The organism is Pantoea sp. GM01 (assembly GCF_000282675.1).
GTDB lineage: Bacteria > Pseudomonadota > Gammaproteobacteria > Enterobacterales > Enterobacteriaceae > Pantoea > Pantoea nemavictus.
Map to the genome: position 1 here is coordinate 1 of NZ_AKIU01000045.1, position 56,090 is coordinate 56,090.

The following is a 56,090-nucleotide window of genomic DNA, read 5'->3' on the forward strand; positions in this document are numbered from 1 at the left end:
ACACATACTGAAACTGCCATAGGCTTAGCGGGCGGAACCCCCGCGGAGCCAGTGCGCTGCTTAACTGACGAGCATTACGCCATTGATGGCGACCCATCACACACTATTCCGATTCTGAAACCGTACGACGCGGCGCGCGCTCGGCTTCGGCCTGGCAAACCGCCGCGGTAAACAGAATATCCGTCGAGGAGTTGAGTGCGGTCTCGGCTGAATCCTGCAGTACGCCAATAATGAAGCCCACTGCCACCACCTGCATCGCCAAATCGTTCGGAATGCCAAACATATTGCAGGCCACCGGAATCAGCAGCAGTGAGCCGCCGGCCACACCGGATGCGCCACAGGCACACAGCGACGCCACCAGACTCAACAGAATCGCGGTTGGTACATCCACCGAGATGCCCAGCGTGTGTACCGCGGCCAGCGTCAACACGGTTATGGTGATCGATGCGCCCGCCATGCTGATGGTGGCACCGAGCGGAATCGACACGGAATAGGTGTCTTCATCCAGATTAAGACGCTTAGCCAGCGCCATATTCACCGGAATATTGGCCGCCGAGCTGCGAGTGAAGAAGGCGGTCACGCCGCTTTCACGCAGGCAGGTAAACACCAGCGGATAGGGATTACGACGAATCTTCTGGAACACCAGCATCGGGTTGATCACCAGCGCCATAATCAGCATGCAGCCGAGCAGCAGCGCCAGCAGATTGGCGTATTCCCAGATGGCGTCAAAACCGGTCGAGGCGAGGATGGAGGCTACCAGGCCAAAAATCCCCAGCGGCGCACAGCGAATCACACAGCGCACCACCCAGGTGGCGGCATTGGACGCATCGTTGAGGAACGCTTTGCTGCTTGGGCTGGCATGACGAAACGCCAGACCTAAGCCCAGCGCCCAGACCAGAATGCCGATGTAGTTGGCGTTCATCAGTGCGTCAATCGGATTGGAAACCATGCTGATCAGCAGGCCGTGCAGCACTTCGCTAATGCCCGACGGTGGGGTGATTTGCGTGGCACCGACGTTCATCGACAGCGTCTGCGGGAACAGATGACTGAAGATCACCGCCACCACGGCAGCAAAGAAGGTGCTGAGCAGATACAGCATGATAATCGGGCGGATATTGGTTTTCTGTCCCTGCTGATGATTGGCGATAGAAGAGATCACCAGCACCAGTACCAGCAGCGGCGCGACGGCTTTCAGCGCGCGCACGAACAGCTCACCCAGCAAGCCAACGGCTAATGCGGCGTCGCGCGAGAACCACGCCAGCGCCACGCCAGCCACTAGGCCGATCATGATTTGTTTTACCAGGCTTCCTGCGAACAGCGCGCCCAGACGTCCAATAAAGTTGTTTTGCATATCACAGTCTTTTTATTCGCGGTCATGAGTGTTGTGCGCGGTTCTCCCGCGCGCAACGGTTTGCCCGGCGGAGTATAAGGAAAAGAGTTAGCGAGGAAAGAGATAATTCTGTGCATGCGCAGCAGATCGGTTTTTTGATCTGCTGATGATGGGAAGTGTGACAGATATATAAAAGGCGAAGGTTGCTACTGGCGAAACAAAGCAGGGGCGATTAGCGCCCCTGCAGAAGATTATGGTGAGATCTTCTTCTGGTCGTTTCTGTGGTTCACCCAGGCGTTGATCAGCAACGTACCGCCGAGAATCACGCCCACCACCGTCAGCGAGATGCCGACTGGAATGTGGTAGAACTCGACGATCAGCATCTTGATTCCGATAAACACCAACACAATCGCCAAACCGTATTTCAGCATGGAGAAACGTTCCGCCACGTTAGCCAGTAGGAAATACATGGCACGTAGACCGAGAATCGCGAACAGGTTTGAGGTCAGCACAATGAACGGATCGGTGGTCACCGCGAAGATAGCGGGGATACTGTCCACGGCGAAAATCACATCGCTCAGTTCGACCATGATCAGCACCAACAGCAGCGGCGTCGCGAACAGCACGCCGTTTTTGCGGGTGAAGAACTTCTCACCATCCAGGCTATCGGTCATACGCAGATGCTTACGCAGCCAGCGCACCACCGGCTTGTCGCCGACCGCGTTGTCATCTTCCTCTTTCGCCAGCGCCATTTTGAGGCCGGTAAACAGCAGGAAGGCGCCGAATACGTAAAGAATCCAGCTGAACTGGGTAACCAAATAGCTACCGGCGAAGATCATGATGGTACGCAGTACAATCGCGCCTAATACGCCATAAATCAGTACACGACGTTGCAGATTGGCTGGCACAGCGAAGTAGCTAAACAGCATTAGCCAGACAAAGACGTTATCGACCGCCAGCGCTTTTTCTAACACGTAGCCGGTAAGGAAAGCGAGGGTTTGCGCGGTAGCGACTTCGCGTCCGGCGGTACCGTCGAGATACCACCAGAACGCAGCGCTAAACAGCAGCGAAACGGAGACCCAAACCAGTGACCATATCGCTGCTTGTTTAAATGACATAGTTTGTGCGCCGCGTCGGCCCTGTAACAGCAGGTCGATCGCTAGCATGATGAGCACTACAACAGCAAAGCTGCCCCAAAGTAACGGTGTGCCTACAGAGTGCATAGTCATATCCTTTTCTGAACATAAAAAAAGCGGCTGAAGTCAGAAGACGTCAGCCGCTTTGATGGTGCTGCAAGCAAACCTCGCCTTCCGGCAAGGTCTCACTTACAACTCAGAATAGATTCCGGGTTGCCTGACGACCGGATGCGTGTTGCGCATCGTAATGACGATCAATCAGCGTTGAAGTTACTCCCCTTTGCAGCGCTCAACATACGGAGTTCAATTATCGCTTTCAAGAGGGCGCCAGAAATGTTTTGCAATATTTACACTTCAGCCCGATCGGCCGGGAAAACCACGCCCGTCTGGCGGCGAATTTCCGTGAGCAGTTGCGCCGTAATGCGCGAGGTTTCTAACGCGGCATGCTCAACTTCACCGGCTTCAACCAGTTTGGCAAAGGTTTCTGCTTCATACAGCATGGTATTAATGTGCTGCGGCTGCGTCAGGTTTTGGCTCTCGCCGCCGCGCGGGATAAAGCGCAGCTGCTGGCATTCGGAGATCTTTTCGATCACCAGCGATCCCGCTTCCCCTTGAATCTCACTGGGGATCAGTGAATCGCTAACTTTGGAGTGCAGCAAGGTGACATCAAAATCGCCGTAGCCCAGTACCACCACGCCATGCGCATCCACGCCGCTTTCCAGCAAAGAGGCTTGCGCTTTGACCCGCTGCGGCGCGCCCCACAGCGTGACGGCGGCGGCGAGGCAGTAGAAGCCAATATCCATTATGGAACCGTTCGACCAGCGTGGATTAAAGGTATTCGGGTTTTCACCATCCAGATAGCGCTGATAGCGCGACGAATACTGGCAATAGTTGATCAAGGCTTTGCGCAGTTTGCCCAGCTGCGGCAAGGTTTTTTGTAGCTGCAGGAACGTCGGCAGGCTGGCGGTCTTGAAGGCTTCGAACAACACCACCTGATGCTCACGGGCACAGGCAATCATCGCCTCCGCTTCGCGCAGGTTCGAGGCCATTGGCTTCTCGCAAATCACATGCTTACCGTGTGACATAAACAGCATCGCTTGCTCGCTGTGCAATGCATTTGGGCTGGCGATATACACCGCATCGATTTCGCTGCTGGTGGCGAGTTCATCCAGCGAGGTGAACGTCAACTTGCAGGGATAATCCACCACAAAAGCGTCGGCTTGCTGCTGATGACGAGAATAAACGCCGCTCAGCTTCATCTTGCCGGTTTCATGTGCGGCGTCGATAAACTGGCGGGTGATCCAGTTGGTTCCCACGATGGCGAAACGAATCACGTGCTGCTCTCCTGCTAAAGTAAAACGGCAGAGTAGCATGTTGATTGCAGCGGAAGTCAGGTGAAATTTGATCCTGGGATCCGCATTCCAATATGATGATGCCGCACAACTTTTTAACCGACTAAGCGGGGACGCGCGGGTGAGTGGAAGTAAACATGCTCTGAACTGGACCACCTTACTGATCGCTATTCCCGTAGGATTGGTGGCCTCGCTGGTCACGCTGGCGTTTCGCGGCGTCATTGAGTTGATCAACCACCTGCTGTTCAACAGTGATAATGAAATCACTGTGGCGATGCATGTCTGGCCGTGGATCTTCTGGCCGCTGCTGGTGGGTGCCGGTGGCGTTTTGGCTGGCTGGTTCCTGCGTTACGCGGTGGCAATTGAAAAACAGGAAACGGTGCAAACCGATTATCTGGAAGTGATCAACGCGCGGCTCGATGCGGTGCCAACCAAAACCTCCTTGTTCCGCGCGCTGTCATCGATTGCCAGTATCGGCAGCGGCGCGTCGATTGGTAAAGAGGGGCCGATGGTGCAGCTTTCGGCGCTGAGCGGCAGTTTGATCGGGCGCTGGTTGCCTGCGTCGTTGAATCTGCGTAACAGCGATATCGTGGCGATGGCTGCCGCAGCGGGGCTCTCTTCGGTGTATCACGCCCCGCTGGCGTCAGCGATTTTTGTCGCGGAAATCGCTTTTGGCATTTCAGCGCTGCAACGGCTGATCCCGCTGATCGTTGCGTCGGCGGTGGCGGTGATGACCATGTGGTCGCTGGGCTTTCGCAGCGCGCTTTATCCGCTATCTGAAGCACTGTTCCAGATGGATATCAGCAGTTTAGTGATGACGCTGCTGATTGGTTTTGTCGCCGGTATTGCCGGCTGGTTGCTGATCAAACTGATTGCGCGCAGTAAGGCGATGTTCGGTCGCGTGCGTTCGCTGCCGCTGCGCCTGGGCGCCGGTGGTTTAATGGTCGGCTTTTTGGCGCTGATCTCCACCGATATTCTGGGGAACGGTTATGAAGTGATCGTCAAAATCATTGATGGCCAGTATGTCTTGCTGGGGCTGCTGGGATTACTGGTTTTGAAGACGCTGGCCACCACGTTGTCGGTGGGCTCCAATGCAGTCGGCGGGCTGTTTACCCCTTCATTACTCATCGGCGCGCTGCTGGGCGTGGCGCTGGCTCAAATTGGCGTGATGCTGCATCTACCGGTGGGCGATACCTTACTGTATGCGGCCATCGGCATGGCGGCGGTGCTGGCGGCGGTTAGCCAGGCGCCGTTAATGGCGATGCTGATGGTGCTAGAGATGACGCTAAACAGTAGCCTGCTGTTCCCGATCATGATCGCGTCAGTGCTGGCATCAATGGTGGTATATCGCCTGCAGTCCTCCAGCACTTATCCGGTGGTGAGCGCGCATTTCAGCCGCTCAGAAGCTAAGTATGATTTCGATAATATGCGCGTCGACCAGCTGATCATTCCTGGCGCGGCGCTGCAGCCGGAAGAGTCGGTTGGACAGGCGCTGGCGGTCAGTTCACTCAAGCGCGAACGTTATGTTTATGTGATTAACAGCGAAGGGCAGTTTCTCGGCGTGGTGTCGATTCACGATATTTCACGCAAGGTGCTGTCGCAGGAGATCACCCTGCATTCGCCAGTGAGTAACGTGATGGACAATAACTTCCCCTGCATTTATCAAAATCAAAGTATGCGTGAAGGTTGGGAAGCTTTTGCGCGCGTAACGCTGGAGCGTTTACCGGTGCTAAATAATCCGCAAGAACGCCGCTTTATGGGCGCATTGACGAAAACCAGTCTGATTCAAAAAGCGCAGGAGTTTCTCTAAGCCGCGTTGCCGCGCATCGCCTGGTCGGTCATCCATAAGCGGGCGTCGAATTCGAGCTGGTGATAGTCCGGTTCCATGTGGCAGCAGAGTTGATAGAAGGCTTTGTCGTGCTCTTTTTCTTTAAGATGCGCCAGCTCGTGCACCACGATCATGCGTAAAAACGCTTCCGGTGCCAGGCGGAAGAAAGTGGAAATGCGGATCTCCGCTTTGGCTTTCAAATTGCCGCCCTGTACGCGCGAAATGGCGGTATGTAACCCCAGCGCGTGCTTCATCACCTTGATCTTATTGTCCCAAATCACCTTGCTCACCGGCGGCGCGCTGCGCATATAGCGGTTTTTCAGCGCCTGCGTGTAATCATAAAGCGCCCGGTCGCTGACGATATTGTGCGTATCGGGATAGCGTTGCTGGAGAAAGGAGCCTAAACGTTCATGTTCAATGAGCGTCTGCACCTGTTCAAGGATGTTTTCAGGGTAACCCTGCAGATAGATTAATGACATTGGGATTCCCGACGAAAGACAGTATACTGCGCCCCCTTTTTAGGGCGAAAATCGCGCAAAGTGTACCACGCCGGAGATTCCATGAGCCAACTTGAACTGACCAATCGCACGCTGACGCTGCACCGCTTCCCGCCTATGCGCGAGGAGAGCCCGCTACAGGCGTGGGATTCCGCCGATGAGTACCTGTTGCAGCAAGAGCTGCCCGAGGGACCGGTGTTGGTGTTCAACGACAGCTTTGGTGCCCTGACCTGCGGATTAGGCGCGCGCCCGGTGTGGCACGTGAGTGACTCTTTACTGAGTGAACAAGCGGCGAAACAGAACCTGCGCCTCAACGAGATGGATGAGGATCAGGTGCACTTTATCGATAGCCTGGCGCCGCTGCCCGCTGCGCCAGCCGTGGTGATGATCAAAATCCCTAAAGCGCTGGCGCTGCTTGAGCATCAGCTGCGCGCGCTGCGCGAGGTGGTGACGCCGGACACGCTAATTTTGGCGGCGGCGAAAGCCAAAGATATTCACAACTCCACGCTGCAACTGTTTGAGCGCATTCTGGGTGAGAGCAAAACCTCGCTGGCATGGAAAAAAGCCCGTCTGATTTATAGCCGCTATAGCGCACCAACGTTAGCCGATCAGCCTGCGACCACCGTGTGGCCGCTCGACGATTCTGCGTATCAGATCCATAACCACGCCAACGTCTTCTCCCGCGCCTCGCTGGATGTCGGCGCACGTTTCTTTATGCAGCATCTGCCTTTTGACATTGAAGGTGAGATTCTCGATTTGGGCTGTGGCAATGGCGTGATTGGCTTGCTGGCGCTGGAACAGAACCCGGCTGCGGATGTGCTGTTTTATGACGAATCTTACATGGCGGTGGCATCAAGCAAGCTGAATGTGGAAGTGAACCGCCCGCAGGATATGGCGCGCTGCCAGTTCCGCGTTAACAACGTGTTGAGCGGCTTCCCGTCGGATCGCCTGCATGCGGTACTGTGTAATCCACCGTTCCATCAGCAGCACGCGGTGACCGATCATCTGGCGTGGCAAATGCTGCGTGATGCGAAACGCTGCCTGCAGTATGGCGGCGAGTTGCGCATCGTTGGCAACCGCCACCTCGGTTATCACGTCAAAATGAAAAAGCTGTTTGGCAACTGCGAGCTGGTGGCGTCCAATGCCAAGTTTGTCGTGTTGCGCTCGGTCAAACTGCGTTAATCAGACACTTAGCGCCAGTTCGGTCGCCTGAGCAATGGCGCGGCGAGCATCCAGCTCCTGCGCCACGTCTGCACCACCAATCACCCGCACCGCTTTACCCCGCGCGCTGAGCTCGTCCGCCAGCTGACGCAGCGGCTCCTGACCGGCACAAATCACCACGTTATCTACCGCCAACGTCTTATCTTCGCCCTGATGACGCAAATGTAGCCCAGCATCATCAATCTTCAAATATTCGACATCACCCCACATCTTCACGCCGTGTGCCTGCAAACTGGCGCGATGAATCCAGCCGGTGGTTTTCGCCAGCCCGGCGCCCGGCTTACCTGATTTGCGCTGCAGCAGCCAGATTTGTCGATCGGCCGGCTGCGGCTGCGGCGCAATCAAACCGCCACGCGCCTGTAAGCTTCGATCAATGCCCCAGCTTTGGTAGAAATCTTCATGACTGGTTTGATGCAGCAGGAACTCGGCAGTATCAAAACCAATGCCGCCCGCACCGATGATGGCCACACGTTTTCCCACCGGTTTTTTATCGCGTATGACGTCGAGATAACTCAGTACGCTAGAGTGGTCGATGCCGGCAATCGCCAGCTGGCGCGGGATGATGCCGGTAGCGATGATCACTTCATCCGAAGCTTCCAGCTCGCCAGCCGTCACCCGGTGTTGTGCGTTGATCGTTACGCCCGCGGCGGCGAGTTGATGGCGGAAATAACGCAGCGTTTCACTGAACTCTTCTTTGCCAGGGATTTGCCGGGCGATGTTAAATTGCCCGCCAATCTGCGCATCAGCTTCATACAGCGTAACCTGATGGCCGCGCTGTGCTGCCTGCAGGGCGAAGGCCATGCCGGCAGGGCCGGCGCCTACCACCGCCAGTTTTTTCGGGTGTTCAGTGTTGATTACCGGCATTAGCGTTTCGTGGCAGGCGCGCGGATTGACCAGGCATGAGGTCACTTTGCCGACAAAAATCTGATCCAGGCAGGCCTGATTACAGGCAATGCAGGTGTTGATGGCGTCCGGCTGACCGTTTTTTGCCTTGCTGACGAAAGCGGCATCGGCGAGAAATGGACGCGCCATCGACACCATATCGGCAATCCCGTCGCGTAACAGTTGTTCGGCAATATCAGGATGGTTGATGCGATTGGTGGCGATGACCGGCACCGAAACGCGCTCGCGTAAATGTTGCGTAACCCAGGCAAAACCGGCGCGAGGCACGCAGGTTGCGATGGTCGGAATACGCGCTTCATGCCAGCCAATGCCGCTGTTAAACAGCGTCACGCCACACTGTTCCAGCGCGTGTGCCAGCGCCAGTGTCTCTTCCAGCGAGCTGCCGTTATTCACCAGATCCAGCATCGATAAGCGGAAAATAATGATGAAGTCGCGGCCAACGGCATCGCGTACCGCCTGCGTGACGGCTAGTGCAAACCGCTGCCGGCGCACCACGTCGCCACCCCAATCATCATCACGTTGATTGGTATGCGCCACCAGAAATTGGTTAATCAGATAACCTTCCGAGCCCATAATCTCAACGCCATCATAACCCGCCTGCTGTGCCAGCCTGGCGCAGCGAGCAAAGTCCTGAATGGTTTGCTGAATGTCAGCATCGCTGAGCGCTTGCGGTGTAAGGGGGTTGATCGGTGCCTGCAACGCCGAAGGCGCAACCAGATCGCGCTGATAGCTGTAGCGCCCAGCATGCAGAATTTGCAGCGCAATTTTTCCGCCTGCCGCATGCACGGCACCCGTGATCTCACGGTGCCAGTCGCACTGATGCTCCTGGTTGAGTATCGCACCACCTTGCGCCACCACACCTTGCGGATTGGGGGCAATGCCACCCGTGACAATCAGCGCCACGCCTTCGCGTGCGCGCTCAGCGTAGAATGCCGCCAGACGCTCAGCGCCTGCTGCATGTTCCTCTAATCCAGTATGCATCGAGCCCATCAGGAAACGGTTTTTGAGTTGGGTAAAGCCCAAATCCAGCGGGGCAAACAGGTGGGCATAATGCTCAGACATGATCACATACTCAGAAAGTGGTCGGATGAGTGAACTCTAGCGGGATTTTAGCGGGAAGGAAATGTGAGGCGTTCAGCCTGTGAGAAGCATCAAAAAAAGCAGGGCGGTAAGTCGCAGACGAAAGTTTCGGACGCTTTCGCCAGGCACGGGAAGAAACCTACTCGCCCTGTAATAGCATGAAGATGGGGCTAATAAATTAGCTCTGTGGTTATGGATTTCAGTAGTACTCAATCTATTACACACTGTCCGGGGTAAGGACGAGGGATATCATGCCATGCCATCGTTCTTTAATTCCGCAAGACTGGTCTTGATTTTCTTTCAACATGCACCGTTGCGGCGTGCAAGCTCAATAATATCGAATAAATTTTTTGATTCGAGTTTTTGGAATATTTTTGTTTTATAGGTGCTGATGGTTTTATTATTCAACCCAAGTTCATAAGCGATGGTTTTATTTGATTTTCCTTGAGCGAGTTGGCGCAGGATTAAATTCTCACGATCTGTTAAGCGAGAAAGCATATCTTGCTCATTTACATAGCGCTGGCGTTTATCCAGAATATCACCGGGCAGGTAATTTACATTATTCGAGACGCAGCCAATCGCAGCGATCAGGGTTTGAATGGGATCATAGGTTGAAACAAACCCATTTGCGCCCTGGCTAAGCGATTGTATTGAAATGTGGTTGTTCCCACCCTGGCTTATCAATATGACTTTCATCCAGCTCTTCGATTTAACAATATCGCGTAAAAATGCGATGCCATTTTTTTCTTTGAATTCAGGATCTAATATCAATATGTCGATGTGCTGATGAATGATGTCATCAATGCCATCGTTAATTGTGTGCGCAGTAGTGACACAATTAAAGCCATTCATTAATAATAAAGCCTGCACGCCGGCGGCAACCAAACGATGCTCATCAATGATGAGGATTTTTGCATTAAACATATCTCTCCCTTTGACGCCATCGTAGTGATGGCGCTGAAGGTATTATGTCCGCCGACGTAATGGGGCGAACCGAGAAATGTCTCGTTAAAATTATGAAGCTAAAAAAATTACTGATTTTTCAGATGAATTACTGCGAATTCAAATAATGTCTGATTCACCCGGCCAATTTCTAATGTTATTTGCTGAATTAACGCTTGCGCGTCATACGCTTCTTCACGGTGCACCTCCAACTGCCGGCCTAATTTCATCAAGGCATGAGCATTCAGAATCGCGGCCCCCCCTTTAAGTTTATGGCCTAGCTGGGCTAGCGTGCTTGCTTCCTGTGTCTGCTGCAACTCACGGAGCAATTCATCGTGGCTGGTATGGATGCTGGTGAGCAATGCCCGGCAGCTTTCCGCATCCCGCTCAGCAAGTTGGATTAAAAACGGCGGGAAAAGTGCGCTATCAGATTCAGTAGCTTCAGTTACGGCGACTTCTTTGATCCGCTCTCTTTCATCCGCTGCTGCATAATTTTGCCGTGCATCATCCGGGCCACGATGAATACACTGCGCGATCTTCACCAGCAATCTATCGAGGTTCAAAGGCTTAAACAGACAGTCATTCATGCCCGCCTGTAAGCAGCGCTGCATAATATGCTGCTCGGCAGATGCGGTCAGACCAAACAGCATAATCGGTGGTAGTTGATATTGCTGCTCATATTGGCGTAGCGCCTCAGCGAATTGAAAGCCGTTCATCGACGGCATATTGCAATCGGTAATAATCAAATCAAAACGCAGCGGTTCCTGCTGCCAAAGCGCCAATGCTTCAGCAGCACTTTCACTCACTACCACCTGATGGCCTGACATTTCGAGTTGCTTACCGAGCAGTAAACGGTTCGGTGCATGATCATCAATCACCAGGACCGAAAGCTTGTCAGACAACGGCGGTTGTGACAGGTGAGGTTGCGTTTGATCGCGTGGTTCGCCTTGCGCTGCGCGGAAGTAGAAGGAGAAAACGGCGCCTTCACCCGGTGCACTTTCGACTATTAATTCGCCATCCAGCAAATGTGCCAAATTACGGCAGATACTTAATCCTAATCCGGTGCCCAGTTGCTGCTGATGACGATCTCCGACCTGCACGAAGGGTTCGAATATGGCATGTTGCTGATCTTCCGTCATGCCGCAGCCGTTATCGCTCACTTCAATGACGAATTCGCTGCCTTCCTCTTCCTGCGCGATGCCCTGCATAAGCACCACGGTAACCGTACCTTCTTCGGTAAACTTAATCGCGTTGCTTAACAGATTAGACAGGATCTGATTAATCATCAGCGGATCGGTTTTCACCCAGTAAGCGGCAATATCCATCTCGACACGCAGATCGAGCCCCTTGCTCTCGGCCTTATTACGGAACAGGGCGACGGCTTGCTCGATCACATCCGGCAAATAGACGGTTTCCAGCGTGGGCTGATACAGGCCCGATTCAATTTTCGATAGATCGAGCACATCGCCAATTAAAGAGAGCAATGCGTGAGCTGAACTGTAGGCGACACGAATATTTTCAGAGAGCGAGTCCGCTGTATGCGATCGGGTTTCCAGCTCGAGCAGGCCAATAATGGCATGCAGCGGCGTACGGATCTCATGGCTCATGCTGGCGAGAAATTCACTTTTGGATCGATTCGCTTTGTCGGCGGCATCTTTTGCCAGCTGAAGCTCCTGCAGCAGCGCATTACGTTCGGTCACGTCCAGCCAGCCGCCGATGACGCCCGCCACATCGCCTAGTCGATCGCGAAACGGTAGCGTCCAGTGATAGAGCTGATAAGCCTGATGATCAAGCGCCATATGGATATCGCGTATCACAGCTTCGCCATCCAGCAGGGTTTGCTGGTAGCCATCTTCAATACTGTGAATGCTTTCATTGTTGCCGGTTAGCACGTCAGAAAGGCGTTTGCCAATGACCTCATCACGACGAAAATTCATAAAGCGTAAATAGGCTTGATTACAGTCAACCAGACGGGTTTTTTTGTCGCGAATGTACATCGCGACCGGTGATTCATTAAATAACGTATGCGTAAAATTAAGCTGATTTTTCAAGGCATTTTCGGCTTGAATACGCTGCTGAATGACTTTGCGTAAATGATGATTCCAGAACAGGATCAACAGGATTAATCCGGCTGACACTGAAACAATAATCAAAACCGCCTGTTTGTAGTTTTGCCATGAGGCGCTAAGGAACGGGGTTTCTGCCTGACGCCACTGTGCCAGCAGTTTAAACAGCGTTTCCGGTGGAATTGCCAGTAACGCTTTATTCAGAATACTGATTAACAGTTCATTACCGGGCGTAGCACGCATGACAAAACGTGCAGGCTCTGCACCCAGCGTACTTTCGACATTTAACCTGTCGCCGAAATGATTGCGTAGCAGGTAATCCGCAAAGATTTTGGGGAGCACCACAGCGTCAACCTTGTGATCTTGCAGCTGGCGTAAGGCGTCAACCGGATCGTCTACAGGCGTAAGGTTCAGATTTGGATAATGCTGCAGCATCCACTCTTTCATCACCTGATTGCTCAACATCAATGCCGAACCAAATGGGAAGGTATCCTGGCCGATGATACTGCGGGGTTTCTGATTGCGGATGATAACCCAATGCGAAACTAACCACGGACGCGTGGTCAGTTGGGGATGCTTCTCGTCTTCCCGCTCAAGGATCTCCAGCGGAAACAGACTGGGCAACATATCACTGCTGCTGGTTGGTGGATCATCTTCCTGACCATGCGCGATAAAACTCATTCCCGTGAGGTTGGTCATAAGCTCCAGCACGTCGACGGTCATGCCGCGGAATGGCATGCTTCCGGTTCGGCTGCTTAAGGGAGCCAGCACCGTTGAGAGCGAGGTATCAATGCGTGGGTGTTCCTTCAACCACTGCTCCTCTTCCTGAGTTAACGCGAGGGGATTGCTCTGCAAGACATGATGGGCATCAAGCTGCCAGCGTTTGGCTATCTGCATACGAATCGACAGCGGGATCTGCTGCAGTGCCTGATTGATCGCATCAGCCAGTTTGGGCAACTGTGGGCTGATGCCAAAGCTGACATCCATGGGAATGCTCTGCTCATCGGGCGCCACTTTTAAGGCATGCGCGAACAGGTAACGATTTAGATGGTTCAGCGTGGCGGCATTGCCCCAAACCTGACCGGTTTGATCAAACACCACTGCTGCTACCGCATCGTAATAACCGGGAAAGCGCACCAAATGGTCATCTTGATAGATATTCTCAAGGTATTCGCGTTGTGGGGGAGGGCCGGACCAGGCGACGCGCTGCGCAAGCGTGTGATTCAGGTTAATAGCATGATCGGGTTTATGACCTACCACACTGTAATCCAGCATCCAGGGGACGCTGGCGAGTAAAGGCTGAGGTTGTGACGATGGCAGCACGACATTGATCGCCAGCATCTGCATTTCGCCGTTAATCACCGCATTTTGCGCGGCGCTATGACTGGGATAGTGATAGAGCTCAATCGTGGTATCGAGCATGCTTTGAATCAGAGAGAGGTAATCAGCACTGAGTCCTTCAAAGCGTCGTTTATCGGTGTCCATATATAAAGGCGGTTGTGGCTGGCCCGCTACGGCAACCTTGAGCACTTTATTACGAAATCCAGAAGGAATGGGTTCCGCTAATTGCAGGGCTGGCTGCGTCGTATCATAGCGTGCGAGTAGTTGCAGTGTTTTTTCCGCCGCAACCGATAAGCAGGAAAATAAAATTAGCAGCAATAACGTTGCCAGACGGAAAATTGCAGGCTGAATGAACACGATACCATCTCAAGACAAAGTAATTACATTAATTGCAGTAAGGACAAGGGAGTATAGAGACATTTAAATAATTCTCTTCTCCTATCATCTTTGTACCTGTGTTTTGCGACCATTCTTGAAATAGTGACATATTGATAAAGAAAGCACCTGCTCGAGAAAAAATAGGTTTTTATTAATTGGTGTTTTTATTCAATGTGTTAACTGACTCAGGACCTTTCAAGACAATTCTTATGTGGTCTGGTTGAGGAGTTAAGTCAGAATTTTCGCAGTTTTGTGTGGGCGGAAAAGTTAAAAGCCAGCGCAATAAATAAGACAGCCTGAAGAAACGAGTGACAGATTCGTTTTACGGGTTAACTTATTTTTATAATGATAACGCTGCGACCGATTGATTATTTTAAGTGTCGCTTTTTAATATCATTGATTCACTTCATCTGGTGTGGTTATCACAATTGGACAAAGTTAAAACTGTAATAAAGGAATAAATAAATGGTATATGCACACAATAAGCAAGTGCGTGTTGCTGTCCTTGATGATCACCCCATGGTCCGTACCGTTTTCGAGTTGTGTTTAAAACATGAGCCCGATATTCATTTGGTGGGCACCTGGGCTTCAAGCAATGAGTTATTTAATCAGCTAAGAAGTACCACCGTTGATGTACTGGTACTGGATTTTCTTCTTGGTGAACGTGAGCTGGACGGTCTTGCGTTGGTTAAGCAATTACGTAATCACTATCCACAGCAGAAAATTCTGATCTCCTCCTCAATGGAAAGCCCGGCAATCGTCAAAATGGTGCTGAGCGCGGGCGTAAAAGGGTTTATCGGCAAGAGTCACAATATGCAGGATATTACGCATGCCATCCGTCAGGTGGCGCAAGGGCGTTTATTCTTGTCTAAAGAAGTGGCCTATGAAGTGGAAAATCTCTATGTGATGAGCGAAGAATCGCTGGACGAGAACCACGATTTCAACAGCAAAGGCAATATGTATGAGAAGGTGAAAACCCTCAGCCCACGCGAAGTAGAAGTGGTGCGGTGTTTCCTTGATGGTTTGAGCGTGTCGCAGATTGCAGTGAAATTTAAACGCAGCCGCAAAACTGTGAGCGGGCAAAAACAATCTGCGTTGAAAAAACTGGGTTTGCGCTCAGATTCAGAGCTGTTCAAATACAGTCACGACCTGATGTCGGGCTACTGATTCTCTTCACAGGCGGCAATTCATGACCGCCTTTTTCCTGTTCTGCACTGCGTACATCACGTTCCCAGTAACACCTGTTCCGTAACATGTTTTTGAGTGATCTTTGTCACAGTTTAACGCTGCGTAACCCGGTCTGATGGCCCCATTGTTTAGCACTTAGGGGGATAGGATGAATATCGACACGCAATCCGGTGTGATCACTGGAAAAAAACAAGTCAGCGTTGCACAGCAGCAGGTGAAATGGGAGGGCAAAGGCACGTTAGTTCGCATCACGCGCGGCGGCATCTGTGGCTCCGATCTGCATTACTATCAGGAAGGGAAGGTCGGCAGTTTTGAGATCAAAATGCCGATGATCCTCGGACATGAAGTGATTGGCTACGTGGTGGAAAGCGATAATCCGCAACTAAAGCCGGATCAAAAAGTCGCGGTCAATCCATCTAAACCCTGCGGCGAATGCAAATATTGCCAGCGCGATCAGGAAAACCAGTGCACCTCAATGCGCTTCTTCGGTAGCGCCATGTATGTCCCGCACGTTGACGGCGGCTTTACCCAATACAAAGTGGTAGATAGCGCGCAATGTGTGCCTTTTCCACAGGATGCCGATGAAACGGTGATGGTCTTCGCCGAGCCGCTGGCAGTGTGCATTCACGCAACGCATCAGGCGGGCGATCTCACCGGCAAACAGGTTTTTATTTCGGGGGTTGGGCCGATTGGCTGTCTGATTGCGGCGGCGGCAAAAGCACGTGGAGCAGCGTCAATTGTCTGTAGCGACATCAGCGAACGTTCTCTGAAGATGGCGCAGCAGATGGGTGCAACCGACGTCATCCATGCAGCTGATGGCGATTTCGCGCCTTATCTTGCCGACAAAGGCTATTTCGATGTGGCCTTTGAAGCCTCTGGGCATCCCTCTTCGCTGCAGCGCTGCCTCGATGTGGTCTGTGCTAAAGGTACGCTGGTGCAGGTTGGCATGGGCGGTACCATTCCGAGCTTCCCGATTATGGCGCTGATTGCTAAAGAGATTAATCTGGTCGGTTCCTTCCGCTTTACCCATGAATTTAATACCGCCGTCGAGTGGCTGGCTAACGGCGTGGTTGATCCCTTGCCGCTGTTCAGCGGCGAATACGCCTTGCAGGATATTGATGCCGCGCTGCAGTTTGCTGGCGATAAAACCCGCGCCGCTAAAGTTCAGTTAACCTTTTAAGGAGCAGTGATGAGTCAGTTATTTTCCCTCGAAGGTAAGCGTGTACTGCTCACCGGTTCAGCGCGTGGCATTGGATTCCTGCTGGCGCGCGGTCTGGCTGAGGCTGGCGCCGAAGTGATCGTCAATGCCACCACCGATGCAGGCGCGCAGAAAGGTGCCGCCCAACTGCGCGAGTTGGGGCTGCGTGCGCACGCCAAAGCCTTTGACGTCACCCAATCAGCACAGGTCAATCAGGCGGTTGATGAGATTGAAGCGGAGTGGGGCGCCATTGATGTACTGGTGAACAATGCCGGCATTCAGCGCCGTCGTCCGTTCCTCGAATTTCCTGAACAGGACTGGAATGACGTAATTGCCGTCAACCAGACGGCGGTATTTCTGGTGTCGCAAACCGTGGCGAAAAAAATGGTGGCGCGTCAGCAGGGTAAAATTATCAACATTGGTTCGATGCAGAGTGAATTGGGCCGCGACACCATCACGCCGTATGCCGCCTCAAAAGGTGCTGTCACCATGTTGACGCGCGGCATGTGCGTGGAGCTCGCGCGTCACAACATTCAGGTGAATGCGATTGCGCCGGGCTATTTCGTCACGGAAATGACGCAGGCGCTGGCCGACGATCCCGCCTTTACGGGTTGGCTAACCAAACGTACACCCGCCGCACGCTGGGGCAAGCCAGAAGAGTTGATTGGCGCGGCAGTGTTCCTCGCGTCGGGCGCATCGAACTTCGTTAACGGCCATCTGCTGTTCGTTGACGGTGGCATGCGCGTCGCGGTGTGATGCCGGGGTGCGGCTGGCATTATCGCCGGGCCGCGCCTAAACCTTAATCACCCCTCTGTATTCCTAAGGATAATAAAAAATGCCAATAACCATCATTGTGCTGGGTGTGATACTGCTGCTGGTGTTGATGATTGTATTTAAGGTCAACGGCTTCATTGCGTTGGTGTTTGTGTCGGCGGTAGTGGGTATTGCCGAAGGTATGACGCCGCTGAATGTGATGGCCTCGATTCAGAAAGGGATCGGCTCGACGCTGGGCGGGTTAGCAATGATCCTCGGCTTTGGTGCCATGCTCGGGCGGCTGGTTTCGGATACCGGTGCGGCGCAACGCGTTGCGACGACGCTCATCGCCGCCTTCGGTAAAGAGCGGCTGCAATGGGCGCTGGTAGTCACTGGGCTGATCGTTGGTCTGGCGATGTTCTATGAAGTTGGCTTCGTGCTGCTGTTACCGCTGGTGTTCACTATCGTGGCCGCTGCGGGCTTACCCTTGCTGTATGTCGGTGTACCCATGGTTGCCGCGCTGTCGGTGACTCACTGCTTCCTGCCACCGCATCCCGGTCCAACGGCGATTGCCACTATCTTTGGGGCGAATCTCGGCACCACTTTGCTGTACGGCATGATCATCACCATCCCGACGGTGATTATTGCCGGGCCGATTTTCTCGAAATTCCTCAAAGGTTTTGAGAAGTCGCCGCCAGAAGGGCTTTATAACCCGAAAATTTTCACCGAAGAAGAGATGCCAGGCTTCGGTATCAGTATCTTTGCCGCGGTTATTCCCGTGGTGCTGATGGCGATCGCCGCCGTATTTGAGTTAACCACGCCAAAAGAGAACGCGCTACGTCAGTTCTTTGAATTCATCGGTAACCCGGCGGTGGCGCTATTTATTGCGGTGGTGATTGCGGTGCTGACGCTAGGCCTGCGCAACGGTCGCAAGATGGAAGAAGTCATGGATATGTGTGGCGAGTCGATTGCCGCTATCGCCATGATCCTCTTCATCATCGCCGGTGGTGGTGCGTTCAAACAGGTGCTGGTGGACAGCGGTGTCGGTAATTATATCGCCGACATGATGAAAGGCTCGTCACTGTCGCCACTGCTGATGTGCTGGACGGTGGCGGCGATGCTGCGTATCGCACTGGGTTCGGCGACGGTCGCCGCCATCACCACCGCAGGTATTGTGACGCCGATTATCGCTGCAACCCATGCCGATCCGGCCTTAATGGTGCTGGCAGTTGGCGCTGGCAGCGTGATCGCCTCACACGTTAACGATCCTGGCTTCTGGCTGTTTAAGGGCTACTTCAACCTGAGCGTAGTGGAGACGTTGAAAACCTGGACGGTAATGGAAACGCTGATCTCTATTCTCGGTTTAGCGGGCGTTCTCGCTCTCAATGCAGTGATTCACTGACCGTCAAGGCTTCACAGGGAGGTGAAGCCTTAAGCGCGGGTGCGAATCCACGAAAAGCGCGATTGGTAGCCGCTGTCAAAGTGGGTGTTGTAGCGATAGCTGGATCCCGACTCCGCCATGCAATAAGTGCAAACCTTCAGCACCTCAATATGCTCAGCCTGGATACCGCGCTGTAACAATAATTCCCGCGCCAGATGTGGCAAATCAAACCAAATTCCTTGCTGCTGTGCTTGCGCCTGCGGGCGAATGGCCTGTGCATTGTGTGGCTGCTGAGCTGACCACTTTAGGGGCGGAAGATCGGGACGATCCTGCATTTGCGTGACAAGATCCTGGCCCAGTTCATAGCAGCATGGACCGATGGCGGGACCGATGGCCACATGCAGCGTTTCGAGCCTGGCGCCTCGTGCTAACAGACGATCGACGGCATTATGTAACACACCGCCCAGCGTGCCTTTTAATCCGGCGTGAACCGCCGCCACCTGATGCTGCTGCGTATCAGCAAATAAAACCGGCAAACAATCGGCGGTATACACCGCTACCGGCAGATGATCTTCGCCAATCACGCCATCGGATTCACAACTTTTTGGCGGCAGATTTTGCTTAGCCAGCACCACGTTAGCACTATGACGCTGCTGACCATAAGCCGCATCGCTCGGAACCGGCTGACCTGCGGGCTGAAATGCGTATTCCAGCCAGGAAAATCCATCCAGCAGCGTTGATCGTGGACCGCGATATTGGTGCTGTGTCATAAGTCTCTCCTCTTATAAAACGGCGTTATTCTGGTGCCCACAGCTTACGTTAACTGCTACATTTTTAAAGCTTTACAAAAACTGACCCTAATCACTTAAGGATGAAATGATGAAAAAAACCACCTTGCTGGCGGCGTCCGGCTTAATGGCGTTAGCGCTGTCAGGCTGTGCGCAAACCTCAAACCAGCAGGCGCAGCAACAGCTCGGTCAGCAGTCGGTACTGGCAGTAAACTGGTTCCAGCAATCCGGCGAGTATCAGGCATTGAGCTGGCAGGCCTTTAACTCAGCGCGCATGGCGTTTGATCAGGCGCCATCGCTGGCGGGAAAACCCAAAGCGGTGATTGTCGATCTGGATGAAACGATGATTGATAACAGCGCTTACAGCGCGTGGCAGGCGAAGAACGGTCAGCCATTCTCCGGCAAAACCTGGTCGGCATGGACCCAGGCGCGACAGGCAACGGCAGTTCCGGGCGCAGTGGAGTTCGCCAATTACGTCAACAGCCACGGCGGCACCATGTTCTATATCTCCAATCGCGATCAAAAGGATTACACCGCGACCGTTGAGAACCTGAATAAGTTGGGCTTCACCGGCGTTAGCGATAAAACCGTGCGTCTTAGCACCGGCAATTCGAATAAGCAGGAGCGCTTCGATGCGGTGAAAAATGCCGGTTATAACGTGGTGCTGTACGTCGGCGACAATCTGAATGATTTTGGTGGTGCAACCTGGCATCAGGGGAATGCTCAGCGGCAGCAGTTTGTCAGTCTCAACCATCAACGTTTTGGCACTCAATTCATTGTATTGCCGAATCCGCTGTATGGTGACTGGGAAAGCGGTATGGCAGAAAACTATAACAAGCTGACACCTCAACAGCAGTTGCAGGTGCGTGAAGCGCGCATGAAAGCGTGGAACGGTAAATAGTTCGTCAAGCGAAATAGCGCCTGTCCTTGCAGGCGCATTTGTGCCCTCTTCAGGTCCAGTCATATTTACTTTTTCATGTAACTATTATTCCCCTCATTATTTTCCTGATCTCTTGCTTAATATATGCGCTGTGAATGGTGAAATATATTGCCTAATGAGCGGTAAGGTAGTGAATCACGCTAATCATAAATTTTTTAATTAAGATTTCTCTTAACACAAAATGTTTAAATTAACGGATAAATAGGAAGGCACAGTGTTGATGCGTGTATATTTTTGTAATGGTATAAAGAATATGACATTAATTCCTTACCCTATTTATTTGTTATCAATGCATATTATTTGAATTATGCATAATGCGCTCACTTGCATAACATTACTTAAATTATACATTTGTTGAATCTATTTTTACAAAATAGCCATGCATGGCGGCCGTATAAATATTCCTGATGCAACTCTATCCATAAGCGTCTATAAACAATTTTTGTGAGGAAGTTCTGCTTTCATCCTCAATTGTTCTCAATAGCCGCGTTTAATGACGACGCTATTCCCTGAAAGCGATATTTTTAAACGTTGAGAGAAGATTATTGTGATGACCCTAAAACCTTTATTAGCGAAAAATCGCAGGTGGGCTTTGCCGCTCTGCAAGCGGTTAATTACCCTTTGTGCAGAGGAAGATACGCCATGAATTTAAACACGCTTCGTCAGGATATTCCGGCTGGTTTGGTGGTGTTTCTGGTGGCGCTGCCGCTCTGTCTTGGTATCGCTCAGGCTAGCGGACTGCCACCCTTTGCCGGTCTGCTTACCGGCGTGATTGGCGGTTTGCTGGTCACTGCGCTGAGCCCTTCGCGCTTTGCGGTCAGCGGTCCGGCGGCGGGATTAGTCACTATTGTGGTCGCGTCGATCGCGACGCTAGGCAGTTTTTCAGCCTTTCTCACCGCGCTTATTCTGGCGGGTGGATTGCAGTGTCTTTTTGGCTTATTACGTGCAGGACGTTTTATCACGCTGGTACCGAGCAGCGTCATTAAAGGCATGCTGGCGGCAATTGGTATTTTGCTGATTATGCAGCAAATTCCGGTGGCACTGGGTGCCGCGGGAGACGTCGAATTAATTTCGCTGGTGAACGGTGAGTTTCAGTTCTCAAGCAGTGCAATGTTGGTTGCCGGCACTGGCCTGATCATCCTCTGGTTGTGGACCACGCCGCTGATCAAATCGGTGAAGGCCCTGAGCTGGATGCCCGGTCCGCTGGTGGCGGTACTGGTGGGTTGTGCTGCGACGGTGTTTGGCGATCGCCTGTTTCCTTCACTGGCAGAAAGCTTGCCGCGTATCGCACTGCCGGCCTTCGATAGCATGTCAGCGTTGGTGGCAGAACTGGAAACGCCAGATTGGCAAGCATGGCGGAATCCTTCAGTGTGGATGGTGGCGATAACCCTGGCGCTAGTGGCGAGTCTTGAAACACTGCTGAGTCAGGAAGCGCTAAAAAAACTGCGTCCGCAGCATCCTGCGCCATCGCCCAACAGAGAGATGTTTGCTCAAGGGATGGGTAATTTGGCCGCCGGTTTCCTCGGCGCAATGCCCATTACCGCGGTGATTGTGCGCAGCTCGGTTAACGTCAGTGCGGGGGCGCAAACTAAGCTCTCCATCCTGATTCATGGTGGGCTGCTGCTGATCTGCGGCTTGTGGTTTAGCCATCTGCTTAATGCTATCCCGCTTGCCAGTCTGGCGGCCGTGCTGCTTTATACCGGCTATAAGCTGGCTACGCCACGCCTGTTCATTGAGCAGATGCGCATGGGGCCACAGCAATATGTGCCATTCCTTGCCACTATCGGCGGCATTATCGTATTTGGCATGCTGGCCGGCATCGGAATTGGCATCGCGACGCAAATTCTCTGCAGTATCTATAAAAGCCATCGCAATGCATTGCAGCTCACGCGTTATGACGATCATTACGTATTACGCTTCCAGCAAAATCTGACCTTTATGCATAATCCGAAACTGCAGGGATTACTGGCAGAGATTCCGGAAAACAGCGTGGTGGTTGCCGAGCACGATAACGCTAAATATATGGATCCGGATGTGAAGGCTGTGCTGCAAGACTTTGGCGAAAACGCGCGCCAACGTGGCATTCGCCTCAGTCAGTGGCCTGTGGCGTTGAAATAACCCTAAATCCTGGCATTAACGGTAGTTTTGAAAGTAAAAATCGGATATCTCGGATAGCCGATTTTTTTATTTACAGGGCATAATTGCCGCCGGCTTGATCTTTTGTCTCTGGCGTTCCCACCCTGCCATTTGGTTTCCATGCTGTTTTCATGGCAGATTGAGCGCCGTCCAGCCGCAGAGTAGGATGACGAACACTTGCTTAATTACCGAATCATCGCGCGGTTATTTAAGGTTTAATGCTTGCTGATGCCCATGGCTGATGGCAGCGATTTCTACGTTACAGGGTTCAGACGTATGCGCGTTATGCTGTTTGAAGAGAATAATTTAAAAAAGAATACTCTCACGCTGTTCTTCATTACGCTTTTTTTCTGCTTTATTGGCAGCCATTTGCGCATCCCGCAAGAGTTTTCACTGTTCTGGCCGGTGAATGCATTGGTCGCCGGTTTAATGGTGCGTAATCCGTTTTTGCACACCACTTCCAGCTATCTGGTGTGCTTCAGTGCGATGATTTTTAACGACACGGTATTTTCCGGCTGGGCGCTGCCTGCGTTTACCGTGAATTTTGCCAATATTCTTTTTATCCTCGTCTCGGTCAGTATGCTGATCAAACATCTGCAACGTCCTTCTGCTAACAGCCAGGTGGTCAACGCCATGCGCATTTTCCCGGCCTGTTTTCTCGGCGCGGCGGCTTGCGCAACCTGGGGGGCATGGGCGCAGGATATCGACTTCAACGCGCGTTTTATCGTGGCGTGGGGCGACTGGTTTAGCGAGCAATTCTCAACGTCACTGATGTTGCTGCCGGTGATGCTGGCGCGTCCGCTGCGCACCGTAGCGCCGCGTACCTTGCTGCATCCGGGCAAACTGTTGCCACTGGCAGCGGTGATCCTCTCGCTGACCGTGGGCGCGTTGATTGGCGGCGCAGGCAGCCTGACATTCCCGGTGCCAGCCCTGATCTGGTGTGCAATTGTGTTGCCCATTCCGCTGACCAGCCTGGTGATCCTCATCACCGGCATAACCGAGATTGTATTAGTGTCGCATGGCGTGATGAACATTCAGGGCGACGACGCGCTACTACCGATTAGCCACCTCACTTCAGCCCGCCTTGGCGTGGCCACTGTCGCGCTGAGTCCATTGTTGGTGGCGGTGAGCATGGACGCGATTCGGCAGCTGAATCATCGTCTCGCATTACGAGCAAATTTTGATTTTCTCACTCAGCTACTCTCGCGCTCTGGCCTGTATGAGAGCCTGAGAAATGAGCCCTTTTCACTGCAGCGTGAAGCGGGCGTGGTGATGCTGGATGTCGACTATTTCAAAGCCATTAATGACAATTTTGGTCATGATGCCGGAGATTGCGTGCTGGAAGAGATTGCGCGTCGTATTCAGCGGGTAGTGGGCAATCGCGGTATGGTTTGTCGCTTTGGCGGGGAGGAGTTTGTGATAGTGGTTTTCGACTGCAATCACAGCCAGCTGTACCAACTGGCCGAAACGGTGCGTCAGGCGATGGTGAAAGAGAAGTTCTGGATTCAGGGCAACACGGTGACGGTGACAGCCAGCTTAGGTCTGGCGCGCGGCAGTGCGCAGAGCGAACGTGAGTGGCCCGGCGTAATTAACCGTTTAGTGTCAGCGGCGGATAAAAACCTCTACCTCGCCAAGCGCAATGGTCGTAATCAAACCTCACCGGCGATGGAGCCACGCAGCATGATGCATGACGTGGCCTGAGCCACGTCACACTTGACTACACGCTGCTTTTCAACTGGCTGCTCTGCTGATGGCGCTGCTGCGCCAGCTCAATCAGGCGAGTTATCAAATCGCTGTAGCTCAAACCCGCAGCCTGCCATAACTTTGGATACATACTGATGTTGGTGAAGCCAGGTAAGGTATTCACTTCGTTGACAATAATCCCGCCATCATCCTGCAGGAACACATCCACGCGCGCCATGCCAAAACACTCCAGCGCCTGGAATGCGGTGATCGCCACGGCGCGAATCGCCTCGCTGGCTGCGTCACTGATGGCGGCGGGAACCACCACCTGCGCACCGCTTTCGCTGATGTATTTAGTGTCGTAGGAGTAGAAAGCATCGTGCACCACGACCTCACCACAGGGACTGGCTTGCGGGGACTCATTACCCAACACGGCGCATTCGATTTCGCGTCCTTTGATACCTTGCTCAATCAGGACTTTACGATCGAAAGTAAAGGCGAGATCCAGCGCGGCATCAAACGCTTCCAGGCTATCGACTTTACTCACCCCGACCGAAGATCCCTGGTTCGCGGGTTTGATAAACAGCGGTAAGCCAAAGCGGGCGATCACCGCTTGGGCATCAACATGGGCACGTTGTGTCTGGGTCACACTCAGCCATGGTGCCACCTTGAGTCCCGCATCGCGTAGCAGACGTTTGGTGAAATCCTTATCCATGCTGACCGCAGAACCGAGCACGTCAGAACCGACAAACGGCAGATTGACCATGCGCAATAAACCCTGCAGCGATCCATCTTCGCCCAGCGTACCGTGCACGATCGGGAAAATCACATCCAGCTGTGAGAGCGGTTGCGCTTGCTGACGGGTAATCAGCTGCTGAGAAGAGCTGCCCGGTACCAGCGCGACATGTTCACCTGAACGATTGAGGGCAATCAGCGCCGGATTCTCGGCGTTGAGCAAGAACCCTGACGCATCATTCAGATGCCACTCCCCCTGCTTATCAATCCCCAGTAAAACCACCTCATATTTACTCTTATCGATGGCTTCGAGGATATTTTTGGCTGACTGTAATGACACTTCGTGCTCGGCCGACTTGCCACCAAACACAACTCCTATCCGCTGTTTTGCCATTGCTATTTGTCCGATTGCTATCAAGCGAGCCAGTAAGATAACACGCCCAGGACAGCCATCAACAGCTCTGCGATTATCGTTATAAAAGAGCGGCATAAAGCCCGCCGCAGCACCCTCAGTCATGAGTTTAAACAAATATTCATAACCGTTTGAGACAAGTCTTGGACGGCTTAAAACCTGCCTTCTGTCAGAATTTTCCCAATTCAAACAGGTACAACGGTGGGCAATCTGCTCACCGTTTTTTGTCAGGTTTACAGGAGTCGGGAAATGGTCGACCAGAAGCAGGATGCTGTGGAGCAGGATGCGCGTTCTGTTGCTCGTATTGAAACCACGGTAGATGACACGTTGTTAAAAAGCGTGGCTTGGATCTGCAAACACTACAAACGCGAGAAAAGTGAAGAAGCGCTGGTGGCCGGTTTGCCAAAAGCGACATTGCTCTCACCCTCACAGGCCATGACTGCGCTAGAGAATGCGGGTATCACCGGCGGCATGGTGGAGCGGCGTCTGCAAGATTTACCGGAACAACTGATGCCGATGATTCTGCTGCGCAAAGAGGGCGGCGGGTGCATTGTGTTGTCGCGCCTCATTCATACCAATGAGGAGAATCAGCGCGAACTGCGTTTCCAGTTGGTGATGCCAGAAGTCAGTGCCTCTGCTGTCGAGATGAGCATGGCGGAACTTTATGAGATCTACGCTGGCTTTGCCGTGATGGCAAAACCGACAGCGGTGGTGGATGAACGCGCCAGCGAAATGTTGCCGGAAGTGAAAGGCCACTGGCTGTTTTCCACACTGTGGCGCTATCGACGCTACTACCGCAGTGCGGCAATTGCGGCTGTGTTGATTAACGTTTTAGCGCTCTCCAGCATCTTCTTCACCATGAACGTTTATGACCGCGTGGTACCAAATCAGGCGTTTGTGACGCTGTGGTCGCTGGCGATTGGCGTCACCATCGCCATGGTGTTCGAAGCGGTAACGCGCTTTGTACGTGCTCATCTGCTGGATATGGCCGGTAAAAAAGCCGATCTGGTGCTGGGTAGCATGCTGTTCCGCCAGGCACTCTCAATCCAGATGGAACACAAACCGGCTTCTTCCGGTACGTTTGCCAACCAAATCCGTGAGTACGAATCCGTGCGCGACTTTGTGGCCTCGGCGACGCTGGCAGCCATTTCCGATCTGCCCTTCATTCTGATGTTTGTCGGCGTCATTTTCTTCATTAGCGGTCCGCTGGCCATCATCCCTCTGATGATGATCCCCATGATCATCATCGTCAGTGCCGCGATCCAGTGGCCGCTGGCGCGCATCATGAAAGAGAACTTGCGAGATGCTTCGCTTAAACAAGGCGTGCTGATTGAGTCGGTTGAAGGCATGGAAACGCTGAAAGCCGTTGGTGGTGAAGCGCATATGCAGCGTCGTTGGGAAAACTTCAGCGCGCTGCAATCAGCTAACTCAATGAAATCAAAACGTTACTCTACACTGGCAACCGGTGTGGTGACGTTCCTGCAGCAATTCCAGACGGTGATGTTGGTCGTAGCCGGTGTTTATCTGATTAACGAAGGCACTTTTACCATGGGTGCAATGATCGCGACCGTCATGCTCGCCAGCCGTGCCACCGGTCCACTCGGTCAGGTTATTGGCCTGGCAGTGCGCTATCAGCAGGCAAAGGCGGCATTAACCTCGTTAAACAAGCTAATGGAAATGCCCGTCGATCGCGACAGCAGTAAAACCTACCTCACGGATCCTCCGCTGAGTGGTGAGATCACGCTAAGCAACGTCAACTTCTCCTATCCGGCTCCGCCGATGAAACCAAACCCGGAGATCCTCAAAGATATCTCGTTGAGCATCAAAGCCGGAGAGCGTGTGGCGATTCTGGGTCGTATCGGCAGCGGCAAGTCCACCTTGCTACGCGTGATGGCGCGTTTGTACCAACCCGTGCAAGGACAGATATCCGCCGATGGTCTGGATGTGAACCAGATTGATCCGGCGGACTGGCGTAAAGCGGTGGGTTTTGTCGGCCAGGATGCACGTCTTTTCTACGGCACGCTGCGCGAAAACGTCATGATTGGGCGTCCAGATGCGACGGCCAATGAGCTGCTGCGCGTGCTTAATCTCACCGGTTTGGATCATGTCGCCGCAAGTCACCCGAGTGGGATCAATCTGACGGTAGGAGAGGGCGGTGAAGGTTTGTCCGGCGGTCAGCGTCAGCTGGTTTCCCTGGCAAGAACGCTGTTAACGCGCCCTAAAGTGCTACTGATGGATGAGCCGACCAGCGCTATGGACAGCATGACTGAAAACCAATTCCTGGCGCATTTACGTCGTGCCAGTGAAGGACACACGCTGATTGTGGTGACGCACCGTCCGTCCATTCTGGCGCTGGTTGATCGCATCATCGTGGTGGAAGAGGGAAAAGTGGTCGCAGACGGCCCGAAAGATCAGGTTCTGGCCGCGCTGGAAGGAAAAAATAAAGTTCGTCGGCCGCGTCAGGCAGTTGAACAGGTAGTGGATGCCCCAGCCCCCGCAAACGATGCTTCGGCAGTGTCAGCGCCGGTGGAAGCAGCAGCAGAGGAGGCTGCAGTATGAGCAAATTAATGCCATGGCGTAAGAGCGCGAAAGGTCTTTCCGCTGCTGATGCCGAATTCATGAATGACGTCCAGGCTTCACTGCTGTCACAAACCACACCCGGTTCCAAGCTGGTGATGTGGATCATCATTACGGTATTAGGTGTCGGCATTACCTGGGCCAACTATGCGCGAGTGGAAGAGATCACCAAAGGAGATGGCAAAGTCATTTCTCGTAGCCGTGAACAGGTCATTCAGAGCCTGGAAGGCGGCATTCTGGCTGAGATGAACGTGCGGGAAGGTACGGTGGTGGATCGCGGTGATGTGCTGCTGAAGATTGATCCGACGCGCGCGCAATCAAGCTACCGCGAAGTACTGAGCAAAGTTGTGGGTTTGAAAGGCAGCATTGCACGCTTGCGTGCAGAGGCTTATGAGCAGCCGTTGATGTTTGATGAGCAGGTAAAAAGCGATCCGGCCGTTGTCTCACAGGAAACCAAAGCCTATGAGTCACGTAAAAGGGCTTTGAATGACAGTGTTAACTCGCTGCAACGTAGTTATGCACTGTCGATGCGCGAGATTCGTCTGGCAGAGCCGCTCGCTGCTAAAGGTCTTTTGTCAGAAGTCGAATTGCTGCGAATGCAGCGTCAGGCGAACGACATTCAGGCGCAAATCGTTGAACGTCGTAACCGCTATCAGTCTGACGCTCATGCAGAGCTGGCGCGTATGGAGCTTGAGCTGGGCCAGGTCAGTGAAAACCTTATTGGTCGTGCCGATATCGTTGAGCGTACCACCATTAACGCGCCGGTTCGCGGCACGGTGAAAAACGTGCGTGTTAATACCATCGGCGGGGTGATTCAGCCGGGCGAACATATTCTGGAAATCGTTCCTCTGGAAGAACAGCTGCTGGTAGAGGGAAAAATTCGTCCTTCGGATGTGGCATTCCTGCGCCCTGGTTTACCGGCCAAGGTAAAGATCACTGCCTACGACTTTGCCATCTACGGCGGGCTTGATGGACACGTGGAGTACATCAGTCCGGATACGTTGAAAGACGATCAGAAAGCCGCCAGTGGACGTCCGGATGATACCTACTATCGCGTATTAATTTTGACGGATAAAAGCACCTTACATGCGGGCAATAAAGATCTGCCGATTATTCCCGGCATGATCGCTACCGTCGAGGTGCGCACGGGTGAGAAAACCATTCTCGATTACCTGCTGAAGCCGGTCCTGAAAGCCAAAGAAGCATTCCGCGAGCGTTAATAATCATGAAAAATAATAACAAGATGCGCCATACACAGGCGCGTCATCTCTCTTTGCTTGCCGTATGTGTCGCGGTTGTGATGGCACCCGCGGTTAATGTAATGGCTGATTCCACCAGTGAGCTGATGATGTTTGCGGAGATGAGCGGCCATCGCCCGATTGCGCCACCTCCGACAGCGGTGCCCGTTGCTCCGGCGCGAGCGCTACCTGCGCCGGTTGCAGTTGCGCCAGCACCCGTGCCATCGATATCTGCGCCAACCTTCGCGCGGCCAATGATATCTCAGCCCACACAGCAGCCAATCGCTGCTGAAAGGCAGGCTCCTGCGCCCGTTCATATTCAGCAGGTTCAGCCGCCAGCTGCGCCAACGTTGCCGCCTGCGGTAGCAGAGATCCCCCAACAACGTGCAGTTGTTGAGCCACCGACATCAGCCAGGGCCATGTCTACTCATGCTGCGGAGATACAGGGCGGCGGCTTCCTGACCGAGGAGCAACGCCGTCCCGAAGCACAGCCGTTTAATCCGATGCAATCGGTGCGTAGTGTTAAGCAAGAGCCGCAACCTGCGCAGACTACGTCTTATGCGCCAGCTGCTAGCTCCCCGGCTAATTTCAGTTATGTCAGCCCGTCTGTAGCAAGCGATCCGGTAGGGAAAAGCTCGCCGGTGATGCTCAGTGGCACGGCGAATGAAACGGTCGCAGAAAGTGAAATTCGCCAAAAGTTTCTCTCAGCTGCACGCATTACCTGGCGAATCAGCCCGGCGTTGAAGTCCTATATCGCACAGGGCGATGCGGCTGAGGCCAGCGTTGATGAAGCCAAAGGTCAGCGTTGGCCGCAGGTTGATGTCAGCGCTGCTTCAGCCACGAAAGAGTTTGGTAGCGGCACTAAAAATTACGAATACCAGGGCAATACGCCATCCTTAGGCGTTTCGGTGGCGACCAACCTTATCGACTTTGGCCAAACGAGCCGTACCATCGAAAGTCGCGAGGAGCGCGTGACGTCGGCAAGGCAGTCGGTTCAGGCTCAACGCGAAGATCTGGCAATGCAGGTGACTAATGCGCTGATTGAATGGAATAAACAACAGCACGTTATCAGCATCAGTAAGCAATATCTCGCACGTATGGCAGATCTGACCAAGATGTTGAGCGGAATTGTTCAGTCTGATGCGGGACGTCGTAGTGAATTGACGCAGGCGAAAGGGCGCTTACTTCAGGCGCAAAGCTACCTGGAAAATGCCGAATCACGCGCGCGTGATGTAGAAATCACCCTGAATCGCCTGATGGGCAATAGCCGTGTGACTTTACCAGCCAGCGACAATTGGGCTCTATCGTTTGGTGACTTAAATCGCCAGTTGGCCAGCCTGGATGTCCATCCTCTGATCTTACGCGCCAGTGCTGAAGAGCGTGCAGCGTTCAAAGAAGCCGAGGCGATTAAAGCCTCTGGTTTACCCAAGCTCAACTGGACTGTAAGCAAAAACACGCGCGAAGATCAGTTGGGACGACAACAGGCGTGGCAAACCGGTTTGAACGTAAGCTGGGGCTTGTTCCGCGGTGGTTCCACTAACGCCCAGGAAATTGCTGCAATTAAGCGCGCCGAGGCGAGCCGTCAGCAAGTGCAGGAGCAGCGTCGCGATCTGGAAAACCGCGTGCGTGCTGCTAACCAAAATGCGCATTCAACGGCTGAGCGCGCCACATTATACAAAAACCTGATCGTGGAATCTGACCGTATCCGCAAAGACTTTTATGATCAGTGGTATCACTTAGGTCGTCGCACATTGCTGGACGTACTGAGTGCTGAAAGCGATCTGTATAACAACCAGGTGAGTGAGGTCAGCAACCGCTTTGATAGTTATGCCGCCATTATCAGTGGTTACGCTAACTCAGGCACGCTGAGCCGTTGGCTGACGACGGGACGATAAGCATGCACACTTAACCCGCTTCGGCGGGTTTTTCGTCATAAACCCAAATTAAACGAAGTGGATTTTGCGGTTGGCAATGCAGTGCAAGGCGCTCTAAAATCGCGGCGAATTTTTACTCAAGAGGATAACGACATTGGACACAAGTCCCGAACGATTACAACAGGCTCTTGCGGTAAGATAGCTCTCGTCACGCTGTCTTAACCGCGCGTTAAGACGGTAGATATCCTTTCTGAATCTCTCCTTTCATTAGCGCAATGCCGCTGATTCACTGCGGTATTGGCACTGTCTGTAATCCATTTTTTAACCTGTGTTTTTCCGCACTCTTAAATGCTGCGGAGTGAGGTCTATTATGGATTGGAAAATCTTTTTACTGCGCGTCACCGTCGCGTTGGTGTTAGGTGCGTTAATTGGCTGCGAGCGTCAGTTACGTCAACGTATGACTGGACTGCGCACCAATGCGCTCGTTAGCACCGGCGCATGTCTCTTTGTTTTGATGACGCAAAGCGTACCCGGCATCGCAACTGATGCATCGCGGGTTGCGGCTTATGTCGTCTCCGGGATCGGCTTTCTCGGCGGTGGCGTGATCATGCGTGATGGCCTGAACATCCGCGGATTAAATACCGCCGCAACCTTATGGTGCACGGCTGCTGTTGGCGTGCTGTGCAGCATGGGACTGCTGCTGGAGGCAACCATTGGCTGCATGGTCATCCTGTGCGCCAATATCCTGTTGCGCGAGTTGGCGCTTGGCATTAACCGGCAAACCATCGTCTCAGCCGCCGAAGCGATACAGCACTATAAAGTGCAAATAATCTGTCTGGCACAAGACGAAGTTCAGGTACGCAGCCTGATGCTGCATACGCTGGGTGGCAGCGGCTTACGTCTGCAATCACTACATAGTGAAGACATGGATCCGCCACATCGCATGGAGGTTAATGCGGAGGTGATGGGAAATCCGACATTAACCGATCAGCTTGAGAGCCTGGTGAGCCGTATTAGCCTGGAGAAAGGTGTGAGCTCGGTAAGATGGCAGGTGAGTGAGTTGGAGCGGGATTGACACTCCGATACGCTTTAGAGAACGGGGCGCCATTTAATCGCCACTTTGGGTTACAAACAAAAAAGCCACCTTTAAAGAGGTGGCTTAATAGAATGATTTACATAACTAAATTTGGTGGCCCCTGCTGGGTTTGAACCAACGACTAAGCGATTATGAGTCCCATTTTGAAGCGAGTTAAATCAGTAACTTACTGATTTTTATGTTTTCTTTAGGCCAAATAGTGATGAAAAGTGGCACATAGCGTTGAGCTCTGCTGCCACTTTGCTGCCAAAATTATGTCAGATGCGAGATTTCAGTGGTGTAAAAGAACGTTTATAATCATGATGATAACTGAGTGAAATTTACCCACTAACCAATCATTATATTTCAAATATCAGGATTATTGAAGGAGATAAGGATGTCAGAGATGGTTTTAAGATCACAATGGTTTGATTACTTTTCAAAAAGGATTTTGAATGATTTTGGAATCGTTGTGAGTGATATTGAAAATTACCAACCTGACTTATCCCCCATAGTTTATTGTTGCTTGCTTAATAGAAGGGTAATTAATAAAAAGCGTGAAATAATTTATAGCAAAGCTTTTTTGGAGAGCAGTTGGTATAACGATGAGCGCTGGATCAAATTAAAAGATCTTATAGAAGAAGGGGGTGACATTAACTGTTATATGAGTAAGGCTATCAATGAATGGAAGGCAGTGGACTATCTTTTATACACCTATAATGTTAGCCATTTCCATCTGCATAAAGATAAAAAAGGCGGTATTAGAAACGAACTTGTTTTTGGTGTTTTCACCCATGACTGTTTCTATGCAATTTGCGTCGGTGGTCACAATGATATATATAAACCTGATGAATTGATAGGCCGAGCTTATGATGCATGGCCTACTGAAATTTATGATTATGAATTGAATTCAAAGAAAAATAATAAATTTGATCAAGGTTTCTTTAAAAGACAGGCTAACATCCCGGAACTCCAATATAATAAAGTTAACTCCACTCCAATAAAGAATGGTAAGGGGGAGGTTATAGCTCATGTCGATAAGTTTCAACACACACTACTTGTTAACTTAACTTTGAATGATATAGAATATAAAAGCATTCCTTATAGCGTCTACTGTGCATATTTAAATGAAATTAAGCACATAGAAGAAATTGAAATGTCATTAGTTAATAATGTTAAGGCAGATAAAATGGACTTAATCATTCTGCCTGAAAAAAAGATGTATGAAGTGATTGTTCATAATAGAATTTCATTTAAAAAAAGCATTCCTTTTAGGAGAAAGGTTTTAATCTGTACTCTATACAATCAATAAGTTTTTTAAATTTAACTTTTAGGGTTTCTCTATAAAAATTCATAGGTATTAAAAGGGAGGGTTTATGGCTTTTTCAAAAGATATAAAGCAAGCAATAGATAGTTATGTTAGTGGGCATCTTGCTGATTTATCTTGGCATCAAGAAGTATTTGATTTCATTACAGATTCTACGCTCAAGCTGAGACTTGCAGATGAATTTATGTCAACAAGATACCTCTATAAAGTTCTTGAGGGACTTTCTGCTGAAGAATGGCTTTTAAGAGCACAAATTCGCTTACAGGTATTATCCTATGCTTCAATTTATGAAGCAGTGCTGCATCATATTTTATTTGATAGGTTGCCATCAAACCCTTATGTGAAGTCCTTAACGGATTATACGACAAAAAAAGAAATTTCAATTCCAGCTCATAAGCGAAAAGCTTTAAAAGATGCTCTTTCTCATAATGGAAGGGAAATTATTCCTACTTATAATGATGTTGCTAAAACTGATATTACTAAAGTCAGGTTTGATAAAAAGGCTGAGTGTGCTGCAAGCTTGGGTCTAATTGAAAATAGTCTTAAAAAAGATATTGTTGAATTCTACGAGGCGAGAAATGCGATCCACATTCATGCTGAGATAAAAAAAGACTTGGTATATCAGCTGGAATTATCAAAGAGAGCATATTTCCGAATGGAACCTTTTATTGAACAAATTAAAAATAACCTGCCAGCTATACTAACTAACAATCCATGATGTTTATGCGGGTGAAATAAAATCAATGTGGCTTTAATTCATTCTTAAAGCCACTTAGAAATATAAAATGAATATTTGGTTGTTTGGTTGCTGTTTTTATAATGCATTCAGAGGGTTAAATTCCGTAGCCTCAAATAAGTGATCTGGTGAAAAATGCGCATACCGCATCGTCACCTTAATATCTGTATGCCCCAATATCCGCTGAAGCACTAAGATGTTTCCGCCGTTCATCATGAAGTGAGACGCGAACGTATGGCGCAAAACGTGCGTAAGCTGTCCAGCAGGTGTCTCGATGCCAGCGCGTTGCATGGCCTTCCTAAAGGCTGAATAGCATGGTTTAAAGAGCACCTGCGCTTTCCTGCTGGATGGAAGTTCAGCCTGCAATTTTTCATTGATCGGCACCGCTCGGTTTTTCTTACCTTTGGTTTTCACGTAGATGATTTGCCCGGCGCGAATCTGGTTCCCTTTCAAACCTTCAGCTTCACTCCAGCGTGCTCCAGTTGCCAGGCAGATTTTCACAATGGTAGTTAAATCTTTAGAACGGCTGTTCTCACATTCGGCGAGGAGGGTTCTGATTTCCTCAATGGTGAGATACGCCATCTCAGATTCACTGATTTTAAACTCGCGAACGTTCTCTAACGGGTTCGGTGCCGTCCATTCATCTAACCGGCGCAGCTCGTTAAACATCGCCCTAAAATATGCCAGCTCTAAATTAACAGTGCGCGGCGTAACCGTTTTCACACGGCTGGAGCGGGTGATCTTCCCGCTTAACCGCTGCTCGCGATAAGACGCAAAAATTTTCGCGTTAAACTCGGTTGCGAGTGGGTTTCCCATCGCCTCGCAGGCGAACGCCATTGTGGTTCGCCGCTTCTCACCATCCGCCAACGTAATACCATGCGTGTTGAACCACAATTTAACCAGCTCAATTACCCGCCGCTTATCTGCTTTCTCTCCCAACCAGGGCTTATCTTGAGCTTGTTCTTTTACAAACTTCTCATAAGATTGTGCTTCGCCCTTAGTTGCAAACTGGCGGCGAATCCTTTTGCCGTCGCGGCCGTTTGGGAAAACCTGTGCCTGCCATTTCCCGTTGGGTAATTTGTTTATCGCCATGCTATGCCTTTAAAGGTACTCAGTGCGGGCAACGACTTTGCCCAAAACTTTGATGTCGTCTGCCTTGCATTCAAATGAGGCTTTCCCATTCTCAACGCGAATGCGTCCGCCGGGAAAACGGTACAGCTCTTTAACGCTAATAAGCTTATCAATCTCGATGAGCCACAGCCCGTCAGTGATCTCTGCGGCGGTCATATCAACCAGGTAATTCTGTTTCTCGAAATGTACTAAGAGAGGGGCATTAACATCACTTGGTAAGAGCTGGGCATCATATTCAACCCAATCAGATGATGAAAAATTCCCATTTGTGATTTTTTTTAGTTCGATTTTGGTCGATGGTTGATCTTGATTTGTGATGTTCGCATCACCGCGACCATAGGTAAGCCACTCAAGAGAGGTACCGGTTTCCATCGAACAAATCAGAACCCAATCAGCAGGAAAGTTCCCACGCATTATGCGGTTAGCCATGGTGCTCTGTGACACATCTAAGTGTCGGCACAGAGCTTGTCGTGATGAAAAGCCATATGCTTGAACAATACGCTCAATGGGATCTTTACCACCCTCTGGTAAAGCTGGAGCTTTACGACTCGTAAAATCTTTCGTTGACCTTTCCAATTTGTGATCCTAATATTCACTCGTCGTATCAAGACGTGTTTAATAGTGATGAATAGAGTTGGCTAGAACTCAACAGAGGATAGTGCATCATGACCCGTAAACTTTCAATGCGCCCATCAATCAATCTCGTGATTTCGGAACCGTACATTACTGTCGAAGAGTTCTGTCGCCGCACGGGTTACAAGAAGGGCACTGTTCGCCAGATGTACCGCGAAAACCGCCTACCTATCAGGAATAAGGATGGGGTTAACGGCCTCATCGAAATCAACATGCTTGCCCTAATTATCGAAGCAGCAACCGGTCATGAAATCACAATGCAGGCTTGATGCATCCATATTGGGATAACGTGAGGTATTAAGCATGTTTGATTTCAGTGTCTCCACACATAGCCATTTTGATGAAGCGTGCCGCGCGTTTTCCGCAAAGCACAACATCATCCAGCTGGCTAATAAGGCGGGGCTTAATCCGCAAACTATCCGTAACAAGCTCAACCCGGAGCAGGTCCATCAGCTTACCGTCCGTGAAATGCTGATCCTGACCGACCTTACGGAAGACTCAACGCTGGTTGATGGTGCATTGGCTCAACTGCAATGCCTGCCATGCGTGCCAGTCAACGAGGTATCACAGGAGAACTTACCGGCTTATGTTCTCAAAGCTACCGCCGAAGTAGGGCAGTTAGCCGCTGGCATAGTGAGCCAGAAGAAATTTACCTCGGCCTGCCGGCGCGGATTTGTGCAGAACGTTAACGCCGGCATTCGCTGTCTGACGTTAGCTGCGATAGCCGTTCAAACTCGTGTGCATTCAAACCCTGCAATGGCTGGCACTGCAGATGTGTTAAGCGGTATCGGCGCATCAATAGGGGTTGTGTAGTTATGGCGTTTTCAGTTGCGCCGTTTCTAAAACGGCAAAGCCCTTCACACGCATTCGGCCACGGCTGGATCGCAGCTGAAAATGGCAGGCGCTGGCATCCGGCAAACTCTCAAGCCGAACTGCTGGCAGGTTTAACCGGTAACAGGAAAAAAGCGACATGGCTTACAAAGCTGAAAGCATCACTGTTCAAATGAGCGCCGGGCAACGAGTGAGTGCGCTTAATCATATCGCGGCACTACGTACCATGATGTACGGCGATTGTGGAAATGAGCTAAAGCGGTTCATCAGTGATATGCGTAATACTCGTGATCCACAGTACGAACAGAATAACCGGGCGATGAGCGCCATTTTCTTTTTGGCAAACATCAATAAAGAACGTCACAACGTTGAATACAGTGAATTGACGAGTGACGAAATTACCGCGCTGATAGGTGCAATGAATCACTTTCGCGCAGTCGTGAGTTTATTTCCCAAGAAGCTAACGCTTCCAAATTAATTAACCCAAAGAAATTAAATGGCGTAAACCCGCCGGGCATTCTTTTGCCCAAATTATGGAGAAAGATAAATGCGAAATATTGAAACCCGAAACTTTGAAGCCGATGCGGAAGTACTGAACGCGATGCTGAGTAAGGCTAAAAGTGAACAGCGATCAGATGATGCGCTTGCCGTATCCGTTCGCCTGGCTGCATTGGCGATTCACGCAAGAAACAAAGAAATGTCAGCTGCTGAAATTATCGAACTGCTGGACAAAGAATCTGCACGCTTCGAGAACCAATCACGGGAGCTGCACTAATGGCCGACTCAATGGATCTGGTTCAGCAGCGCGTTCAGGAAGAACTGGCGCGCAATCTGGCAACGGCTATTCACCGCCCTGCAGGTGCGAGTGAGTTTTTCTGTTTGTCATGCGATGCCGCTATTCCCGAAGCGCGGCGCCGCGCATTGCCGGGTGTCGAGCTGTGCGTTACCTGCAAAGAGATCAGCGAATTGAAAAGCGTGCATTACAAAGGGGCCACGCTTTGAGAGTCCAGATTGATGACCGCTATGCAGTGCGCGCGTTGAAATCCAGTGAGCCGGGCAAGCCGCAACAGTTGGTGCTAGAGAAATTCAGCTGGCTTGAGATTGATGGCGTCCGTCAGCGCGTGCCGCAAACCATGGCCTTGTATGAGTCGAAAGTGCTCTTGATGCGCGATCTGGCTGCTGATTTCATTGGTCGCCGTGTTTTACGTGGGCAGATGAATACTACTGCGGGCTTTGTAGCGGAAACCCGCCGCATCGCCGAGTTGGTAGAGGCAGCACTGCAAGAGCTGGCTGAACTTCAGGCCGCGCATGTCTGAAAGCCTTCCTGATCTCCTTACTGGTGAATATCACGCCGTAAATCAGCAGCGGCGTGAAGTCTTCGGCATGTCCGCTCCGGCGGATATGTCCCTTTCTGAGCGCCGTCTCTGGAACGTGAATCCAGAGGACCACAACTGGCGCAGTCAGTATCTGCAAAACATGCCGGATTATCTGGCCGGTTACTTTGCTGATCGCTACAGCAAAATCCTCTCAGCAAATAATGGCCGCCGTCGGGCCAATGCGTTTCTGCGCCAGACTATCGGCCAGAACGTATTGCCACGCCTGCAGCTGGTTCGCAGTCGCTATCGTCTTGATGAAGCCGCTCAATATGAACTGCCGTTCATAAAGCAGCTTGATCGTCTGCCCACGCTTGACCGGCAGGACGTGCGCGATCTGGCTTATAAGGTCGCATCCTATCTTTCGCTTAGCCTGGCTGAGTTTGTCGATAAAACCTCTATGCCGCAGGAAGCAGACGAGCAGACCGTAACCTGCATTGCGTATCGCTACGTTGCTGAGCTGGCCGCATTGACCGGCACGCAGCCGCCATATTGGGCGGAGTTCAAAGCCTGCAAAGGTGAGCTGACTCTGCGCAAGGCACAATCGGGTTTATTGCGCATGATGGCGCCAGAGTGGTGGCGCGGCCGTCTTAAGCAGATGCGCGATCTCCAGCGCGAGCACATGGCAATCGCTGTTGGGCAGGTGCAAAAATCTGCTTCACCTTACGTTTCACGCGGCACGCTGGCGGAATGGATCGAGCAGAAGAAACGCAACCGAGATTTCTTCAAACGCTACGACCTGATGAACAAAGAAACCGGTGACCGTATCGCAATGGACGAAATGGTCAACCGCAGCACCGCGAACCCGGCCATGCGCCGCCGTGAGCTGATGACCAGAATGCGCGGCTTTGAAGACATCGCCAACGAAACCGGCTGCGTAGGGGATTTTTATACAATTACCGCGCCGTCGCGTTATCACTCCGTTTACAGCCAGGGCGGTTTCATTACCAAATGGAACGGCTCAAGCCCGCGCGATACGCAGCGCTATCTCTGCCGTATTTGGGCGCGTATCCGTGCCGCGTTGTCCCGCGATGAAATCCATGTTTACGGCTTCCGTGTTGTGGAGCCTCATCACGACGGTACACCGCACTGGCACATGCTGCTGTTTATGCTGCCGGAACATCGCGAGCGTGTGCAGCAGATCATCCGTGAGCACGCCAGCAAAGAAGACGCCGACGAACTGACCACGCCGCAGGCGCGCAAAGCGCGTTTCCACGCTGAACCTATCGACCCGACCAAAGGCAGCGCGACGGGCTACATCGCTAAATACATCTCTAAAAATATCGATGGCTTTGCGATGGACGGCGAAAAGGATGATGAAACCGGCTCAAACATGCGTGACATGGCGAAAGCCGTCTGCGCGTGGGCATCTCGCTGGCGCATCCGCCAGTTTCAGCAGATTGGCGGTGCGCCGGTCACTGTATGGCGCGAGTTGCGCCGTCTCGGCGATACACGTCTACCAAACGAGAAGATGGACGCCGTGCTGGCATCTGCTTCTGTTGCCAGCTGCTGGGCGTCTTACACCATGGCGCAGGGCGGCCCGCTGGTTGCGCGTGATGATTTAGTGATCCGCCTCTGCTATGAAATCACCGAAATGGGTAATGAGTACGCGGAAGACGTGCAGCGCGTACAGGGTATCTACTCGCCTCACTATCAAGATTCTGAAGTATTTACACGGTTGGTTAAGTGGGAAGCCGTTGCCAAATTAGCCGATGCGTCAGCGGAGGCTGGCCCTTCTGGCGGCATCGCCGCCCCTTGGAGTTCTGTCAATAACTGTACGGGGCCGGAGCGCCGGCGGTTAGAGCTGGAACTAAAAGCTCGTGGTTTTGAGGGGCATGAGGAGGAAATCAGCCTCCTATCCAGAGGATGCAGCCTAAATGCAGGCGCGCGAATGCGGCTGTTTTACCGAAACGGCAGACTCCAGGAACAAAAGATAACCATCTGATTAATCCAGAGGATTTCTCACGGAAGGTAAAAAAACATTTCACATTTCGAAACTCATAATATACTGTACGTATAAACAGTTGTTCATTGTGCGGAGGGAATATGCAGGATTATTTTTTGGAGTCAATGAAGCTCCAGCGTATTGATTTATTTATGAAACTTGTTGCTGCTAGTGATTGCACGGATGATGAAAAGCAGCTTGCCATTCAGTGGGTATCTGAACTGACCGATGAGCTGATGCGAAAAGTCAGAAGCCACGAATACTCTCGCTTGATGCACGCTTCTGAGTAGTTTTATCAGGTGTCACGCGTAGCGGGATGTGATCGGATGAAACTACAAATCAGGCTGGAGAAGGTGAGTCCGAACATAATCAGAGATGCGAGGCGTTAGGTTATGGCTAAAAGTCCCGAAAAATTCCAAATCGTTTACCGGGGTGAAGTGCTCGCTTACTACAAGCCAGGTGAATGGGTATTTTTCCAACGGCCGAAAGAGTGTGGCGGGGGCTACTGGCTTGGCAAAACCTACGACTTCGTGTTCATGCTTGAGATTCCGTATCCCGTTTCTTTGCGGCAGGGCATGGAGTTTATGGATTTAGCAGAAGGGTTTGGCACCCAAAAACCCGCTTCTGTGGACGACTTCAAACTGGAGTGAAGAGTGCATGACTATGCCGCATGAATTCGCATGATCCGAAAAGGATCGCTTTACCCTCGGCCCGCCAGTTCTGGCGGGCTTTCGTTTATGTCATGCAGGTGCATGAAAACCGCATCATAAAGCGGGCAGGCGTGGCGGGGGTACGAGCGCGCGCAAGCGGTTTATACTGCCATCAGCCAATCTAGTGCAAATAAATGCTGTTAATTGAACATTAGAGTGCTGGAAGGTAAGCATATTATCGAATACACTTTGTTCAAGGTTATTTCTTGCACTCTACACTAGTAAAGTGTTATTGGAGAATGAAAATGGAATTGTTATTTCAAACATATCAGGTTTCATATTTTACTAATAATTCTGATGTGACGGCCACACCGCCCATGTTATCAACCCTTTTAAATACATTGTCGGGTTTTTCTTTGTTACCAATGTTTGGTCAAGAGTTTAATGCACTCAATGGTGAAAAAAGACAGATGGTTATTATGACATCGCCTGATCAGCAGTTTCGTGTTGAGTTTCCTCACGGTGCAATAATTTTTCATTCACTTGGAGGTTCAAGTGAAGAATTTGTTGATAAAGTGGAAAATATACTTAAGGCATTGCAAAGTGTTTTCCCAAATAAGAAATCGACAAGACTTGCCGTTGTTAATGCTTCATTTTATAAAGATAGTGAAGAAAACTATTCTCAGCTATACAAAAAGATTTTTACCCATCATAACGCAAATCCATTCGAGTGGGAAAATAGAATCGTTGAACATACTATTTTGGATAAAAGTAAAGAGAAGGCTAATAGTGGTAGCGCAGTTAGACGTTGCTTTATTCAGACTCCAATGATTAATAATAATAACCCTACTGAGGTTATTAATTTTGAGGTTGATACAAATACAGTCGCTGAAGATACAGGGCTTCGTTTTGACTTCATTAGCGCCGGGTCGGTAATTAAGGAATTGCAAGATAATAACAATAAGCTTATTCGTGATTTGTCACGTTATACTGACAAGTAAGGGATGGTATGGATAAGAATTATAAAACAGTATTTCTATCTGAAAGCTCTTCAGGTTTGAATTCAAGCATCGTTGATGCTGGGAAAAACAGTTTCTTCTTTGAAAAGCTTTTAAGTGAAAGTAAAGTTTTCTCAGAAGTTGTTAATGATATTAAAATTAATACCAACCAGACTTCATCACCGATTGGTTCGGTTTTTTTAAATCATAATGATGGCTTGGAAAGAGCTATTGATACTATTGTTTTAAAGAAACAAAAAATGATACTGACTTTATTAAAGTCAGATGATTACGTTGAAGGTGAAATAACAAAGACTCAACTATATTTTGAAAGTATGTTTGCAGAAAACCCTATTGTTTTCAGAGATGTTTTTCAAAAAACATGGCTTGAATTATTCCGTAAAAAGAATGCTAATGAGTTGAGGAAATTTATTTGTATTGCATCCTGCTTAGACTACGAAGCCCTAAGAGATAGAGCTGATGCAATAATTTTAGCTGCATCAGTATATGAAGATAAATATGTAAATGAAGCTGCTTTACGAGCAGCTGAAGCTTGGGGTGATTCTCAACTTGCACTATATCTTGAAGGGATTCGTGATTTCGGTATCGCTTGGCTAGATGATTATAAAAGATCTGTTATTGACTATCTGAGGCGCCTTCCATGAGTTACTTATTAAGGAAGATTTCAATTGCAAAATGGGAGCCTAACTTAACTTTGCAGCCCGAAAACTTCACTGCAGATGCTATAACTGGATGCACTCGCACTTCTGGAAACACTTTATCAGTCTGGTCTTCTGACTCGATGAACTTTTCAACAGAAGAGGTTGAAAAAATTGTAGTCGCATTGGCAACAACAATGTCTGCTCCAGATACAGTAGATTTAATATGGTTGGATGAGCAATGGTTAAATGACAATGGTGTTGCAATTGATTACGATTCTGAGGGCGATAGTAAGTTTTCAGAAGTTAACCATTTGCACAGAGATTTAATTGCTATAGATCATAGGCAACTTGCAGTAGTCGGTCAGCATATTGTTGAGCAATACAATGCTAATGCAACATTACACTATAAACGTTATTCAAGGCCTCAATTAATTGCGTTAGTAAATAAGTGGTTGGATAGGGAGGGGACTTTTGAACTAGAGGACCTTCACGAAAAATGGATTAAACAATTAGAGAAAATAAGAGTGACACCTTAATGGTGTCACCATAAATACCTACGTTAGAATATAAGGAGTGAACTTAATGACCTCTTCGCCTATAAATTCATTAAGTTCCTCTAACCTCTTTTGCAATGGTATTAATTCGTTTCTTACAAATACCCGGCTGGCTTTTTCAACATCACCAAACCCCCCAACATTATTCGGCATAATCCCCATCATCTGCGGCGGCACACGATGTGCGGCCATCATGTCGTCACGGCTCACGTTCTTGATGTTCAGAAACTCATCCTTAGCCGCTACCTCTGACAGTGGGATGATCTGAATACCGTCCTTCTTCCCGTTCGGCGAGTACATGAACAGGTTGCGGAAATTGCCCGGCCCCTTAGCGCTTTTCATTGCCTGGCGGATGTTGTTCACGTCTTCCTGATTCTGTGCGGCGTCGGTCATGTACATGATGAAACCGGCGTGGCTGCCGTTCAGGTAATATTTGCGGCGGAACAGCGTTGCCGACTCGTTTAGCAGGGTGGACGGGATCGCCGAAAGATACTCCGGCAGGCCGTAAACCTCCTGATTTAAATCCGGCTCCATCAGGTGAAAAACGCTGCCTTTAGTGAACTCATAGGGCTGCATGTTCATGCCGTACTGCACAAACCAGTAGGTGTCTAAATCGGTGCCGCGTCGCGTGAATTTAGCCAGTGCCGGCTCAAGCGCCAGCACGCCGCCGAGCCTGTTGGTGCGCTTTTCCAGATAGGCATTACCAAACACCAGATAGTCCTGCACGAAGCGGCTAAACGCCTGCTGGCTCAGCAACGGATGCGGGATGAAGGTGCTGGTCAGAATGTTGCGCTTCACGTTGATCGGCGAGCTGTGATGAACGGCGGCGCGGAACGTGCGCGCCAGCCCGTCAAAGCTCACCGGCGGTTCATACCACTTATCCATCACCACGCATTCCACGTAGTCCAGCAGCTCGCGGCGGTCCAGCACCGGCACCGGGTCGCCAAAGGTGAACGCTTCTGCCGCCGGTCCGCCGGTCATCTGTTGCTGCTGCACGGGCTGCGTGCGCGTGCGGTTCCTGCGTTTGCTCATTTAAAAAATCTCCATAATGTTGCCGGTGTGGGCGGCTTCGCCCTGTAGCGGTTCGTTTGCCAGTGCGTGCATGGTCGCCCACGCCAGGTCGGCGTGGCTCGCTTCTTCGCTGCGGCTGGCTTCGTAGGTCGGGCGGTTGCCGCTGGCCGTGGTGGCGCGGCGGATTGCCATGAATGACTGCGCGATATCGAGGTGCCCGGCGTCGAACTCCAGACGCCCGCTGCTGATGATGTCGAACGCCTTCAGCACCAGGGCGTTTTTGACGTTAGGGTTGTAGACGAACTCCTTCACCGCCGGATAAAACATCTTCACGTTTTCGTACACGCCGAGGCCAACGCCGGTGGAGTCGATGCCGATATAGGTCACGTTGTACTGCTGCGTCAGCTTTTTGATGGACTCGGCCTGCGCGCGGAAGTCCATGCCGCGCCACTGGTGGCGTTCCAGAATGCGGAACTTACCGCCCGGAACGGCAGGCGGGGCGATCACTACGCACCCGGCGCTGTCGCCGTTCTGCGTCCCTTTCGCCGGGTCGTAACCGATCCACACTTCGCGCCAGCCGAAAGGGCGCAGCGCCAGCGCTTCGAAGTCGCTCCAGATTTCCCAGCTGTCCACCATGCACTTCTGCAGCAGCTGCAGCGGGAACACGGACGCCAGATCGTCCACAAATTCGCACATCAGCAGGTTCTGGTATTCCGGCGGGCTGTATTCGAGGCGCAGCTGGTCGAGGTCAAACAGGTTACAGCCGCCGCGCACGGCGTCCTCAACGGTGACAATCTGGCGGAATTGGCCGTCGTCGCAGAAGCGGCCTGGCGACAGGTTCGTGTGCGACAGGTCGATGTCCACGCGGTCAGCCTTGGCGCGGCCCCGGTTGAACAGGCCGCCGGACCAGAACGGATAGGCGCTGTGCGTCAGGCTGGACGGGGTGGAGAAATAGGTCTGGCGCCACTTTTTGTGCAGTGCCATGCCGGACGCCACTTTGCGCAGCTCCTGAAACTTCGGGATCCAGAAATATTCATCCAGGTACAGATTGCCGTGATAGCTCTGCGCGGTGCGGGCGTTGGTGCCGAGGAAGTACAGGCACGCGCCGTTGCTGAGCGTCATCGGGTCGCCTTTCAGCTCTACGTCCACCTCTTTGGCGAACTCAATGATGTACTGCTTGAAGACGTGCGCCTGCGCCTTGCTGGCTGACAGGAAAATCTGGTTACGCCCGGTGGTAAGCGCATCCAGCAGCGCCTCGCGGGCAAAGTAGTAGGTGGCACCAATCTGGCGCGACTTCAGCACGTTGCGGATGCGGTGCTTGTTGCCCGCGTCCCACCACTGGCGCTGGTAGCCGAACATCGAGCCGTGGAAAATCTCCTGCAGCTTCTCCACCTGCTCGTCGGTAAACACGTTCTTTTCCGGCGGCTTGCGCGGCCCGCTGTTGCGGTTTGCTACGTTCGGATTGAGATCCGCCTCGTTCCCGCCGTTGCTGAACTTGCCGATGCGGGCATGGCGCTCTGACTGACGCGCCAGCAGGTCGATCTCCTTGAAGTCTCTCCCTTCTTTTGTCTCCTTCATTATCAGCTGGCAGTAGCGCGCGGCGGTGGTCAGCTGCATCTGGTCAAGCGGGCCGTAGTCGCCCCACTTGTCGCGCTTCTTCCAGCTGTGAACGGTTGCGGGTTTCTCTCCCAGCATTTCAGCAATGCGGGCGATGCGGTATCCCTGAAAGTACAGCAGCATGGCTTGCCTGCGGGGATCGAGGTCTTCGGGGGCGAGTGTCGTTGTCATGGCCCCAAAATACGGCTCCGCCAATCCCTTTTCCGCCGTCTCTCATTGTGTGGCTGGCCGCACAATGTGTCCGCGTTGTTTCGATCCCCTCTGAACCGCAAACATAAGGCTTCTAAGCGATTTACCCAATGGAGCCTGACCTATGGCAGTTAAAGCAAAACGTTTTCGTATTGGGGTGGAAGGTGCCACCACGGACGGACGCGAAATTTCCCGCGAATGGCTGGTGCAGATGGCCGCCGCCTACAACCCAGCGGTTTACACCGCGACTATCAATCTGGAGCACATCAAATCGTACTCGCCGGACAGCACCTTTAACCGTTACGGCACGGTCAGCGCGCTGGGGACGGAGGAAATCACCGACGGTCCGCTGGCTGGAAAGCTGGCGCTGTATGCCGACATTCTGCCGACGGATTCACTTGTGGCGCTGGTTAAGCAGGGCCAAAAGCTTTTCACCTCCATGGAGGTCAGCACCAAGTTTGCCGACACCGGCAAAGCCTATCTGGTTGGCCTGGCTGCTACTGACGACCCGGCAAGCCTGGGCACCGAGATGCTGGCCTTCAGCGCCAGCGCGCAACACAACCCGCTGGCGAACCGTAAACAGCACCCGGAAAACCTGTTCACCGCCGCCACCGAAACCGCGATCGAGCTGGAAGAGGTGGAAGATAAACCCGCGCTGTTTGCACGTATCACCGCGCTGTTCAGCAAAAAGCAGCTGTCCGACGACGCACGATTTTCTGACGTACATCAGGCGGTGGAGCTGGTTGCTACCGAACAGCAGGAATACGGCGCCCGCACCGACAAGACGTTGAGCGAGCAGGTGGATCGTCTGAGCCAGCTGGAATCGCTGCTGGAAACGCAGGTGAACGATTTCACCGAACTAAAGCAGCAGCTGGGCCGCGAAGATAGCCGTGCCGATTACCGCCAGCGCGCACCGGGTGGCAATGCGCCAGCCGCGAACATGACTAACTGCTAAAGGAGCAGCACACCCCATGAAGAAGAATACCCGTTTTGCATTCAACGCCTACCTGATGCAGTTGGCAAAACTTAACGGCGTGCCGGTTGAAGAGCTGTCAAGTAAGTTCAACGTTGAGCCTTCAGTGGCGCAAACGCTGGAAGACACCATTCAGCAGTCGGCGGCCTTCCTGACGCTGGTCAACGTGATCGGCGTGCCTGAGCAATCCGGCCAACTGCTGGGTCTTGGCGTCGGCAGCACCATTGCAGGCACCACCGACACCACGGCTAAAGACCGTGAACCAACCGATCCGACGGTGATGACGGATGCTGAGTACCGTTGCGAGCAGACAAACTTTGATACGGCGCTGACCTACGCGAAGCTGGACCTGTGGGCGAAGTTCCAGGACTTCCAGACACGCATCCGTGACGCCATCGTGAAGCGTCAGGCGCTGGACCGCATCATGATCGGCTTCAACGGCATTGCCCGCGCAAAAACCTCCAACCGCACCGCCAACCCGCTGCTGCAGGATGTGAATAAGGGCTGGCTGCAGAAGGTGCGTGAAGACGCGCCGGACAATGTGCTGGGCAGCGTAACCAAAGACGGCGAAACCACCGCCGAAGCTGTGAAGGTGGGCGTGGGGGGCGCATATGCCAACCTCGACGCGCTGGTGATGGACGCGGTTAACGAGCTGATTGACCCGATTTTCCAGGACGACGACGAACTGGTGGTGATCTGCGGGCGCGAGCTGCTGGCGGACAAGTATTTCCCGCTGGTTAACAACGAGCAGGACAACACCAACAAGCTGGCCGCCGACCTTATCATCAGTCAGAAACGCATGGGTGGCCTGCAGGCGGTGCGCGCGCCTTACTTCCCGGCCAATGCCGTGCTGATCACCCGCCTGGATAACCTGTCGATTTACTGGCAGGAAGAATCCCGCCGCCGTTCACTGATCGATAACCCTAAACGTGACCGCATTGAAAACTTCGAATCGGTCAACGAGGCGTATGTGGTTGAGGATTACCGCTGCGCCGCGCTGGTTGAAAACATCGAAATTCTGCCGCCACCGCCAGCAAAAGAAAACGCTGACAGCGGCGCGGGAGCGTAATCCATGAGCCTGAGTCCCGCACGGCAGCACCGCCAGCGCGTCCAGGCTGAACAGGCCGCCCGTCAGGGCGGCAGTGTTCGCCACGCCAGCGGCTACGAGCTGATGCTTATGCAGCTCGGCGAGGACCGCCGCCGCCTCAAGGGTATTCAGTCCACCGTGAAGAAGGCCGAAATCAAGGTGGAAGTGCTGCCGAAATACGTGCCGTGGGTGGACGGCGTGCTGGCCGCCGACGGCGCGCAGCAGGATGACGTGCTGATGTACGTGATGCTGTGGCGCGTTGATGCCGGTGATTATGCCGGGGCGCTCACCATTGGCCGCCACGCTATCCGTCACGGCTGGTCGATGCCGCAGGGCTTTAGCCGTAACGTGCAGACGCTGCTGGCCGAGGAAATGGCCGACGCCGCCAAAAGCGCCCTCATGGCAAAAACCGACTTTGACCCCGACCTGCTAATGCAAACGCTCGACGTGATCGGCGATCTGGATATGCCCGACCAGTCGCGCGCGCGCCTGCACAAGTCGCTTGGCTGGGTGCTACGCGAAAGCCAGCCCGTTGCCGCGCTGAACCATCTGCAGCAGGCCATGCAGCTCGACGATCGCTGCGGGGTGAAAAAAGACATTGAGCAGCTGGAGCGGAAAATCCGCAACGCCAGCTGATAACCGGACGTGCCCACGCGCGGGGCGGCACGGGGTGGCGACAGGCAGCGCCGCATCAAAACCCCGTCCACCGCCCACCTATTCAGGAGAAACAAGGCCATGCAGTTTGTAGCGCCGGAAAAGGCGACGGGAACGCCGGAAATTATCCCCAACAACTCATTCTGGCCGGACATCGATCTGGCGACGTTTCGCAGCGTGATGCGCGTTGACGGCACCGTGACGCCGCAACGTCTTAAGCAGGTGGTGCTCACCGCGATGGCGGAGGTCAACGCGGAGCTGTACCCGTGGCGCGAACGTCAGGAGCTGCGCGGCTATAACAGCCTGGCGAATGTGCCAGCGGAAGAGCTGGCCGGGCGCAGCGTGCGCCTGCACCACTATGAAAATGCGGTGTGGTGCTGGGCGCGCGCGGTGCTGAACGAGCGCTATCAGGACTTTGACGCCACCGCCGCCGCAGCGAAGCGCGGGGAAGAACTGGAAGACGCCACCGGCGACCTGTGGCGCGACGCGCGCTGGGCCGTCAGCCGCGTGCAGAACGCGCCGCACTGCACCGTCGAGCTTATCTGATGAAGGTGCGCGCGCAGCAGGGCGACACGGTAGACGAAATCTGCTGGCGTCATTACGGGCGCACGCAGGGCATGACGGAGCAGGTATTGCAGGCGAATCCGGGGCTGGCGGAGCACGGCCCCTTTTTACCGCACGGGCTGGAGGTGGAGCTGCCGGACGTGACGGCGGCGGCCACCGTGCAGGCCGTCCAGCTTTGGGACTGAATCATGTGGGAAAGAATCCGCGCCGGGATCGTCTGGTTTATTGCTGTCGGTATGGCATGGCTGGGCGACATGTCGCTGAAAGACGTTTCAACCGTGGCCGGAGTTTTAATCGGCCTGCTGATGGCGATCATCAGCTGGTACTACAAGCGCAAAACCTATCAGCTGCTGGCCGCCGGGCGCATCACGCGGGAGGAATATGAATCTGCAAACCGTTAAGCGCTGTACCGTTGGCGCGGTGCTGGCCATTGCGGCGACGCTGCCGGGTTTCCCGCAGCTGCACACCTCCGTCGAGGGGCTGAAGCTAATCGCCGATTATGAGGGCTGCCGCCTGAAGCCATACCTGTGCGACGCGGGCAAGTGGACAGACGGCATAGGTAACACCGTCGGCGTAGTACCGGGCCGGACCATCACCGAGCGGCAGGCGGCGGGCAACTTCATCACCAACGTGTTGCGCGTTGAGGCGGCACTGGCGCGCTGTGCTGCGGTTTCGATGCCGCAGCCGGTCTACGACGCGCTGGTGTCGCTGGCGTTTAACGTCGGCACCGGCAACGCCTGCGGCTCAACCATGGTGGCGCTCATCAAACAGGAACGCTGGCGCGATGCGTGCTATCAGCTGCCGCGCTGGGTGTACGTAAAGGGCGTATTCAATCAGGGGCTGGATAACCGGCGTCAGCGCGAGCTGGCGTGGTGCTTTAAAGGAGTGAAAGCATGATGCGCACGCTGGCGGCGGTGGTGCTGGTTCTGATTGCCGCGCTTGGCGTGCAGTCGTGGAGGCTCAGCACCGCCCACAACAAAATCGACGCGCAGGTGAAGGATTTAGCCGCGCAGGGCAAAAAGCTGTCGCAGAAAAACGGCCAGCTGCTTGCCCTCAACATTCTGACGCAGACCAGCAGCCGGGCGCAGATGCAGCTATATGCCGCCGCCGAGCAGAACGGCACGCTGCTGCGTGACCGGCAGCGCACCATTGAGGAACTTAAACGTGAAAATGACGAGCTTCGCCGCTGGGCTGATGCCGATTTGCCTGATCCTGTTATCCGGCTGCGCCAGCGTCCGGCCCTCACCGGAGGTCAGTCTTACCGTGAGTGGCTGTCCGCGAATCACCCCGTGCCGCCTGGACGAAGCAGCACCGCGCCGTAACGGCGACCTGCTGGCGCAGCTGGACGACACCGAGGCCGCATGGGCGGCCTGCGCCGATAAGGTAGACACCATCATCAGCTGTCAGGATAGAGACGATGAACAAGCCGCAGTCCTTGCGAAACGCCCTGAATAAAGCCGTACCCTACGTGGCTGACAATCCGGATCGCCTGCACCTGTTCGTGGACAATGGCGCGGTGGTTGCTACATCCGCCACGTCGATTTCGTGGGAGTACCGCTACACCCTGAACGTTGTGGTGACGGACTTCACCGGCGACCAGAATCTGCTGATGGCGCCCGTTTTATTCTGGCTCGGCGTCAACCAGCCGGACGCCCTGCAGAACGCCAGCGAGCGCGAGCGGCTTTTCACCTTTGAAGCGGACATTCTCGGCAATGACCGCTGCGACATCAGCATGAACCTGAAGCTGACGGAGCGTGTGATCGTGAAGGAAGTCGACGGCGTGATGTCGGTTGAGGCCGTGCCGGAGCCGGAAGCGCCGGACGATGCAGAGGAAGGCTGGACGGTGCGCCGTGGCTGAGTTGCATGATGTTGAGGAGTGGCTGGGTGCGCTGCTGTCGCAGCTCGAACCCGCAGCTAGAACAAAGATGCTGCGCGAAGTTGCGCGCGATGTGCGGCGCATCCAGCAGAACAACATCACGCTGCAGCGCAGTCCAGACGGTACCGCATGGGAGCCGCGACGCGTCACCGCCCGGACCAAGCCGGGCCGGATTCGCCGCAAGATGTTTGTGAAATTGAAAACCACCAAATACCTGAAAGCGCAGGCAACATCAGACACGGCAGAAATTGTCTTTGTGCCCGCAGTGCGGCGACTGGCAAGGGTTCATCACTATGGATTGAGGGACCGCGTGAGCCCTCGCGGTGTTGAGGTTAAATATGCCAAACGTCCTTTACTTGGTCTTTCCGCCGACAGTGCGCAATCTGTTTACAACATCCTTTTCGAATATTTATCGAAAACTAGCTAAGTCAGATAATGGAAAGAATCCTTATGCTCTTTTAATATTATTTTCCTGATTTTCAATGTGTAAATTCCCGTCATGAGAAGGCTGATAAAAAACCAGAGCGATAAGCATGACAGTGCAAGTAATAGAACCGTGAATTTTCCATGATTACGACCAAACTGTTCTATTGAATCTTTAATCTGTTTCTGATCAATATGGTCAGTAAGAACATCACAGATATAATTATGCAATAGTCCAGATATTTTTCCGTAATCAACTAACTCTTTTGATTTCCCGCTTTCACAGTCTGTTACCGTAATGCGCCATGAGGGGCTAAAAGCAACCTCTGATGCACTTTTGTCACTGATTATGAAATCCTCTTTTGTGGCATTGAAAGTTAACCAGGTAAAGCCGTCAGGCACTTTAGAAAGTTTTACATTGAAATACGATGTGAAACATGTAACGAAAACAAAAAAAGACAGAGCTATTCCCAATACAATTAAACCTCCATGACTGACCTCGGGCACTTTTTTAATACTTACCCGAATAGAGAAGAAACGTACTAGCCATCTGGGTAATCCTGCTTTTTTAAACAGTCTGTCAGTTCCCTCAATCGGTTTGTTTAGGTGATTTATGATTGATTTTAGGATGACAATAGCAACACTTAAAACCGAGGTGATTATTGTTATTCCTTCCTTACTAAATAATCCGCTATCAGCCTGAACGTTCAAAGTAATTCTCCTTCTGATATGTCTGTATGTTCCTGCAATTTTTGTATCATTCATCAGACAATATGAAAAGTTAGCTCAGAAATTATTTGCTGACATCATATCGTTATGGATACACAATTCACCGAAATCATGCGCCTCATCACCAACCTGATCCGCACCGGCACCGTGTCCGATGTGGACACGGTCAACTGGCTGTGCCGGGTGAAAACGGGCGACCTTGAAACCAACTGGATTAACTGGCTCACCTGCCGCGCCGGTAATACCCGCACGTGGTGGCAGCCCTCGATCGGCGAGCAGGTTCTACTGCTGAGCCTCGGCGGCAATCTTGAAACCGCGTTTGCGCTGCCGGCCATTTATTCCGACGCCTTCCCACCCCCCGATTATTCAGAGAACGGCAGCACCACCGTGTTCAACGACGGCGGCTGGTTCCAGTACGAGCCGGACACCGGCCAGCTGCTGATTAAGAACATCAAAAGCGTGCGCATTGAGGCCGCCGACGGGATTCAGCTGATCACCGACCAACTGGGCGTTGATGCCAGCCAGACGCTGATTAACAGCCAGACCGTGATGAACGGCGACGTAACGCAGGGCGGCGGCGATATGAGTTCTAACGGCGTGGTAGTCGATAAGCATAAACACGGCGGCGTGAAGTCTGGCGGCGACACATCTGGAGGCCCGCAATGATGTATCTCGGCATGAACCGCGACACCGGCGCAGCCATCAACGACACCGAGCACATCCGCCAGAGCGTGCGCGACATCCTGATCACACCGGAAGGTAGCCGCATCGGGCGACGGGAATACGGCTCGCTGCTGTCGGTGCTGATTGACCAGCCGCAGAACGACGTGGTGCGCCTGCAGGTGATGGCGGCGGCCTATACCGCGCTGAGCCGCTGGGAGCCACGCATCCGCCTCAGCTCTTTGAATATTACCACCGCCTTTGATGGCTCCATGGTGGTTGAGCTGACCGGCCAGCGCGCCGACGGCTCACCGCTCGCAATGTCCGTTCCAACGGGGGTGAACAGTGGCAGTAATTGACCTTTCGCAGCTGCCCGCACCGGAAGTAATTGAGGTGCCGGATTTTGAAACACTGCTGGCCGAGCGCAAGGAAGCGCTGATTGCGCTTTATCCGGCGGATGAGCAGGCCGCCATCCGCCGCGTGCTGGCGCTGGAGTCCGATCCTGTCGTTAAGTGCCTGCAGGAAAGCGTTTATCGCGAAATCCTGCTGCGCCAGCGCATCAACGAGGCGGCGCAGGCCGTTATGGTGGCTTACGCGCTCGGCAGCGACCTCGACCAGCTGGCCGCGCGCAGCAACGTGCAGCGCCTGACCGTCACCCCGGCCAACCCGGACGCCGTGCCACCGGTGGGTGCGGTGATGGAATCCGACGACGCGCTGCGCGTGCGCGTGCCGGATGCGTTTGAGGGCTTATCGGTTGCCGGTCCGACGGCGGCCTACGAGTTTCACGCCCGCAGCGCGGACGGGCGGGTGCAGGACGTGTCCGCCATCAGCCCGTCACCGGCGACGGTGCTTGTCACCGTGCTGAGCCGCGAGGGCAACGGCGCGGCCCCCGATGACTTACTGAGTACAGTGGACAAAGCGCTGAATGACGACACCGTGCGCCCGGTGGCGGACCGCGTGACCGTGCAGCCTGCCACCATCAACGACTACCGCGTGCAGGCGAAGCTGCACCTGTTTGACGGCGTGGCCGCCGCGCCCTGTCTGGAAGCGGCAAACGAACGGCTGGCTGCCTACCTCATCGAGCAGAAAAAGCTGGGGCGCAGCGTGCGCCGTGAGTCCTACGGGGCGGTGATGCGCGTGGCCGGTGTGGACTGGGTGGACATCACCGAACCGGCTGAGGACATCATCATGGACCGTACCCAGGCGGGCAACTGCACCGGCACGGACATCAGCGTGGCGGATGACGGGGTGATGGCATGAGTAACAGCCTCTTACCGCCCGGATCATCCGCGCTTGAGCGCCGTCTGGCGCAGGCGTGCGGCGGAATCTCCGGCCTGAACGTGCCGCTGCGCGACCTGTGGAACCCGGACAGCTGCCCGGAAAGTTTCCTTCCCTATCTCGCCTGGGCGTTTTCGGTGGACCGCTGGGACGAAAGCTGGTCGGAAAGCGTGAAGCGTAAGGTGGTGAAGGACGCGTTTTACATCCATCAGCACAAGGGCACCATCAGCGCGATCCGGCGCGTGGTGGAGCCGTTCGGGTTTCTGATCCGCGTGATTGAGTGGTGGAAGAACGGGGAGGCACCCGGCACGTTTCGCCTGGACATCGGCGTGCAGGACGAGGGGATTACGGAGGAAACCTATCAGGAGCTGGAGCGGCTAATCAGCGATGCCAAGCCCTGCAGCCGCCATCTGGTCGGGATGTCCATCAACCTGCAGACCAGCGGCCCGTATTTTGTCGGCGCAGGCACCTACATCGGCGAAGAAATCACGGTTTATCCCTACATCAACGAAACCATTATTTCCGGCGGCACCGCGTACGACGGCGGGGCGCTGCACATTATTGACACAGTGAGAGTGAACCCATGAGCGCAAAATTCTACACCCTGCTGACGGACATCGGCGCGGCAAAGCTTGCCAGCGCTGCCGCCCTCGGCGTGCCGCTGAAAATCACGCAGATGGCCGTGGGCGACGGCGGCGGCGTGCTGCCCACGCCGAGCGCGCAGCAGACGAAGCTGATTGCGGAGAAGCGCCGCGCTGACCTGAACATGCTGTATATCGACCCGCAGAACAGCAGTCAGATTATCGCCGAGCAGGTTATCCCGGAAACCGAGGGCGGGTGGTGGATCCGTGAGGTCGGCCTGTTCGACGACACGGGCGCGCTGATTGCCGTGGGCAACTGCCCGGAGAGCTACAAGCCGCAGCTGGCCGAGGGCAGCGGGCGCACACAAACCGTGCGCATGGTGCTGATTACCAGCAGCACCGACACCATCACGCTAAAAATCGACCCGGCGGTGGTGCTGGCGACGCGTAAATACGTTGATGACAAGGTGCTGGAGCTGAAGGTGTACGTGGACGACCTGATGGCGAAGCACCTCGCCGCAACCGACCCGCATACGCAGTACGCACCAAAGGAAAGCCCGACGCTCACCGGCACGCCGAAAACGCCAACGGCGGCAGCGGGCAATAACTCGCAGCAGATTGCCAGCACCGCTTTTGTGGTGGCGGCGCTTCAGGTGCTGACCTCCGGCGCGCCGGGTACGCTGGACACATTCAAAGAGCTGGCGGCGGCCATCAATAACGATCCGAACTTTGCCACCACCACCGCTAGTGCGCTGGCGCTGAAGGCACCGCTTGCAAGCCCCGCGCTGACCGGCACGCCAACGGCACCGACGGCGGCGCAGACGGTGAACAACACGCAGCTGGCGACCACGGCGTTTGTGAAAGCGGCGATTGCTTCACTGGTGGCATCGTCACCGGCGGCGCTTGATACCCTGAAGGAGTTGGCCGACGCGCTCGGCAACGATCCGAACTTTGCCACTACCATGACCAATGCACTGGCCGGGAAGATGGACATTGCGAAGAACGGCAGCGATATCGCCGACGTGGCGGCTTTTTTGCGGAATCTGGGGCTGGGCGATGCGGCGAAACGGGCAGTAGGAACGGGCGCAAATCAGGTGCCCGATATGAATTCGTTTGCATCAGGGCGGGCCGGGGAAATTTCCTGGTTCAAGTTTCCCGGCGGACTCATCATCCAGCATGGCAACGTCACTGTTCAGGGCGGCGGCAGTACTTTTACCCTGCCGGTTGCTATGGGTGACAGTGGTTACACCGTTATAGCCATGGACACCGATCCCACTCCGGGAAGCGGTCAGATTATTGCAGGGCAGGCTCTGACGGCAACGTCATTTCATTTGCACGCGCTGCGACAGGGGACGGGAACCGTGTTTATAGATGGTGCTTCAGGTGCGACCTATTTTATGGCCATTTCGAGGGGGCAGTTATGAAGATTTACAGCTCGGCAGGTGAGCGTGGTTTTTTCATCGAAGGTGTTAATGACATCATCCCTGATGACTCACTGGTAATCGACAAAAATACTTATGATGATTTACTTGAGAAGAACCAGAAAATGGGGCTTC

Annotated in this window: 60 protein-coding genes (1 of these 60 running past the window's edge); 45 read left to right on the forward strand and 15 right to left on the reverse strand. The window is 52.9% G+C overall.

The annotated features are described in order from the left end of the window. Positions 1-103: 103 nt before the first annotated feature. The 3 genes from sstT to PMI17_RS12875 all read right to left on the reverse strand — a co-directional run bounded on the left by sstT (position 104) and on the right by PMI17_RS12875 (position 3,800). Positions 104-1,351 carry a serine/threonine transporter SstT gene (gene sstT, locus PMI17_RS12865; RefSeq protein WP_009127511.1) on the reverse strand — a complete coding sequence of 416 codons (1,248 nt, stop codon included), beginning with the start codon at positions 1,349-1,351 and terminating at the stop codon, positions 104-106. A 230-nt stretch (positions 1,352-1,581) separates the two neighbouring features. After that, positions 1,582-2,553: a TerC family protein gene (locus PMI17_RS12870; RefSeq protein WP_009127513.1), complete on the reverse strand. Its 972-nt coding sequence runs from the start codon at positions 2,551-2,553 to the stop codon at positions 1,582-1,584. A gap of 260 nt (positions 2,554-2,813) precedes the next feature. Next, positions 2,814-3,800, reverse strand: coding sequence for a Gfo/Idh/MocA family protein (locus tag PMI17_RS12875; protein ID WP_009127514.1), 987 nt, complete (start codon positions 3,798-3,800; stop codon positions 2,814-2,816). 139 nt (positions 3,801-3,939) lie between these two features. Between PMI17_RS12875 and PMI17_RS12880 the strand changes: the two genes are divergently transcribed. Then, on the forward strand, positions 3,940-5,628 hold the full coding sequence (locus PMI17_RS12880) for a chloride channel protein (RefSeq protein WP_009127516.1): 1,689 nt from the start codon (positions 3,940-3,942) through the stop codon (positions 5,626-5,628). Here the strand turns inward: PMI17_RS12880 and PMI17_RS12885 are convergent. Further along, on the reverse strand, positions 5,625-6,125 hold the full coding sequence (locus PMI17_RS12885) for a M48 family metallopeptidase (RefSeq protein ID WP_008103482.1): 501 nt from the start codon (positions 6,123-6,125) through the stop codon (positions 5,625-5,627). The two genes, PMI17_RS12880 and PMI17_RS12885, sit on opposite strands and share 4 nt — an antisense overlap. A gap of 81 nt (positions 6,126-6,206) precedes the next feature. On the opposite strand from PMI17_RS12885, the gene rlmG reads away from it, so the two are divergent. Further along, positions 6,207-7,325 (forward strand): 23S rRNA (guanine(1835)-N(2))-methyltransferase RlmG, encoded by a 1,119-nt coding sequence (gene rlmG / locus PMI17_RS12890; protein ID WP_009127519.1) that lies wholly within the window; start codon positions 6,207-6,209, stop codon positions 7,323-7,325. On the opposite strand, the gene PMI17_RS12895 is transcribed toward rlmG, so the two are convergent. The 3 genes from PMI17_RS12895 to PMI17_RS12905 all read right to left on the reverse strand — a co-directional run bounded on the left by PMI17_RS12895 (position 7,326) and on the right by PMI17_RS12905 (position 14,053). Then, positions 7,326-9,329, reverse strand: coding sequence for an NADPH-dependent 2,4-dienoyl-CoA reductase (locus PMI17_RS12895; protein ID WP_009127521.1), 2,004 nt, complete (start codon positions 9,327-9,329; stop codon positions 7,326-7,328). A 318-nt stretch (positions 9,330-9,647) separates the two neighbouring features. Then, entirely contained in the window at positions 9,648-10,271 is a 624-nt protein-coding gene (locus PMI17_RS12900; protein ID WP_009127522.1) for a response regulator transcription factor, read from the reverse strand. 107 nt (positions 10,272-10,378) lie between these two features. Next, on the reverse strand, positions 10,379-14,053 hold the full coding sequence (locus tag PMI17_RS12905) for an ATP-binding protein (protein ID WP_009127524.1): 3,675 nt from the start codon (positions 14,051-14,053) through the stop codon (positions 10,379-10,381). A 486-nt stretch (positions 14,054-14,539) separates the two neighbouring features. Here PMI17_RS12905 and PMI17_RS12910 point away from each other — a divergent pair, with 486 nt between their 5' ends. From PMI17_RS12910 to PMI17_RS12925, 4 genes are all read left to right on the forward strand, one after another. After that, complete coding sequence (locus PMI17_RS12910; protein ID WP_009127526.1) at positions 14,540-15,241, forward strand: response regulator transcription factor; 702 nt, start codon at positions 14,540-14,542, stop codon at positions 15,239-15,241. Positions 15,242-15,410: 169 nt separating this feature from the next. Continuing rightward, complete coding sequence (gene idnD, locus PMI17_RS12915; protein ID WP_009127528.1) at positions 15,411-16,442, forward strand: L-idonate 5-dehydrogenase; 1,032 nt, start codon at positions 15,411-15,413, stop codon at positions 16,440-16,442. Positions 16,443-16,451: 9 nt separating this feature from the next. After that, positions 16,452-17,216 carry a gluconate 5-dehydrogenase gene (idnO, locus tag PMI17_RS12920; RefSeq protein ID WP_009127530.1) on the forward strand — a complete coding sequence of 255 codons (765 nt, stop codon included), beginning with the start codon at positions 16,452-16,454 and terminating at the stop codon, positions 17,214-17,216. Positions 17,217-17,295: 79 nt separating this feature from the next. Beyond that, entirely contained in the window at positions 17,296-18,615 is a 1,320-nt protein-coding gene (locus PMI17_RS12925) for a gluconate:H+ symporter (RefSeq protein ID WP_009127531.1), read from the forward strand. Positions 18,616-18,644: 29 nt separating this feature from the next. Here PMI17_RS12925 and PMI17_RS12930 read toward each other — a convergent pair whose 3' ends face one another. Then, a complete protein-coding gene (locus PMI17_RS12930; protein ID WP_009127533.1) occupies positions 18,645-19,364 on the reverse strand; it encodes a polyphenol oxidase family protein in 720 nt (239 codons plus the stop codon). A 109-nt stretch (positions 19,365-19,473) separates the two neighbouring features. On the opposite strand from PMI17_RS12930, the gene PMI17_RS12935 reads away from it, so the two are divergent. The 3 genes from PMI17_RS12935 to PMI17_RS12945 all read left to right on the forward strand — a co-directional run bounded on the left by PMI17_RS12935 (position 19,474) and on the right by PMI17_RS12945 (position 24,159). Beyond that, on the forward strand, positions 19,474-20,283 hold the full coding sequence (locus PMI17_RS12935) for a 5'-nucleotidase, lipoprotein e(P4) family (RefSeq protein WP_009127534.1): 810 nt from the start codon (positions 19,474-19,476) through the stop codon (positions 20,281-20,283). A 681-nt stretch (positions 20,284-20,964) separates the two neighbouring features. Then, positions 20,965-22,440 (forward strand): SulP family inorganic anion transporter, encoded by a 1,476-nt coding sequence (locus tag PMI17_RS12940; RefSeq protein ID WP_009127536.1) that lies wholly within the window; start codon positions 20,965-20,967, stop codon positions 22,438-22,440. A gap of 294 nt (positions 22,441-22,734) precedes the next feature. Beyond that, on the forward strand, positions 22,735-24,159 hold the full coding sequence (locus tag PMI17_RS12945) for a GGDEF domain-containing protein (RefSeq protein ID WP_009127538.1): 1,425 nt from the start codon (positions 22,735-22,737) through the stop codon (positions 24,157-24,159). 16 nt (positions 24,160-24,175) lie between these two features. Here the strand turns inward: PMI17_RS12945 and ddlA are convergent, their stop codons facing one another. Continuing rightward, positions 24,176-25,270, reverse strand: a complete 1,095-nt coding sequence (gene ddlA, locus PMI17_RS12950; RefSeq protein WP_009127541.1) for a D-alanine--D-alanine ligase — start codon at positions 25,268-25,270, stop codon at positions 24,176-24,178. Positions 25,271-25,537: 267 nt separating this feature from the next. Here ddlA and PMI17_RS12955 point away from each other — a divergent pair, with 267 nt between their 5' ends. Beyond that, on the forward strand, positions 25,538-27,847 hold the full coding sequence (locus tag PMI17_RS12955) for a type I secretion system permease/ATPase (RefSeq protein WP_009127544.1): 2,310 nt from the start codon (positions 25,538-25,540) through the stop codon (positions 27,845-27,847). Continuing rightward, positions 27,844-29,085, forward strand: a complete 1,242-nt coding sequence (locus PMI17_RS12960) for an HlyD family type I secretion periplasmic adaptor subunit (protein ID WP_009127546.1) — start codon at positions 27,844-27,846, stop codon at positions 29,083-29,085. Before PMI17_RS12955 ends, PMI17_RS12960 begins: the two co-directional genes overlap by 4 nt. A gap of 93 nt (positions 29,086-29,178) precedes the next feature. On the opposite strand, the gene PMI17_RS25730 is transcribed toward PMI17_RS12960, so the two are convergent. Next, positions 29,179-29,511 (reverse strand): hypothetical protein, encoded by a 333-nt coding sequence (locus PMI17_RS25730; protein ID WP_238541545.1) that lies wholly within the window; start codon positions 29,509-29,511, stop codon positions 29,179-29,181. Positions 29,512-29,522: 11 nt separating this feature from the next. Here PMI17_RS25730 and PMI17_RS12965 point away from each other — a divergent pair, with 11 nt between their 5' ends. The 4 genes from PMI17_RS12965 (at position 29,523) to PMI17_RS12980 (ending at position 34,097) form a co-directional block, all read left to right on the forward strand. After that, the gene (locus PMI17_RS12965; RefSeq protein WP_009127548.1) at positions 29,523-30,998 is read left to right on the forward strand and encodes a TolC family protein; all 1,476 of its coding nucleotides are present in this window, start codon (positions 29,523-29,525) and stop codon (positions 30,996-30,998) included. A 349-nt stretch (positions 30,999-31,347) separates the two neighbouring features. After that, on the forward strand, positions 31,348-32,052 hold the full coding sequence (locus PMI17_RS12970) for an MgtC/SapB family protein (RefSeq protein ID WP_009127550.1): 705 nt from the start codon (positions 31,348-31,350) through the stop codon (positions 32,050-32,052). Positions 32,053-32,449: 397 nt separating this feature from the next. Beyond that, positions 32,450-33,364, forward strand: coding sequence for a hypothetical protein (locus PMI17_RS12975; protein WP_009127552.1), 915 nt, complete (start codon positions 32,450-32,452; stop codon positions 33,362-33,364). Between the two features lie 64 nt (positions 33,365-33,428). Beyond that, positions 33,429-34,097 (forward strand): hypothetical protein, encoded by a 669-nt coding sequence (locus PMI17_RS12980; protein WP_009127554.1) that lies wholly within the window; start codon positions 33,429-33,431, stop codon positions 34,095-34,097. 96 nt (positions 34,098-34,193) lie between these two features. On the opposite strand, the gene PMI17_RS12985 is transcribed toward PMI17_RS12980, so the two are convergent. Next, a complete protein-coding gene (locus PMI17_RS12985; RefSeq protein WP_009127556.1) occupies positions 34,194-35,207 on the reverse strand; it encodes a tyrosine-type recombinase/integrase in 1,014 nt (337 codons plus the stop codon). Between the two features lie 9 nt (positions 35,208-35,216). Beyond that, positions 35,217-35,822, reverse strand: coding sequence for a phage repressor protein CI (locus PMI17_RS12990; RefSeq protein ID WP_009127558.1), 606 nt, complete (start codon positions 35,820-35,822; stop codon positions 35,217-35,219). An 89-nt stretch (positions 35,823-35,911) separates the two neighbouring features. Between PMI17_RS12990 and PMI17_RS12995 the strand changes: the two genes are divergently transcribed. The 13 genes from PMI17_RS12995 to PMI17_RS13050 all read left to right on the forward strand — a co-directional run bounded on the left by PMI17_RS12995 (position 35,912) and on the right by PMI17_RS13050 (position 42,874). Next, on the forward strand, positions 35,912-36,148 hold the full coding sequence (locus tag PMI17_RS12995) for a hypothetical protein (protein WP_009127560.1): 237 nt from the start codon (positions 35,912-35,914) through the stop codon (positions 36,146-36,148). A gap of 34 nt (positions 36,149-36,182) precedes the next feature. Continuing rightward, complete coding sequence (locus PMI17_RS13000; RefSeq protein ID WP_009127563.1) at positions 36,183-36,692, forward strand: phage regulatory CII family protein; 510 nt, start codon at positions 36,183-36,185, stop codon at positions 36,690-36,692. Between the two features lie 2 nt (positions 36,693-36,694). Further along, entirely contained in the window at positions 36,695-36,886 is a 192-nt protein-coding gene (locus PMI17_RS24865) for a phage filamentation protein Fil family protein (RefSeq protein ID WP_071531060.1), read from the forward strand. After that, positions 36,850-37,188 carry a DUF5347 domain-containing protein gene (locus tag PMI17_RS13005; protein WP_009127565.1) on the forward strand — a complete coding sequence of 113 codons (339 nt, stop codon included), beginning with the start codon at positions 36,850-36,852 and terminating at the stop codon, positions 37,186-37,188. Before PMI17_RS24865 ends, PMI17_RS13005 begins: the two co-directional genes overlap by 37 nt. A gap of 69 nt (positions 37,189-37,257) precedes the next feature. Continuing rightward, positions 37,258-37,485, forward strand: coding sequence for a DUF2732 family protein (locus PMI17_RS13010; protein ID WP_009127567.1), 228 nt, complete (start codon positions 37,258-37,260; stop codon positions 37,483-37,485). Beyond that, on the forward strand, positions 37,485-37,712 hold the full coding sequence (locus PMI17_RS13015; protein WP_009127570.1) for a TraR/DksA family transcriptional regulator: 228 nt from the start codon (positions 37,485-37,487) through the stop codon (positions 37,710-37,712). Before PMI17_RS13010 ends, PMI17_RS13015 begins: the two co-directional genes overlap by 1 nt. Next, positions 37,709-38,026, forward strand: coding sequence for a DUF5405 family protein (locus PMI17_RS13020; protein WP_009127572.1), 318 nt, complete (start codon positions 37,709-37,711; stop codon positions 38,024-38,026). Before PMI17_RS13015 ends, PMI17_RS13020 begins: the two co-directional genes overlap by 4 nt. Beyond that, positions 38,019-40,028 carry a replication endonuclease gene (locus tag PMI17_RS13025; RefSeq protein ID WP_009127574.1) on the forward strand — a complete coding sequence of 670 codons (2,010 nt, stop codon included), beginning with the start codon at positions 38,019-38,021 and terminating at the stop codon, positions 40,026-40,028. The genes PMI17_RS13020 and PMI17_RS13025 overlap by 8 nt, the downstream gene beginning before the upstream one ends. 101 nt (positions 40,029-40,129) lie before the next feature. After that, positions 40,130-40,318, forward strand: coding sequence for a hypothetical protein (locus PMI17_RS13030; RefSeq protein ID WP_009127577.1), 189 nt, complete (start codon positions 40,130-40,132; stop codon positions 40,316-40,318). A 102-nt stretch (positions 40,319-40,420) separates the two neighbouring features. After that, positions 40,421-40,678, forward strand: coding sequence for a hypothetical protein (locus PMI17_RS13035; RefSeq protein ID WP_009127579.1), 258 nt, complete (start codon positions 40,421-40,423; stop codon positions 40,676-40,678). Between the two features lie 305 nt (positions 40,679-40,983). Continuing rightward, positions 40,984-41,679, forward strand: coding sequence for a hypothetical protein (locus PMI17_RS13040; protein WP_009127581.1), 696 nt, complete (start codon positions 40,984-40,986; stop codon positions 41,677-41,679). Positions 41,680-41,687: 8 nt separating this feature from the next. After that, positions 41,688-42,341 (forward strand): hypothetical protein, encoded by a 654-nt coding sequence (locus PMI17_RS25165; RefSeq protein WP_009127583.1) that lies wholly within the window; start codon positions 41,688-41,690, stop codon positions 42,339-42,341. Beyond that, positions 42,338-42,874 carry a hypothetical protein gene (locus PMI17_RS13050; protein ID WP_009127585.1) on the forward strand — a complete coding sequence of 179 codons (537 nt, stop codon included), beginning with the start codon at positions 42,338-42,340 and terminating at the stop codon, positions 42,872-42,874. The genes PMI17_RS25165 and PMI17_RS13050 overlap by 4 nt, the downstream gene beginning before the upstream one ends. Positions 42,875-42,892: 18 nt before the next feature. Here the strand turns inward: PMI17_RS13050 and PMI17_RS13055 are convergent, their stop codons facing one another. Both PMI17_RS13055 and PMI17_RS13060 read right to left on the reverse strand, forming a co-directional pair. After that, a complete protein-coding gene (locus PMI17_RS13055) occupies positions 42,893-43,924 on the reverse strand; it encodes a phage portal protein (protein WP_009127587.1) in 1,032 nt (343 codons plus the stop codon). Then, entirely contained in the window at positions 43,925-45,691 is a 1,767-nt protein-coding gene (locus PMI17_RS13060) for a terminase ATPase subunit family protein (protein ID WP_036621156.1), read from the reverse strand. It lies immediately after the preceding gene. A gap of 142 nt (positions 45,692-45,833) precedes the next feature. Here PMI17_RS13060 and PMI17_RS13065 point away from each other — a divergent pair, with 142 nt between their 5' ends. From PMI17_RS13065 to PMI17_RS13110, 11 genes are all read left to right on the forward strand, one after another. Next, complete coding sequence (locus tag PMI17_RS13065) at positions 45,834-46,664, forward strand: GPO family capsid scaffolding protein (RefSeq protein ID WP_009127591.1); 831 nt, start codon at positions 45,834-45,836, stop codon at positions 46,662-46,664. Between the two features lie 16 nt (positions 46,665-46,680). After that, positions 46,681-47,751 (forward strand): phage major capsid protein, P2 family, encoded by a 1,071-nt coding sequence (locus tag PMI17_RS13070; protein ID WP_009127593.1) that lies wholly within the window; start codon positions 46,681-46,683, stop codon positions 47,749-47,751. A 3-nt stretch (positions 47,752-47,754) separates the two neighbouring features. Next, positions 47,755-48,405: a terminase endonuclease subunit gene (locus PMI17_RS13075; protein ID WP_009127595.1), complete on the forward strand. Its 651-nt coding sequence runs from the start codon at positions 47,755-47,757 to the stop codon at positions 48,403-48,405. Positions 48,406-48,504: 99 nt separating this feature from the next. Next, entirely contained in the window at positions 48,505-48,969 is a 465-nt protein-coding gene (locus PMI17_RS13080) for a head completion/stabilization protein (RefSeq protein ID WP_009127597.1), read from the forward strand. Beyond that, on the forward strand, positions 48,969-49,172 hold the full coding sequence (locus tag PMI17_RS13085) for a tail protein X (RefSeq protein WP_009127599.1): 204 nt from the start codon (positions 48,969-48,971) through the stop codon (positions 49,170-49,172). The genes PMI17_RS13080 and PMI17_RS13085 overlap by 1 nt, the downstream gene beginning before the upstream one ends. A 3-nt stretch (positions 49,173-49,175) precedes the next feature. Beyond that, on the forward strand, positions 49,176-49,388 hold the full coding sequence (locus tag PMI17_RS13090) for an HP1 family phage holin (protein WP_009127601.1): 213 nt from the start codon (positions 49,176-49,178) through the stop codon (positions 49,386-49,388). Further along, positions 49,369-49,884, forward strand: coding sequence for a lysozyme (locus PMI17_RS13095; protein WP_009127602.1), 516 nt, complete (start codon positions 49,369-49,371; stop codon positions 49,882-49,884). The genes PMI17_RS13090 and PMI17_RS13095 overlap by 20 nt, the downstream gene beginning before the upstream one ends. Then, entirely contained in the window at positions 49,881-50,309 is a 429-nt protein-coding gene (lysB, locus tag PMI17_RS13100; protein ID WP_009127605.1) for an Rz-like lysis system protein LysB, read from the forward strand. Before PMI17_RS13095 ends, lysB begins: the two co-directional genes overlap by 4 nt. Continuing rightward, the gene (lysC, locus tag PMI17_RS25735; RefSeq protein WP_085982489.1) at positions 50,200-50,442 is read left to right on the forward strand and encodes an Rz1-like lysis system protein LysC; all 243 of its coding nucleotides are present in this window, start codon (positions 50,200-50,202) and stop codon (positions 50,440-50,442) included. Before lysB ends, lysC begins: the two co-directional genes overlap by 110 nt. Next, entirely contained in the window at positions 50,405-50,845 is a 441-nt protein-coding gene (locus PMI17_RS13105) for a phage tail protein (protein ID WP_009127609.1), read from the forward strand. The genes lysC and PMI17_RS13105 overlap by 38 nt, the downstream gene beginning before the upstream one ends. Beyond that, entirely contained in the window at positions 50,838-51,290 is a 453-nt protein-coding gene (locus PMI17_RS13110) for a phage virion morphogenesis protein (protein ID WP_036621186.1), read from the forward strand. The genes PMI17_RS13105 and PMI17_RS13110 overlap by 8 nt, the downstream gene beginning before the upstream one ends. Here the strand turns inward: PMI17_RS13110 and PMI17_RS13115 are convergent. Further along, the gene (locus tag PMI17_RS13115; protein ID WP_009127613.1) at positions 51,287-51,997 is read right to left on the reverse strand and encodes a DUF6216 family protein; all 711 of its coding nucleotides are present in this window, start codon (positions 51,995-51,997) and stop codon (positions 51,287-51,289) included. The two genes, PMI17_RS13110 and PMI17_RS13115, sit on opposite strands and share 4 nt — an antisense overlap. A gap of 105 nt (positions 51,998-52,102) precedes the next feature. Here PMI17_RS13115 and PMI17_RS13120 point away from each other — a divergent pair, with 105 nt between their 5' ends. The 6 genes in view from PMI17_RS13120 to PMI17_RS13145 are tightly spaced (each overlapping or abutting the next) and all read left to right on the forward strand, a layout consistent with a single transcriptional unit that may run on beyond the window. Further along, a complete protein-coding gene (locus PMI17_RS13120) occupies positions 52,103-52,681 on the forward strand; it encodes a phage baseplate assembly protein V (RefSeq protein WP_009127615.1) in 579 nt (192 codons plus the stop codon). Further along, positions 52,678-53,034, forward strand: coding sequence for a GPW/gp25 family protein (locus tag PMI17_RS13125; protein ID WP_009127617.1), 357 nt, complete (start codon positions 52,678-52,680; stop codon positions 53,032-53,034). Before PMI17_RS13120 ends, PMI17_RS13125 begins: the two co-directional genes overlap by 4 nt. Then, the gene (locus PMI17_RS13130; protein WP_009127619.1) at positions 53,021-53,935 is read left to right on the forward strand and encodes a baseplate J/gp47 family protein; all 915 of its coding nucleotides are present in this window, start codon (positions 53,021-53,023) and stop codon (positions 53,933-53,935) included. The genes PMI17_RS13125 and PMI17_RS13130 overlap by 14 nt, the downstream gene beginning before the upstream one ends. Continuing rightward, on the forward strand, positions 53,932-54,540 hold the full coding sequence (locus PMI17_RS13135; protein ID WP_009127621.1) for a phage tail protein I: 609 nt from the start codon (positions 53,932-53,934) through the stop codon (positions 54,538-54,540). Before PMI17_RS13130 ends, PMI17_RS13135 begins: the two co-directional genes overlap by 4 nt. Next, positions 54,537-55,958, forward strand: coding sequence for a phage tail protein (locus PMI17_RS13140; RefSeq protein WP_009127623.1), 1,422 nt, complete (start codon positions 54,537-54,539; stop codon positions 55,956-55,958). The genes PMI17_RS13135 and PMI17_RS13140 overlap by 4 nt, the downstream gene beginning before the upstream one ends. Beyond that, positions 55,955-56,090 carry the 5' end (the start) of a tail fiber assembly protein gene (locus PMI17_RS13145; RefSeq protein ID WP_009127625.1) on the forward strand. 266 nt of this gene lie beyond the right edge of the window, so only the first 136 of its 402 coding nucleotides appear in the window; its start codon is at positions 55,955-55,957; the stop codon falls past the right edge of the window. The genes PMI17_RS13140 and PMI17_RS13145 overlap by 4 nt, the downstream gene beginning before the upstream one ends.

What these genes read in the sequence shown, in the direction of transcription:
- PMI17_RS13120 (WP_009127615.1), top strand. Translation starts at nt 52,103, where the DNA reads ATGGATACACAATTCACCGAAATCATGCGCCTCATCACCAACCTGATC.
- PMI17_RS12980 (WP_009127554.1), top strand. Translation starts at nt 33,429, where the DNA reads ATGGCTTTTTCAAAAGATATAAAGCAAGCAATAGATAGTTATGTTAGT.
- PMI17_RS13015 (WP_009127570.1), top strand. Translation starts at nt 37,485, where the DNA reads ATGGCCGACTCAATGGATCTGGTTCAGCAGCGCGTTCAGGAAGAACTG.
- PMI17_RS12960 (WP_009127546.1), top strand. Translation starts at nt 27,844, where the DNA reads ATGAGCAAATTAATGCCATGGCGTAAGAGCGCGAAAGGTCTTTCCGCT.
- PMI17_RS13050 (WP_009127585.1), top strand. Translation starts at nt 42,338, where the DNA reads ATGAGTTACTTATTAAGGAAGATTTCAATTGCAAAATGGGAGCCTAAC.
- PMI17_RS12945 (WP_009127538.1), top strand. Translation starts at nt 22,735, where the DNA reads ATGCGCGTTATGCTGTTTGAAGAGAATAATTTAAAAAAGAATACTCTC.
- sstT (WP_009127511.1), bottom strand. Translation starts at nt 1,351, where the DNA reads ATGCAAAACAACTTTATTGGACGTCTGGGCGCGCTGTTCGCAGGAAGC.
- PMI17_RS13135 (WP_009127621.1), top strand. Translation starts at nt 53,932, where the DNA reads ATGAGTAACAGCCTCTTACCGCCCGGATCATCCGCGCTTGAGCGCCGT.
- PMI17_RS12965 (WP_009127548.1), top strand. Translation starts at nt 29,523, where the DNA reads ATGTCTACTCATGCTGCGGAGATACAGGGCGGCGGCTTCCTGACCGAG.
- PMI17_RS13075 (WP_009127595.1), top strand. Translation starts at nt 47,755, where the DNA reads ATGAGCCTGAGTCCCGCACGGCAGCACCGCCAGCGCGTCCAGGCTGAA.
- PMI17_RS13070 (WP_009127593.1), top strand. Translation starts at nt 46,681, where the DNA reads ATGAAGAAGAATACCCGTTTTGCATTCAACGCCTACCTGATGCAGTTG.
- idnD (WP_009127528.1), top strand. Translation starts at nt 15,411, where the DNA reads ATGAATATCGACACGCAATCCGGTGTGATCACTGGAAAAAAACAAGTC.
- PMI17_RS13140 (WP_009127623.1), top strand. Translation starts at nt 54,537, where the DNA reads ATGAGCGCAAAATTCTACACCCTGCTGACGGACATCGGCGCGGCAAAG.
- PMI17_RS12910 (WP_009127526.1), top strand. Translation starts at nt 14,540, where the DNA reads ATGGTATATGCACACAATAAGCAAGTGCGTGTTGCTGTCCTTGATGAT.
- PMI17_RS13030 (WP_009127577.1), top strand. Translation starts at nt 40,130, where the DNA reads ATGCAGGATTATTTTTTGGAGTCAATGAAGCTCCAGCGTATTGATTTA.
- PMI17_RS12955 (WP_009127544.1), top strand. Translation starts at nt 25,538, where the DNA reads ATGGTCGACCAGAAGCAGGATGCTGTGGAGCAGGATGCGCGTTCTGTT.
- PMI17_RS12925 (WP_009127531.1), top strand. Translation starts at nt 17,296, where the DNA reads ATGCCAATAACCATCATTGTGCTGGGTGTGATACTGCTGCTGGTGTTG.
- PMI17_RS12930 (WP_009127533.1), bottom strand. Translation starts at nt 19,364, where the DNA reads ATGACACAGCACCAATATCGCGGTCCACGATCAACGCTGCTGGATGGA.
- PMI17_RS13035 (WP_009127579.1), top strand. Translation starts at nt 40,421, where the DNA reads ATGGCTAAAAGTCCCGAAAAATTCCAAATCGTTTACCGGGGTGAAGTG.
- PMI17_RS12940 (WP_009127536.1), top strand. Translation starts at nt 20,965, where the DNA reads ATGAATTTAAACACGCTTCGTCAGGATATTCCGGCTGGTTTGGTGGTG.
- idnO (WP_009127530.1), top strand. Translation starts at nt 16,452, where the DNA reads ATGAGTCAGTTATTTTCCCTCGAAGGTAAGCGTGTACTGCTCACCGGT.
- PMI17_RS13085 (WP_009127599.1), top strand. Translation starts at nt 48,969, where the DNA reads ATGAAGGTGCGCGCGCAGCAGGGCGACACGGTAGACGAAATCTGCTGG.
- PMI17_RS13060 (WP_036621156.1), bottom strand. Translation starts at nt 45,691, where the DNA reads ATGACAACGACACTCGCCCCCGAAGACCTCGATCCCCGCAGGCAAGCC.
- PMI17_RS12870 (WP_009127513.1), bottom strand. Translation starts at nt 2,553, where the DNA reads ATGCACTCTGTAGGCACACCGTTACTTTGGGGCAGCTTTGCTGTTGTA.
- ddlA (WP_009127541.1), bottom strand. Translation starts at nt 25,270, where the DNA reads ATGGCAAAACAGCGGATAGGAGTTGTGTTTGGTGGCAAGTCGGCCGAG.
- PMI17_RS13090 (WP_009127601.1), top strand. Translation starts at nt 49,176, where the DNA reads ATGTGGGAAAGAATCCGCGCCGGGATCGTCTGGTTTATTGCTGTCGGT.
- PMI17_RS12885 (WP_008103482.1), bottom strand. Translation starts at nt 6,125, where the DNA reads ATGTCATTAATCTATCTGCAGGGTTACCCTGAAAACATCCTTGAACAG.
- PMI17_RS12995 (WP_009127560.1), top strand. Translation starts at nt 35,912, where the DNA reads ATGACCCGTAAACTTTCAATGCGCCCATCAATCAATCTCGTGATTTCG.
- PMI17_RS25730 (WP_238541545.1), bottom strand. Translation starts at nt 29,511, where the DNA reads ATGTCGGTGGCTCAACAACTGCACGTTGTTGGGGGATCTCTGCTACCG.
- PMI17_RS25165 (WP_009127583.1), top strand. Translation starts at nt 41,688, where the DNA reads ATGGATAAGAATTATAAAACAGTATTTCTATCTGAAAGCTCTTCAGGT.
- PMI17_RS12935 (WP_009127534.1), top strand. Translation starts at nt 19,474, where the DNA reads ATGAAAAAAACCACCTTGCTGGCGGCGTCCGGCTTAATGGCGTTAGCG.
- rlmG (WP_009127519.1), top strand. Translation starts at nt 6,207, where the DNA reads ATGAGCCAACTTGAACTGACCAATCGCACGCTGACGCTGCACCGCTTC.
- PMI17_RS24865 (WP_071531060.1), top strand. Translation starts at nt 36,695, where the DNA reads ATGGCGTTTTCAGTTGCGCCGTTTCTAAAACGGCAAAGCCCTTCACAC.
- PMI17_RS13005 (WP_009127565.1), top strand. Translation starts at nt 36,850, where the DNA reads ATGGCTTACAAAGCTGAAAGCATCACTGTTCAAATGAGCGCCGGGCAA.
- PMI17_RS13055 (WP_009127587.1), bottom strand. Translation starts at nt 43,924, where the DNA reads ATGAGCAAACGCAGGAACCGCACGCGCACGCAGCCCGTGCAGCAGCAA.
- PMI17_RS13065 (WP_009127591.1), top strand. Translation starts at nt 45,834, where the DNA reads ATGGCAGTTAAAGCAAAACGTTTTCGTATTGGGGTGGAAGGTGCCACC.
- PMI17_RS13000 (WP_009127563.1), top strand. Translation starts at nt 36,183, where the DNA reads ATGTTTGATTTCAGTGTCTCCACACATAGCCATTTTGATGAAGCGTGC.
- PMI17_RS12975 (WP_009127552.1), top strand. Translation starts at nt 32,450, where the DNA reads ATGTCAGAGATGGTTTTAAGATCACAATGGTTTGATTACTTTTCAAAA.
- PMI17_RS12895 (WP_009127521.1), bottom strand. Translation starts at nt 9,329, where the DNA reads ATGTCTGAGCATTATGCCCACCTGTTTGCCCCGCTGGATTTGGGCTTT.
- PMI17_RS13095 (WP_009127602.1), top strand. Translation starts at nt 49,369, where the DNA reads ATGAATCTGCAAACCGTTAAGCGCTGTACCGTTGGCGCGGTGCTGGCC.
- PMI17_RS12985 (WP_009127556.1), bottom strand. Translation starts at nt 35,207, where the DNA reads ATGGCGATAAACAAATTACCCAACGGGAAATGGCAGGCACAGGTTTTC.
- lysB (WP_009127605.1), top strand. Translation starts at nt 49,881, where the DNA reads ATGATGCGCACGCTGGCGGCGGTGGTGCTGGTTCTGATTGCCGCGCTT.
- PMI17_RS12900 (WP_009127522.1), bottom strand. Translation starts at nt 10,271, where the DNA reads ATGTTTAATGCAAAAATCCTCATCATTGATGAGCATCGTTTGGTTGCC.
- PMI17_RS12970 (WP_009127550.1), top strand. Translation starts at nt 31,348, where the DNA reads ATGGATTGGAAAATCTTTTTACTGCGCGTCACCGTCGCGTTGGTGTTA.
- PMI17_RS13010 (WP_009127567.1), top strand. Translation starts at nt 37,258, where the DNA reads ATGCGAAATATTGAAACCCGAAACTTTGAAGCCGATGCGGAAGTACTG.
- PMI17_RS13105 (WP_009127609.1), top strand. Translation starts at nt 50,405, where the DNA reads ATGAACAAGCCGCAGTCCTTGCGAAACGCCCTGAATAAAGCCGTACCC.
- PMI17_RS13080 (WP_009127597.1), top strand. Translation starts at nt 48,505, where the DNA reads ATGCAGTTTGTAGCGCCGGAAAAGGCGACGGGAACGCCGGAAATTATC.
- PMI17_RS13040 (WP_009127581.1), top strand. Translation starts at nt 40,984, where the DNA reads ATGGAATTGTTATTTCAAACATATCAGGTTTCATATTTTACTAATAAT.
- PMI17_RS13025 (WP_009127574.1), top strand. Translation starts at nt 38,019, where the DNA reads ATGTCTGAAAGCCTTCCTGATCTCCTTACTGGTGAATATCACGCCGTA.
- PMI17_RS13125 (WP_009127617.1), top strand. Translation starts at nt 52,678, where the DNA reads ATGATGTATCTCGGCATGAACCGCGACACCGGCGCAGCCATCAACGAC.